The 56,989-nt window shown below is 74.7% G+C and carries 50 protein-coding genes and 1 pseudogene (1 of these 51 cut by a window edge); 31 read left to right on the top strand and 20 right to left on the bottom strand.

From position 1 onward, the window contains the following. A pseudogene (locus AB0O40_RS11435) lies at positions 1–835 on the bottom strand (hypothetical protein); the annotation flags it as partial. Between the two features lie 281 nt (positions 836–1,116). Here AB0O40_RS11435 and AB0O40_RS11440 point away from each other — a divergent pair. Then, entirely contained in the window at positions 1,117–1,812 is a 696-nt protein-coding gene (locus AB0O40_RS11440; RefSeq protein ID WP_365038438.1) for a response regulator transcription factor, read from the top strand. Here the strand turns inward: AB0O40_RS11440 and AB0O40_RS11445 are convergent. After that, positions 1,749–3,680 (bottom strand): hypothetical protein, encoded by a 1,932-nt coding sequence (locus tag AB0O40_RS11445; RefSeq protein WP_365038441.1) that lies wholly within the window; start codon positions 3,678–3,680, stop codon positions 1,749–1,751. The two genes, AB0O40_RS11440 and AB0O40_RS11445, sit on opposite strands and share 64 nt — an antisense overlap. Positions 3,681–3,990: 310 nt before the next feature. Here AB0O40_RS11445 and AB0O40_RS11450 point away from each other — a divergent pair, with 310 nt between their 5' ends. Continuing rightward, on the top strand, positions 3,991–5,439 hold the full coding sequence (locus AB0O40_RS11450) for a GDSL-type esterase/lipase family protein (RefSeq protein ID WP_365038444.1): 1,449 nt from the start codon (positions 3,991–3,993) through the stop codon (positions 5,437–5,439). A gap of 80 nt (positions 5,440–5,519) precedes the next feature. After that, positions 5,520–7,493, top strand: a complete 1,974-nt coding sequence (locus tag AB0O40_RS11455) for a glycosyltransferase (protein ID WP_365038447.1) — start codon at positions 5,520–5,522, stop codon at positions 7,491–7,493. On the opposite strand, the gene AB0O40_RS11460 is transcribed toward AB0O40_RS11455, so the two are convergent. Then, on the bottom strand, positions 7,480–8,715 hold the full coding sequence (locus AB0O40_RS11460; protein WP_365038450.1) for a histidine kinase: 1,236 nt from the start codon (positions 8,713–8,715) through the stop codon (positions 7,480–7,482). The genes AB0O40_RS11455 and AB0O40_RS11460 overlap by 14 nt on opposite strands. A 258-nt stretch (positions 8,716–8,973) precedes the next feature. Between AB0O40_RS11460 and AB0O40_RS11465 the strand changes: the two genes are divergently transcribed. Both AB0O40_RS11465 and AB0O40_RS11470 read left to right on the top strand, forming a co-directional pair. Continuing rightward, positions 8,974–10,206 carry a histidine kinase gene (locus AB0O40_RS11465; RefSeq protein WP_365038453.1) on the top strand — a complete coding sequence of 411 codons (1,233 nt, stop codon included), beginning with the start codon at positions 8,974–8,976 and terminating at the stop codon, positions 10,204–10,206. A 124-nt stretch (positions 10,207–10,330) separates the two neighbouring features. Next, on the top strand, positions 10,331–11,134 hold the full coding sequence (locus tag AB0O40_RS11470; RefSeq protein ID WP_365038456.1) for a polysaccharide deacetylase family protein: 804 nt from the start codon (positions 10,331–10,333) through the stop codon (positions 11,132–11,134). Between the two features lie 12 nt (positions 11,135–11,146). On the opposite strand, the gene AB0O40_RS11475 is transcribed toward AB0O40_RS11470, so the two are convergent. Together AB0O40_RS11475 and AB0O40_RS11480 are read right to left on the bottom strand one after the other, a co-directional pair. Then, positions 11,147–11,596, bottom strand: coding sequence for a GNAT family N-acetyltransferase (locus tag AB0O40_RS11475; RefSeq protein ID WP_365038459.1), 450 nt, complete (start codon positions 11,594–11,596; stop codon positions 11,147–11,149). Between the two features lie 146 nt (positions 11,597–11,742). Beyond that, positions 11,743–13,386: a phospholipase gene (locus tag AB0O40_RS11480; RefSeq protein WP_365038461.1), complete on the bottom strand. Its 1,644-nt coding sequence runs from the start codon at positions 13,384–13,386 to the stop codon at positions 11,743–11,745. Between the two features lie 232 nt (positions 13,387–13,618). Between AB0O40_RS11480 and AB0O40_RS11485 the strand changes: the two genes are divergently transcribed. Together AB0O40_RS11485 and AB0O40_RS11490 are read left to right on the top strand one after the other, a co-directional pair. Next, entirely contained in the window at positions 13,619–14,233 is a 615-nt protein-coding gene (locus AB0O40_RS11485) for a TetR/AcrR family transcriptional regulator (RefSeq protein WP_365038464.1), read from the top strand. Further along, a complete protein-coding gene (locus AB0O40_RS11490) occupies positions 14,217–15,851 on the top strand; it encodes an acyl-CoA dehydrogenase family protein (protein WP_365038467.1) in 1,635 nt (544 codons plus the stop codon). The genes AB0O40_RS11485 and AB0O40_RS11490 overlap by 17 nt, the downstream gene beginning before the upstream one ends. Here AB0O40_RS11490 and AB0O40_RS11495 read toward each other — a convergent pair. Beyond that, entirely contained in the window at positions 15,820–16,815 is a 996-nt protein-coding gene (locus tag AB0O40_RS11495; RefSeq protein WP_365038470.1) for a hypothetical protein, read from the bottom strand. The genes AB0O40_RS11490 and AB0O40_RS11495 overlap by 32 nt on opposite strands. Positions 16,816–17,113: 298 nt before the next feature. Here AB0O40_RS11495 and AB0O40_RS11500 point away from each other — a divergent pair, with 298 nt between their 5' ends. The 3 genes from AB0O40_RS11500 to AB0O40_RS11510 are packed head-to-tail and all read left to right on the top strand — an operon-like array spanning position 17,114 to position 19,892. Beyond that, positions 17,114–17,341 (top strand): FeoA family protein, encoded by a 228-nt coding sequence (locus AB0O40_RS11500; protein WP_365038473.1) that lies wholly within the window; start codon positions 17,114–17,116, stop codon positions 17,339–17,341. Then, complete coding sequence (gene feoB / locus AB0O40_RS11505; RefSeq protein ID WP_365038476.1) at positions 17,338–19,596, top strand: ferrous iron transport protein B; 2,259 nt, start codon at positions 17,338–17,340, stop codon at positions 19,594–19,596. Before AB0O40_RS11500 ends, feoB begins: the two co-directional genes overlap by 4 nt. After that, on the top strand, positions 19,593–19,892 hold the full coding sequence (locus AB0O40_RS11510) for a FeoC-like transcriptional regulator (RefSeq protein ID WP_365038479.1): 300 nt from the start codon (positions 19,593–19,595) through the stop codon (positions 19,890–19,892). The genes feoB and AB0O40_RS11510 overlap by 4 nt, the downstream gene beginning before the upstream one ends. Before the next feature lie 49 nt (positions 19,893–19,941). Here AB0O40_RS11510 and AB0O40_RS11515 read toward each other — a convergent pair whose 3' ends face one another. Next, complete coding sequence (locus AB0O40_RS11515) at positions 19,942–20,886, bottom strand: alpha/beta hydrolase (protein WP_365038482.1); 945 nt, start codon at positions 20,884–20,886, stop codon at positions 19,942–19,944. A gap of 153 nt (positions 20,887–21,039) precedes the next feature. On the opposite strand from AB0O40_RS11515, the gene tdh reads away from it, so the two are divergent. The 3 genes from tdh to AB0O40_RS11530 all read left to right on the top strand — a co-directional run bounded on the left by tdh (position 21,040) and on the right by AB0O40_RS11530 (position 24,938). Further along, a complete protein-coding gene (gene tdh, locus AB0O40_RS11520) occupies positions 21,040–22,074 on the top strand; it encodes an L-threonine 3-dehydrogenase (RefSeq protein ID WP_365038485.1) in 1,035 nt (344 codons plus the stop codon). 161 nt (positions 22,075–22,235) lie between these two features. After that, positions 22,236–23,435 (top strand): glycine C-acetyltransferase, encoded by a 1,200-nt coding sequence (locus tag AB0O40_RS11525; RefSeq protein WP_365038488.1) that lies wholly within the window; start codon positions 22,236–22,238, stop codon positions 23,433–23,435. 564 nt (positions 23,436–23,999) lie between these two features. After that, positions 24,000–24,938, top strand: coding sequence for a LysR family transcriptional regulator (locus tag AB0O40_RS11530; RefSeq protein WP_365038491.1), 939 nt, complete (start codon positions 24,000–24,002; stop codon positions 24,936–24,938). Positions 24,939–24,947: 9 nt separating this feature from the next. Here AB0O40_RS11530 and AB0O40_RS11535 read toward each other — a convergent pair whose 3' ends face one another. Further along, positions 24,948–25,898 carry a LysR substrate-binding domain-containing protein gene (locus AB0O40_RS11535; protein ID WP_365038494.1) on the bottom strand — a complete coding sequence of 317 codons (951 nt, stop codon included), beginning with the start codon at positions 25,896–25,898 and terminating at the stop codon, positions 24,948–24,950. Positions 25,899–26,208: 310 nt separating this feature from the next. Continuing rightward, complete coding sequence (locus tag AB0O40_RS11540; RefSeq protein WP_365038666.1) at positions 26,209–26,988, bottom strand: DeoR/GlpR family DNA-binding transcription regulator; 780 nt, start codon at positions 26,986–26,988, stop codon at positions 26,209–26,211. Between the two features lie 211 nt (positions 26,989–27,199). Here AB0O40_RS11540 and AB0O40_RS11545 point away from each other — a divergent pair, with 211 nt between their 5' ends. The 3 genes from AB0O40_RS11545 (at position 27,200) to AB0O40_RS11555 (ending at position 30,301) form a co-directional block, all read left to right on the top strand. Beyond that, a complete protein-coding gene (locus tag AB0O40_RS11545) occupies positions 27,200–28,108 on the top strand; it encodes a sugar isomerase (RefSeq protein ID WP_365038669.1) in 909 nt (302 codons plus the stop codon). Further along, positions 28,105–28,983, top strand: a complete 879-nt coding sequence (locus tag AB0O40_RS11550; RefSeq protein ID WP_365038497.1) for a ketose-bisphosphate aldolase — start codon at positions 28,105–28,107, stop codon at positions 28,981–28,983. Before AB0O40_RS11545 ends, AB0O40_RS11550 begins: the two co-directional genes overlap by 4 nt. Before the next feature lie 127 nt (positions 28,984–29,110). Beyond that, entirely contained in the window at positions 29,111–30,301 is a 1,191-nt protein-coding gene (locus AB0O40_RS11555; protein ID WP_365038500.1) for an acyl-CoA dehydrogenase family protein, read from the top strand. A 13-nt stretch (positions 30,302–30,314) separates the two neighbouring features. On the opposite strand, the gene AB0O40_RS11560 is transcribed toward AB0O40_RS11555, so the two are convergent. From AB0O40_RS11560 to AB0O40_RS11570, 3 genes are all read right to left on the bottom strand, one after another. Then, positions 30,315–30,965, bottom strand: a complete 651-nt coding sequence (locus AB0O40_RS11560; RefSeq protein ID WP_365038503.1) for a M24 family metallopeptidase — start codon at positions 30,963–30,965, stop codon at positions 30,315–30,317. A 42-nt stretch (positions 30,966–31,007) separates the two neighbouring features. After that, positions 31,008–31,679, bottom strand: a complete 672-nt coding sequence (locus tag AB0O40_RS11565; protein ID WP_365038506.1) for a pyridoxal 5'-phosphate synthase — start codon at positions 31,677–31,679, stop codon at positions 31,008–31,010. A gap of 127 nt (positions 31,680–31,806) precedes the next feature. Then, entirely contained in the window at positions 31,807–34,020 is a 2,214-nt protein-coding gene (locus AB0O40_RS11570) for an MMPL family transporter (protein ID WP_365038509.1), read from the bottom strand. A gap of 280 nt (positions 34,021–34,300) precedes the next feature. On the opposite strand from AB0O40_RS11570, the gene AB0O40_RS11575 reads away from it, so the two are divergent. The 7 genes from AB0O40_RS11575 to AB0O40_RS11605 all read left to right on the top strand — a co-directional run bounded on the left by AB0O40_RS11575 (position 34,301) and on the right by AB0O40_RS11605 (position 41,965). Then, positions 34,301–35,506: a sensor histidine kinase gene (locus tag AB0O40_RS11575; RefSeq protein WP_365038512.1), complete on the top strand. Its 1,206-nt coding sequence runs from the start codon at positions 34,301–34,303 to the stop codon at positions 35,504–35,506. After that, entirely contained in the window at positions 35,503–36,192 is a 690-nt protein-coding gene (locus AB0O40_RS11580) for a response regulator transcription factor (protein WP_365038515.1), read from the top strand. The genes AB0O40_RS11575 and AB0O40_RS11580 overlap by 4 nt, the downstream gene beginning before the upstream one ends. Positions 36,193–36,271: 79 nt before the next feature. Continuing rightward, complete coding sequence (locus tag AB0O40_RS11585; RefSeq protein ID WP_365038518.1) at positions 36,272–36,739, top strand: hypothetical protein; 468 nt, start codon at positions 36,272–36,274, stop codon at positions 36,737–36,739. A gap of 22 nt (positions 36,740–36,761) precedes the next feature. Continuing rightward, positions 36,762–37,679, top strand: coding sequence for an oxygenase MpaB family protein (locus AB0O40_RS11590; RefSeq protein WP_365038521.1), 918 nt, complete (start codon positions 36,762–36,764; stop codon positions 37,677–37,679). Positions 37,680–37,714: 35 nt separating this feature from the next. After that, complete coding sequence (locus AB0O40_RS11595; RefSeq protein ID WP_365038524.1) at positions 37,715–39,901, top strand: tetratricopeptide repeat protein; 2,187 nt, start codon at positions 37,715–37,717, stop codon at positions 39,899–39,901. 53 nt (positions 39,902–39,954) lie between these two features. After that, positions 39,955–41,541, top strand: coding sequence for an NAD(P)/FAD-dependent oxidoreductase (locus AB0O40_RS11600; protein ID WP_365038527.1), 1,587 nt, complete (start codon positions 39,955–39,957; stop codon positions 41,539–41,541). Between the two features lie 121 nt (positions 41,542–41,662). Continuing rightward, positions 41,663–41,965 (top strand): hypothetical protein, encoded by a 303-nt coding sequence (locus tag AB0O40_RS11605; protein ID WP_365038530.1) that lies wholly within the window; start codon positions 41,663–41,665, stop codon positions 41,963–41,965. Here AB0O40_RS11605 and AB0O40_RS11610 read toward each other — a convergent pair. Together AB0O40_RS11610 and AB0O40_RS11615 are read right to left on the bottom strand one after the other, a co-directional pair. After that, positions 41,952–42,659, bottom strand: coding sequence for a YoaK family protein (locus tag AB0O40_RS11610; RefSeq protein ID WP_365038533.1), 708 nt, complete (start codon positions 42,657–42,659; stop codon positions 41,952–41,954). The genes AB0O40_RS11605 and AB0O40_RS11610 overlap by 14 nt on opposite strands. A 118-nt stretch (positions 42,660–42,777) precedes the next feature. After that, positions 42,778–44,634 carry a serine hydrolase gene (locus AB0O40_RS11615; protein ID WP_365038536.1) on the bottom strand — a complete coding sequence of 619 codons (1,857 nt, stop codon included), beginning with the start codon at positions 44,632–44,634 and terminating at the stop codon, positions 42,778–42,780. A gap of 146 nt (positions 44,635–44,780) precedes the next feature. Here AB0O40_RS11615 and AB0O40_RS11620 point away from each other — a divergent pair, with 146 nt between their 5' ends. The 5 genes from AB0O40_RS11620 to AB0O40_RS11640 all read left to right on the top strand — a co-directional run bounded on the left by AB0O40_RS11620 (position 44,781) and on the right by AB0O40_RS11640 (position 50,483). After that, entirely contained in the window at positions 44,781–45,887 is a 1,107-nt protein-coding gene (locus tag AB0O40_RS11620; RefSeq protein ID WP_365038539.1) for a nitronate monooxygenase family protein, read from the top strand. 14 nt (positions 45,888–45,901) lie between these two features. Further along, positions 45,902–47,452 (top strand): acyl-CoA synthetase, encoded by a 1,551-nt coding sequence (locus AB0O40_RS11625; RefSeq protein WP_365038542.1) that lies wholly within the window; start codon positions 45,902–45,904, stop codon positions 47,450–47,452. Between the two features lie 183 nt (positions 47,453–47,635). Then, positions 47,636–48,802 (top strand): ionic transporter y4hA, encoded by a 1,167-nt coding sequence (locus AB0O40_RS11630; RefSeq protein ID WP_365038545.1) that lies wholly within the window; start codon positions 47,636–47,638, stop codon positions 48,800–48,802. A gap of 10 nt (positions 48,803–48,812) precedes the next feature. Further along, positions 48,813–49,337, top strand: coding sequence for a hypothetical protein (locus AB0O40_RS11635; RefSeq protein WP_365038548.1), 525 nt, complete (start codon positions 48,813–48,815; stop codon positions 49,335–49,337). 81 nt (positions 49,338–49,418) lie between these two features. Beyond that, positions 49,419–50,483 carry a DUF5954 family protein gene (locus AB0O40_RS11640; protein WP_365038551.1) on the top strand — a complete coding sequence of 355 codons (1,065 nt, stop codon included), beginning with the start codon at positions 49,419–49,421 and terminating at the stop codon, positions 50,481–50,483. A gap of 36 nt (positions 50,484–50,519) precedes the next feature. Here AB0O40_RS11640 and AB0O40_RS11645 read toward each other — a convergent pair whose 3' ends face one another. The 4 genes from AB0O40_RS11645 to AB0O40_RS11660 form a co-directional block, all read right to left on the bottom strand. After that, positions 50,520–51,383, bottom strand: coding sequence for a sulfurtransferase (locus tag AB0O40_RS11645; protein ID WP_365038554.1), 864 nt, complete (start codon positions 51,381–51,383; stop codon positions 50,520–50,522). Between the two features lie 113 nt (positions 51,384–51,496). After that, positions 51,497–52,381 (bottom strand): YhjD/YihY/BrkB family envelope integrity protein, encoded by an 885-nt coding sequence (locus AB0O40_RS11650; RefSeq protein ID WP_365038672.1) that lies wholly within the window; start codon positions 52,379–52,381, stop codon positions 51,497–51,499. Between the two features lie 136 nt (positions 52,382–52,517). After that, positions 52,518–52,748, bottom strand: a complete 231-nt coding sequence (locus tag AB0O40_RS11655) for a hypothetical protein (protein ID WP_365038557.1) — start codon at positions 52,746–52,748, stop codon at positions 52,518–52,520. A gap of 23 nt (positions 52,749–52,771) precedes the next feature. Beyond that, positions 52,772–52,966, bottom strand: coding sequence for a hypothetical protein (locus tag AB0O40_RS11660; protein WP_365038560.1), 195 nt, complete (start codon positions 52,964–52,966; stop codon positions 52,772–52,774). 118 nt (positions 52,967–53,084) lie between these two features. Here AB0O40_RS11660 and AB0O40_RS11665 point away from each other — a divergent pair, with 118 nt between their 5' ends. Continuing rightward, a complete protein-coding gene (locus AB0O40_RS11665) occupies positions 53,085–54,197 on the top strand; it encodes a transcriptional regulator (protein ID WP_365038563.1) in 1,113 nt (370 codons plus the stop codon). 14 nt (positions 54,198–54,211) lie between these two features. Then, entirely contained in the window at positions 54,212–54,790 is a 579-nt protein-coding gene (locus tag AB0O40_RS11670; RefSeq protein ID WP_365038566.1) for an HD domain-containing protein, read from the top strand. Positions 54,791–54,847: 57 nt separating this feature from the next. Here AB0O40_RS11670 and paaK read toward each other — a convergent pair whose 3' ends face one another. After that, positions 54,848–56,137 carry a phenylacetate--CoA ligase PaaK gene (gene paaK, locus AB0O40_RS11675; protein ID WP_365038569.1) on the bottom strand — a complete coding sequence of 430 codons (1,290 nt, stop codon included), beginning with the start codon at positions 56,135–56,137 and terminating at the stop codon, positions 54,848–54,850. 20 nt (positions 56,138–56,157) lie between these two features. Between paaK and AB0O40_RS11680 the strand changes: the two genes are divergently transcribed. Then, on the top strand, positions 56,158–56,346 hold the full coding sequence (locus AB0O40_RS11680; protein ID WP_365038572.1) for a hypothetical protein: 189 nt from the start codon (positions 56,158–56,160) through the stop codon (positions 56,344–56,346). 22 nt (positions 56,347–56,368) lie between these two features. Here the strand turns inward: AB0O40_RS11680 and AB0O40_RS11685 are convergent, their stop codons facing one another. Then, positions 56,369–56,989, bottom strand: partial view of a serine hydrolase domain-containing protein gene (locus AB0O40_RS11685; protein WP_365038575.1) — the 3' portion only. 615 nt of this gene lie beyond the right edge of the window; the window shows 621 of its 1,236 coding nt (coding positions 616–1,236); its start codon lies beyond the right edge, outside the window — the gene reads right to left on this strand; it ends in the stop codon at positions 56,369–56,371.

Here is a 56,989-nt window from a genome sequence, read left to right on the forward strand (position 1 = left end):
GGTGCCGTTCGCGCAGCAGGACCAGGGGGCGCGCGTCCGGGAGTGCCGCAAGAGGCTCGAGCCACATGTCGAGCTGGTAGGCGGAGTCGCGTGAGCCGCTGAAGTACAGGACGACACTGGGGCGGTAGCGGCCGATCCAGGCGCTGACCTTGTGCAGGGAGTGTTCTGCCCGGGTCCCGCGGCGGGTCCGGCGCAGGGTGACGGCGAGGAGCACGAGGGCGACGGCCATGGCGCCGCCCGAGGCCGCCATGGCGAGGGCGACCCATGCGAAGCGCCGGGTCGCGACGGTCCCGGCCAGTCCGAGCCAGATGACGGCCTCGTGGTGGAGCAGACGCTGCCCGGGCCAGCCGGTGAGCCACCGGGAAGGGGTGCGCGAGACCTTGAGGCGGGCGAGGTCGATGTTGCGGGTGGCGAAGGGCAGCCGCCGCCGGCGTCGTACCGCCGCGGTCAGGGCCGTGAACAGGGCGATGCCGGTGGCGAGCGACAGCGCCCCCAGGACCGCGGCCCGGCACTGGTCCGCAGAGGCGTACGGCACGGCGATCAGCAGGGGGACCAGCAGGGCGAGCCGGGCGGTCACCCGGACCGTGACCCCGGCCCGCCGCTGCCCCAGCAACCGCATCAGGGCCGGGTCGGTGCGGTGCAGGTAGAGATCGGTGGCGTACGAGAGGAACGCCGCGGCCGTGAACGGCACTGCCGCGCCGGTCAGTGCACCGGCGGTCATGAGGCCGAAGCCGGCGGCGAGGGCGGCGGCGGCCGCCATCCCGCGCAGCCGGCGCACCTTGAAGCGCCGCTTCCACCGCAGGGCGCGCCGGCCGCGGGCGCTGGTGACGGTCACGGGATCCGTCCCGCTGCGCGGTCCGCGTGGGGTGGGGAGGTCTGCACTCGGGACTCGTTTCGTCGGAGGGGGCGCGGGTGCGGACGATCACCCTGACAGCGCGGGAGCCCGGCCGCCCCCGGCTGAACGATGACCCCGCACCGACAGAAGAAGACGATCTTGGTGGCGGTCGCTGCAGAGGTCGGCGGGTGTCGGGATGCGCCGCCGATGCCGGTAATGTCCGGGGTGATTCAGGTGATTCAGGTGATTCGGGCTACTTCCGGCGAGGAGTTGGGGCGACGGTGTCGATTCGTGTGGTGATCGTGGACGACCAGGAGCTCATCCGGTCCGGTCTGCGTGCGGTGCTGGAGGCGGCCGGCGGCATCACCGTCGTCGCCGAAGCGCACGACGGCGCGGAAGCCGTCAGCGAGGCCCGCAAGCACATGCCCGACGTGGTCCTGATGGACCTCCACATGCCGCGTGTCGACGGGGTCGACGCCACCGTGCAACTGCTGCGGGTCCCCGAGCCCCCGAGAGTGCTGGTGCTGACCACGTTCGACACCGACGACCACGTGATGCGCGCCCTCGCCGCCGGGGCATCCGGCTTCGTGCTCAAGGACGTCCCGGCCGAGGAGATCACCGCGGCGGTCCGCACCGTCGCCTCCGGAGGCACCGCGCTCTCCGCCCCGATCATGGCCAAGCTGCTGGGCAAGGCGCGGCACACCGGCCCGCAGTTCTACCACCCGGGTGTCCGGGAGAAGCTGGACGCCCTCAGCGCCAGCGAACGCAACGTCCTCAGTCTCGTGGGCGAGGGGCTGACCAACCAGCAGATCGCCGCCCAGCTCCACCTCTCCGTCACCAGCGTGAAGACCTATGTGTCGCGGGTGCTGGCCCGGTTCGACCTGGACAACCGCACGCAGGCGGCGCTGCTCTCCTACGAGGTGGGGCTCGTCCGGTGGTCCGGGCCGGGCAGCGGCGTGCAGTCCGACGGGGCGTGACCGGCCGGGCCCGGGGCGGGGGCCGGTGACGGGCGGCCCTCTTGGCGGCGGTTGCGCCGCTCCGCCTGCTCCGCCAGCCGCCGCACGGCCGCCCCGAACCGGTCCTGGGGGTCTCCGCCCGCCGTGCCGAAGAGGTGTGTGCGCAGCCGCCGACGGGCTCCGGCCAGCCGGTCGGCGCCCGGGTCACGGACGGCGGCGACAAGCTCCTCCAGGCCCCGGCCGTCGGGCAGTACGGAGTATCCGGCCGAGGCCGTGACGTGTCGCGCGCGCAAGGTGTCGGCAGGTGCCGCGTCGGCTGCGGTGACGTCGGCGAACGTGGTGGCGTCGACGCCGGCCGTGACGTCCACGACCGCGTACGGTTTGCCGCTCGCCAGGAAGTCCGGGACCACGCTGGAGATGTCGGACACCAGCGCGTGCGCCTCGTTGAAGCACGCGTACAGGTCGGGCGCGTCCGGGCCGGTCACCACCCGGTGGGCGGAGCGCCGGTCGGGTTCCGCGGTGTCCGGGTCCGAGGCCGCCAGCAGGGCCGCCACCCTGCGGTGCGCCTCCGCCGCCCGCTTCGACCGCGTCCCGGTCAGCGGATGCGGTCGGTAGAGGACCCGCACCGGCGGCTCCATCGCCAGCAGGCGGCGCACCACGGCCTCCCCGGCGACCACGAGGGGGATGCCGCCGGGCCCGTCGGCCCAGCCCTCCCAGGTGGGGGCGTACAGGACGGTGGTGAGGGCGTCGGGCCCGCCCGGCGCGTCGCAGCGGACACCGGCGAGTTGGGGACGGCCGATCTCCACGACACGGTGGTCCTCGACGCCGACGTCCGCGCTGCGGTAGCGCTCGCGCCCGGCCGGCCCGGCCACCCACACCTCGTCGTAGACCTTGGCGTACGGGTTGGAGCTGGCGGCCTTGTCGCTGTCGCCGTGCCCGACGAAGGCGTGCTTGAGCGTCGGGACCCGCAACAGGTGGATGTTCCTGCCCACGTTGGACACGTACAGCCCGACGCGCACGGACGACAGGTCCAGGGCCATCACGTCCACCGCGGCGGGCACGCACAGCACCGGCAGCGAGGTCGGGGCCAGTCGCTCGAGGACCGCCCGCTCGCGCAGCAGGACCACGGCCGGCTCGTCCAGTCGTTCGACCGCGCGCAGCCACATGTCCACCTGGTACCCGGACCGCTTCGAACCGGAGAAGTACAGCACCACGGTCGGCGCCCGTGCGGCGAGCCACCGGTTCGTGTCCTCCATGGCCGTCGTGCGACAGGCGGGCGAGCTGCGGGCGACCCGCCGTGCCGTCCTCGCCAGGCACAACGCCGCCTCGAGCGCGCTCAGGGCGATACCGGCGTACGCGGGCAGGGCCGTGCCGGTCGAGGCGGCCAGTGTGAGTCCGGCCAGGGCCGGGAGGCCGGCGCGGTCGATCCGGCGGCAGGCCCCGCCGAGGTCCGCTCCCGGATCCGGGACCCGGTCCTCCCCGTCGCGCACCACGACCGGCGTCCTGGCCCGCTCCCGCAGGACCCGGGCCATGACCTCGTGGGCCGACTGCGCGGCGGGCAGCGCGGCGGACAAGGTGGCCGCGGACACCACCACCGAGGTGGGGCAGCCCGCCCTGACCGCCAGCAGGACGGCCAGCAGATGCCGCAGCAGGGCCCGGACGCCCAGGCCCAGGCGCGCCTTGCGCAGCACCGCCAGCTGCCGCCCGCGGACCTGTTCGAGGAACCGTTCGGCGAGGCACACCAGGACCAGGGCGCAGCCGAATCCGACCGGTCGCGCCGCGAGGGCTGCCGCCAGCAGGGCGGGAGGACCGGCGAGCAGAGTGACGGCCGCGGCGCGTTGGGCCAGGGACCCGCCGCGCAGGAAGGAGGTGAGGAGCGAGGTGATCATCATGGTTTCCGTGGACGGGCACAGGGGCGACGGTCCGGCCGGACGGGCACCGCAACGCCGTGCGGTCGGGCCGGAACCACCGGCCACGCTAGGCAGGCCGCCATCCGGAGCGCCCCGGCAAAAGGGGACCAAAACACACAAAGGTTGACGGCTGCGGCCCGGTGGACCGCGCGGGCCGGCGGCCCGCCACCCGGCCACCCGACCACCATCCTTCGACGCGCCCCGATCAACCTCCGAGGAGGCGCGCCGCAGCGCGCGGGCCCAAGGATCGAGGGGTCGAACAGGACGCCACCCGGAGGGAGAGAAGCACGTGAGCATCCTGAGGAGAGTCACTCCCGGCCGGTACGCCGCGCGCCGTCGGAGGCTGGTGATCGCCGCCGACTCCGTCGCGGCCGGCCGCCGCGCGGGCAACGAGGTGCTGTCCGGGTGGGGCCAGCACCTGGGTGAACTCGTGGGCGAGGGAGTCGAGGTGGTCAACACCGCCAGCGACAGCTGCACCACGCACTGGTACTTCCGCAACCGGCTGCCCGCCGTCCTGGAGGCCTCGGCCCCGGGTGACATCTTCCTGATCGGATTCGGGGTCTGCGAACAGGCCATGGCACGGCCCGACCTCTACCGCACGCCGCGGGAGTTCCGCGCCTACCTGAACCTGTACGTCGACGTACTGCGCGACCGGGACCTCACACCCGTGCTCGCCACCCAGGTCGCACGGCACCTGTTCGACCCCGACGGTGCCGTCCGGCAGCCGGTCGGCGGCTACTCGGAACACACCAGGCGGGTCGCGGCGGACCGCGGCGTCGCCCTGCTCGACCTGGAAGTCCTGACCACCGGCCTGCTGGCGGGCTGCGGGCCGGAGCGGGCCCGCGGCTACTACCGCTGGTTCGACGCCGGGTACTGCGAGGACCACCCCGACGGCATCATCGACACCCTGCACCTCAACCGGCAGGGAGCGCGTGCCGTGGCCCGGCTCGCCGTGGACGGCCTGTACGAGCTCGGACTGGTCTCCCGCGCCGCCGACGTCAGCCAGCGCCCGTTCCCGGAGCCCATGGCGCGGCCGCTAGCGGCGCCGGAGGGCCGGCCGTCGCGCGACCCGGTCCCGCCGGTCCGCCTGCCGCCGCCGGTGGTGCTGACCCCTCGTGGCGGCGGGTCGGGCCACCCCACCCAGCGGTTCACCGGGACGGCCGAGCCCGGGACCGGTCACGTCCTCCTGACCCAGGGCGACGCCTTCCTGGGCGTCGCCGGCGTGGGCGCCACGGGCAGATGGCAATGGCGCCGGACCGTGACCTGGGAAGAAGGCCACCACGAAGTCAGCGTCGTGGCCGTGTCACCACGAGGCCGCTCGGCGCCCGCCCCGTTGCGGTTCGAGGTGGTCGCGCGCGTCCCCGCCCCCGAGGTCAGTGCTCCCCAGGCCGGCTCGCTCAACGGACCGGGTCCCGTCTTCAAGGGCACCGTTGCGCCCGGCGTCCGGTCCGTGGCCGTGCAGGGCGCCGGGCGGTGGCTGGGACAGGCGGAACTCACGGACGGCTCCTGGCGCTTCCGGCTGCCGCACGACTGGCAACCGGGCCGGCACACGATCACGTTCACCGCGGTGGCGGACGGCGGAACCTCCCGCCCCGCCCACCTGCCGTTCGAGGTCCTCGCCGTCCCCCCGGGCAACTGGCTCCACCGGCAAGGGGACTGGCAGGGCTGCGCCACCGACCGCCCCTGCCTGCACATCGGACGTCACAAACCCGCCGGAGCGAGCAACATCCTCGACTGACCGCCTCCGGACTTCCCCGTCATCCCCTCGCGGCCCGAGAGCGGCACGAGCACGACACCACACGACAAGCGAAGAGCCCCTTGAAGATCGTCTTCCTGATCCACAACCGCTACGCCATCGGCGGCGTCATCAAGAGCACCGTGAACCTGGCGGCCGCCCTGGACGAACGCCACCAGGTGGAGGTGGTCTCCCTGCTGCGGGACCGTCAGTACCCCGCGTTCCCACTGCCCGACGCGGTGACCTCCGTCGACCTCGTGGACCTGCGTCCCACGTCCCCGACGTCCGACGCCGAGAACCCCCTGCTGCACGCTCCCGTCCAGGTATTCCCCACGAACGACGGGATGCGGGCCAAGGACAACAGCCGCCTGGTCGAGGTCCGGCTCGCCCGGTACCTGGCGGCCACCGACGCCGACATGGTCATCTCGTGCCACCCCGGCATCGCGGTCTGCCTGGGCCGGATGGAGGGCTCCTTCCTCAAGGTCGCCCAGATCCACCAGAACAGCGCCTCCCTCGGCGCCGGCCAGCGCGCCGCGCTCCTGGACGCCGCCGCCGGTCTCGACGCGGTGGTGTCGGTGAGCTCCGAGGACGCGGCCAACCTCGGCCGGCTCTTCGAGGGCTCGGGGGCGCACGTCACCTCCATCCCCAACTGCGTCCCCCCGCTGCCCGGTCCGCCGTCCGACGGGAGGGGCCGGACCGTCGTCGCGGCGGGCCGGCTCGACAAGGGCAAGCGGTACGACGTCCTGATCCGCGCCTTCGCCCCGCTCGCGGCCCTGCACCCGCGGTGGCGGCTGCGGATCTACGGCCGCGGCCCCGAGCGGGCCGCCCTGAACGCCCTCGTCGGCGAGCTCGACCTGCACGACCGGGTGCTGCTGATGGGCGCCTCGGACCACATGGACAGCGAATGGGCCAAAGCCGACATCGCCGTGTCGGCGTCGGCATCCGAATGCCTTCCCATGAACATCATCGAGGCCATGTCCGCGGGTCTGCCCGTGGTGAGCACGGACTGCGACTTCGGCCCGCGGGAGATCATCACCCACGGCGAGGACGGATTCCTGGTGCCCGTCGACGACCCGGACGCCCTCACCGCGGCCCTGCGGGCCCTCGTCGAGGACCCCGTCAGCCGCCGCCACATGGGCGCCGCAGCCCGCCTGAACGCGTTCACCTACTCCCCGCACGCCGCCGCGGAGGAGTACGAAGCCCTCGGCGCGACCCTGGCCGGCCGCAGGGCCCTGCCCGGCACGGCCGACTGGGACGTAGGCGAGAACGGCGACGTGGCCGTCCACGTCACGTCGGAGACTACGGAGAGCCTGTGGCTCGTGGGCCGCAACGCCTCGGACGGCAGCGAGGCGCACTTCGCGCTGGTCCCGGGCGTGCGCCGGTCGTCCCCCCAGTGGCGCACGGCCCTCCTCAAGCACCAGGCATCCGTACTCCCGGAGGGACGCTGGGACCTCTACACGGCCTCGGGCGAGCAGCCCTCATCCGTACGGCGGCGCCTGACCGGCGGCCGGTACGACAACCGCCACCTGGTCCGGATCGACGGCCCGGAGGGGACCCGGGAGGCCTTCCACGCCCTGGTGCCGGTGGTGGACGCGGCGGGCCGGCTCGCCGTACGCAGCTGGGTACGACCGGTCCACGCGGAAGCCGACCGCATCGTGCGGTACGGGGAGGACGGGTTCACCGTGCTCGGCAGGCTGTGGGGCGACGAACTCTCCCCGCGAGGAGAAGTCCTCCTGCGGGGCCGCCGGCACCGGGAACTCGACTGCACGCTGCCGGTCGAGGCGATCCCCGGCGGCGGCTTCCACTTCACCGTCCCCGTCCAGCAGTTGGCCCGTCGCCGCATGACCGAGCACGACGTCTGGGACCTCCACCTGGTCACGGCTCCCGACGCGGCACCCGTGCGCATCGGCCGCTTCCTCGGCGACTACCCGGACAAGAAGACCGTCCACGACTACGCGCCCGTGGTCCTCAAGCGCAGCAGGCGGGGACCGGTCCGGATCCGGCCGTTCTTCACGGTGGACAGCGAACTCTCCATGAACGCCGTCACTCTCGCGTGACCGGCTCGGCCGCGGCGGGTGATCCGGCCCCGGCGGGCAGGGGCAGCCGGGCGTGCAGGACGAATCCGCCCTGACCGGTGGGGCCGGCGGTCAGCCTGCCGCCCGCTGCCTCCACTCGCGTGCGCAGGCCCACCAGGCCGATGCCGCAGCTCTCCCACCGGGGGCGCTCACCACGGGGCGGTCCGTTCTCGACGATCAGGTCGACGTGAGCGGGGCGGTGCTCGAGGCGGAGCCGGACCGGCGCGCCGGGAGCGTGCTTGATCGCGTTGGTGATGGCCTCGCGCCCGACACGGTAGAGAGCGGACTGCACCGACGCGGGCAGCAGCCCGCCGGTACCCGTGACCGAGTGCTCGACGTCCAGGCCCATGGAGCGCATGGTGCGCACCAGCGTGCGCAGGAAACCGTCGTAGCCCCGCCCGGCCAGGTGAGTGGGCGGGACCGGATCGTCCACGTCGATGTCGCGGCGCAGGACGTCGAGGACGTCCCGGAGCTCCCGCATGGCGGCCCGGCCGGATTCCTCCACCGCGGCGGCGGCCCGGCGCACGTCCTCGGGGCGGTCGGCACGGGCGCGGATCGCCGCCGCCTGGAGGGTGACCACCGCCATGTGGTGGCCGACACCGTCGTGCATGTCGAAGGCAAGCTTCGTCCGCTCCTCGACGACCGCGTAGGCGACGGCCCGGTCGATGGTGGCCCGGGCCCGGCGGAACTGGTCGCGCACGTCCTCGATCAGGGCCGCCTGCCGGCGCAGGCGGTCGCCCAGCAGGCCGGGGGCGATCACGCACGCGGCCACGTGCTGGAGGAGCGCCATGTTCCAGGGGTCCGCCTCGACCAGCGGGTTGGTCACCACGTAACCGGCGGCGCCGCCGCACAGCCACCACCAGCGACGGCCCCCGCCGTACCGGGTCACCGCCCAGGCGCCGAACACCATGGGCATGGCGTTGTCCGTCGAGAGGGTGGCCAGCACGCTCCCGGTGAGGCTGAGTTCCGGCATCCTCCGGTGCCCGAGCAGCGGCAGCGAGCAGAGGACCGCGACGAGCAGGGCGCTGGGCAGCGAGGGCGCGAGCCCGTCCGGGTGCGAGACGAGGACGCCGATCAGCGCGGCCGTGGTGCCGAGCGCGGTGACGAGCACCCCGCGCAGGCACGGCGCCGCGCGCCACCGGCCGGCGAAGGCCGCGCGGAGGCGGCCCGTCGTGGAGCGGCAGGGCTGGGGGCGAATCGGCAACGCGCGACCTTCCGGAGAGCTGGCGGTCTCTCCAGGTTTCCGGCACGCGTGGGCCGCGTGGTCGTCCGAAGGTCGATCGTTGGGCCGAAGGGTGACGGGTGGCGGGCCGAAGGACGACGGCATGCTCCGACCGGTGGAGGGCGAGGCGCCGGGGGACGCGGTGGGGCGCCGGCCGGGGCGGGGCCGCTGTGCAACGGAACCCGTTCGGCACACCCGGTCGTACCGGGAGCGGGGGCCCGGTACCGCATCCTGAGCCGGATGACGAAGCGAGCGGGCCGGCGGACCGGCCGGACGGCCGAGCCGCGCGAGGGCGCGGTGGACACGACGGCCCGTCCCGGCCGGCTGCGGCGCGCCCTGGCGGGCAACGCCGAGCCGGTGGTGGGCTGTGCCCTCTTCCTGATCTGGGGTGTGCTCTGCACCCTCGTGCCGCCCGAGTTCGACACCGGGCTCGTGGACGACCACGCCGTCGTCGTCGTGCTCGGCTGGCTGACCTCGGCCACCCTGCTCCTCTACCGGCGCCACCCCCTGGTGCCCGCCGCCGCGGCGACGGCCTTCCTGCTCGTCGCCGACGGACGGCCGCCGCTGGTGGCCGCCGCGGCGGCCGTCACCGCCTTCGGAGGCCGGGCCCGGTGGGCCTGGGTGGCCGGCATGGCCCTGTGCTACGTCCTGATCCGGGGGGTGGCACTGCCCACCTGGTGCGCCGACCGCAACCTCGCCAACGTCCTGCTGGTCACGCTCCTCCTGCCGGCGCTGTTCGGCGAGGCCGTGCGGCGGTACCGGGCCGTGACCGCACTCCTGCAAGCCCGTGTGGACCGGGCCCGGGACGAGGTCGAGCAGGCCGCGGACCTCGCCGTCATCGAGGAACGCACCCGCTTCGCCCAGCACACCCACGACGTCCTCGGCCACAAGATGACCGTCCTCGTCCTCCACGCCGCCGCCCTGCGCCAGCGGGCCGGGGACGAAGAACTCGCCGAGCGGGCCCGGTTGCTCGAGGAGTCCGCCCGTGACGCCATGACCGAGGTGCGTGCCGTGCTGGAAACCCTCACCGAACCCACGGCACACGCCCGGACCTTCGACCTCGACCGCTTCCTGCGGAGCCTGTGCCACAACATGGCCGTCACCGGCATGACGCTGCACTACTGGGCAGACGGCCGGCCCGGCGACGTCCCGGCCGACGACGCCCTGCTCCTGCAGCGAGCGGCCCGCGAAGGGCTCACCAACGCCGCCAAGCACGCCCCCGGCGCCCGGACCGACATACGGCTTCGGACCTCCGACGGATCGCTCCGCCTCGAAGTCGAGAACGGCCCGCGGCACGGCGCCCGCGTCGTGCGGGACACCGGCGGCCTCGGCCTGACGGGCCTGCGCCGCGACTTCGCCGCCGCGGGCGGCCTCCTGGAAGCGGGCCCGGCACCGTCCGGCGGCTTCCTCCTGACCGCCTCCCTGCCGCACCGCGATCGCCCGACCCCGCCCGCCTCGAACGCCCCGGCCTGACCGAGGCACCGCCACCTCTGCCGATAGGCGGAGGCGGGCATCGGTCATCGGGTAGTGGCGGGGGCGGGAGATTGGCTACTTCTGGCCGAGGCGGGAGGGTGGGGGGTCTGCATAGCGTGGGGTCATGATCGATTCGCTCGCCGTACAGACGTCCGCCACCTCCCGGCGCAGGCCGCCGCGCAGGGCAGCGGCGGCGCTGTTCGCAGCCGCCGCCGCGGCCCTCGCGCTCGGCGGTTGCGCCCGTCTGACCGGGGTCGAGGCGCCGGCGACGGCGCGGCTGGCCGACGGCGCCGGGAAGGCCGGGCCGGTCACGCCGGTGGACTGCCGCACCGCCCGGTGCGTGGCGCTGACCTTCGACGGCGGGCCGAGCGAGCCCACCCCGCGACTGCTGGACCTGCTGGAGCGGGAGAAGGTGCACGCGACGTTCTTCCTCCAGGGCAAGGGCCACACCGACACCTACCCCGACACGGTCCGCCGGATGGCCGCCGAGGGCCACGAGATAGCCAACCACACCTGGTCGCACGCGAAGCTGACGGACCTCAGCGCGGCGGAGATACGCGAGGAGATACGCCCCGTCCAGGAGGACGTCAAGAGGCTCACCGGCCGCACCCCGAACCTGATGCGCCCGCCGCAGGGCGCCACCGACGACAAGGTCTCCAAGACCCTGCGTGAACTGGGGCTGGCCCAGGTGCTGTGGAGCGTGACGGCCAAGGACTACCAGACCACCGACACCGCGCTGATCACCAAGCGGATCCTCGACGGCACGAAGCGGGACGGCATCGTGCTGCTCCACGAGCGGTACGCGGGGACCATCCCGGCCGTGCCCGAGATCATCAAGGTGCTGCGGGAGCGGGGCTTCACCTTCGTGACCGTCTCACAGCTGCTGGCCCCGGCCGGTCCGAAGCCGGGCGCGGTCTACCGGCCGTGAGCGCCGGCGCCCTCAAGGCGTCATGTCGTACGTCACCCACATCGTCCGGCTCGCGACCTGGTCGTACTTGCCCCGCGCCCGGTGGTTGTCGTCCGCGGTGATCCAGCGGACCACGCTCCAGCCGCGCTCGGCCGCCAGCTCCTTGAGCGCGCCGAGGAGCAGGTCCACCGCGCCGGTACCGCGCCGCTCCGGGGCGACGAAGAGGTCGTCCAGCCAGCAGCCCACGGACGCGGACAGCGGCCGGGCGAACGGCCGGTAGTGGGCCAGCCCGACCAGCGTCCCCTCGGCGTCCTCGACGACCAGGGCCTTCACCTCGTGGTCCGGGTCGTTGATCCACGACCACACCAGCGCGGCCGCCTCCTCGCTCTGCGCGGTGCGGTAGAAGTCCGCGTACCCCTGGTACAGGGCCCGCCACTGCGGGAAGTCCGCGGGACGGGCGGCGCGTACGGTCAGCTCGGTCATGGGGGACTCCTGGCGGTGACGGGTCGGAACGGAGTCGATCATGCCGGGTGCCGTCCGGTGCGCGCACGGCGCCCCGGTGTCGAAACGCCGGCCCCGGGGCCGCCACCGTGGACAGGTGACAACCGCCGGGGCCGGTCGCCGGGCCGTCAGCCCTGGCAGACGCCGCGCTCGTAGTCGTACGTCGCGGTCGCCTTGGAGTACTGCCACTGCGGCGCGAGCAGGTCGGAGCCGAGCTGGGCGGCGGCCCGGGGGCTCTCGACCACGTACCCGAAGTCCTGCAGCCACGACGGGTACAGGTTCTTCGAACCGATGTAGAAGGCGGCGTCGTCCACCGAGACCAGCTTGTGGTGCTGGGCGTACGGGTGGCCGTCGGCCCACTGCGGCGCTGCGGAGCTGCGGAAGGTCGCCAGCTGGAGGTTGCTGCACATGGCGGTGCGGGCGCTGCCCTGGTCGCCGGTGCGCAGCGCCAGGCGGGCCCGCAGGGTGTCGCTGATCTCGGCGAGGGACTTGATCTGCGAGTAGCCGCCGCTGCCGACCGCGCCGCGGTTGGCCGGGTCGCTCACCACGATGCGCACCTTGACGCCCTCGGCCAGCTTCGCCGCGAGGGTGTCGTACAGGCGGATGTCGTAGCGGGGCAGCGGCGGGCAGGTGGCGTTGAGGTCCTGCTGCGAGATCTCCACGTGCCGCGAGGCGCTGGCGACCAGGGCGCGCAGGGCGCTCTCCTCGGGGTTGACCGTGTCGTAGTCGCGGTCGGCGTTGGTGTTGTCGTGCAGCCCGACCACGCACTTGGTGTCGGAGGCGGTGGGCAGCACCGGCGAGAAGCGGGAGGCCGGGTCGGAGTCCTGGATGCCCACGCCGAGGCCGCCGACGGCGATCACCGGGACGTCCTCGCCGGGCGCACCGTCCTGGGCGGCGGCCTTGGTGTCGCCCTTGTCCGCCAGGGTCGGCAGGCAGCCGGCGCCGTTGGAGGAGGCGAACCACACGCTGGCGATGTTGTTCTTGTTCTGGCAGGTCCAGGCCCAGAGGCTGTCCAGGTAGCGGGTCGCGGAGCCGGCCGCCGGGCCGGTCAGCGCCAGGTCGACGTCCGCCACCGGGTGCGCGGTGTCGAGGTAGTCGTCCTTCCAGTCGTTGATCCCGCCGGTGACGACCGAACGGCCGTCCACCACCAGGAGCTTGGAGTGGTTCCAGGAGAAGGCCGTCTTGGACGTGGTCATCGAGGCGACGTTCAGCGTGACGCTCGCGGCGGCCGGGCCCAGCTTGGCGACCAGCTCGTCACGGTACTTCGAGGGCACCACGTTGAGGTGGTAGACCGGGGCGGCGCCGACCAGGACGCGCACCACCGGCTTGTTGCCGGCCGCGACCGAGGCCTTCAGACCGGCCACGATGGCGTCCTGGAACGCGCCGTTGGGGAAGGGCGCGAGCGTGGATATGTCGACGGTGCGGGTGGCCTTGGAGACGTTCTCCGTCATCTTGGCCAGCAGCCGCCGGGTGCCCGGGCGGTCCGTGCAGGCCGGGTCGCCCCAGCAACCGGGCGTCTGGAGCAGCCAGTCGGCGCCGTCCGGGACGGAGGAGTCGAGCCGGTTGCCGGCGGTGCGCTCCCAGATCCGGCCCTCCAGCCCCGGCGAGACCGCACGCAGCGCCTGCTCGACGGCGTCGAGGTGCGGGGCGGGCGCCGCATCGGCGGCGTGGGCGGCGGGGGCCGGCAGCGCGAGCGCGGCGGCGAGGGTGAGCGCGGGGACCGAGGCCCGGGTGAAGCGGGTGGTGGAACGGCGGAGCCGGTGGGCGACCAAGGGGACTTCCTTGCATGAGGGGGGTGGCGAGATCGCGCACGCAGCGCGACCGTGAAGATCAACTCGCAGGAAGTTACCAGCCCGTAAGGGTGCTCTGTCACCTTTCGGCCATGTGCTGGTGACGGTCCGTCGGGCCGCTCGTCACCTGGATGTCACCGAGGGTCATGGGGCCGTGGGAGCGGTTCGGCTCAAGGGCTGGATTGAAGCAATGAATCGGTGCTTCAATCCTTCCATGCCCTACCGCCGTCCCCCCGCCGTCCAAGCCCGCCTGGACGCCCGCCGCGAGACCGTCCTGGAGGCGGCCGTCGGGCTGCTCTCGCGGGAGGGTTACGCCGGCTGTTCCGTGGCCGCGATCGCCGCCGCGGCCGGGATCTCCACCGGGAGCGTGTACCAGTCCTTCGCCGGGAAGTCCGAGCTGGCGGCGGCCGTGTTCCGGACGCTGGTGGCGCGGGAGGTCGAGGCCGTCACCGGGGCCGCGGCCGGGCCGGGCGGCGCGGCGGCGCGGACCGCCGCGGCGGTCGAGACCTTCGCCGTGCGGGCCCTGCAGGCCCCCCGGCGGGCCTTCGCCCTGCTCGCCGAGCCCGTCGACCCCGCCGTCGACACCGAGCGACTGGTCTTCCGGCGCGCCTTCCGCGACGTCTTCGCCGGACTGATCGCCGACGGCGTGGCGGCCGGTGAACTCCCGCCCCAGGCACCCGAACTGACCGCGGCCGCCCTGGTCGGCGCCGTCGCCGAAGCCCTCGTCGGGCCGCTGGCCGACGGCGACGCCGCACCGGCGGACGTGGTACCCGCACTGATCACCTTCACCCAGCGCGCCCTCGGAGGACACGTTGTCGCAGACGCATGAGGTCACCAACCAGGTACCGCCGCACATCGGGCACGACGTCGCCGCCGACCCGGCCCTCCTCGACGGGCTGGAGCGCGAGGGCGCCGGCTGGGCCGCCGCCGAACTCCACGAGCTCGGCACCCTCGCCGGATCCGAACGCGCCGCGGACTGGGGCCGGGTGGCCAACGAGAACGGCCCCGTCCTGCACACCCACGACCGCTACGGCCACCGCATCGACGAGGTGGAGTTCCACCCTTACTGGCACGAGCTCATGGACGTCGCCGTCGGGCACGGGCTGCACGCCGCGCCCTGGCAGGAGGCCCGGCCCGGTGCCCACGTCGCCCGCGCCGCCAAGTTCTACGTGTGGGGCCAGGTCGAGGCCGGCCACTCCTGCCCGGTCTCCATGACCTACGCCGCCGTACCCGCCCTGCGGACCACGCCGGAGCTCGCCGAGCGGTTCGAGCCGCTGCTGGCCTCGCGCACGTACGACTTCGGGCTGCGCGCGCCGGAGGGCAAGCGCGGCCTGATCGCGGGCATGTCGATGACCGAGAAGCAGGGCGGCTCGGACGTCCGCGCCAACACCACCACCGCCGTCCCGGCCGGTGACGGCACCTACCGGCTCACCGGCCACAAGTGGTTCACCTCCGCGCCCATGTCGGACGTCTTCCTCACCCTGGCCCAGGCGCCCGGCGGCCTCTCCTGCTTCCTGCTGCCCCGGGTCCTGCCCGACGGCACCCGCAACTCCCTGCGCCTGATGCGCCTGAAGGACAAGCTCGGCAACCGCTCCAACGCCTCCGCCGAGCTGGAGTACGAGCAGGCGCACGGCTGGCTGGTCGGCCCCGAGGGCCGGGGCGTGGCCACCATCATCGAGATGGTCAACATGACCCGCCTCGACTGCGTGCTCGGCGGTGCCTCCGGCATGCGGCTCGGCCTGGTCAGGGCGGTCCACCACACCACCCACCGCCGGGCCTTCGGCAAGGCGCTCGCCGACCAGCCGCTGATGCGCAACGTCCTCGCCGACCTGGCCCTCGAGTCCGAGGCGGCCACCGCCGTCGCGATGCGGCTGGCCGGCGCCACCGACCGGGCGGTGGCCGGCGACGCGGGGGAGGCCCTGTTCCGGCGCCTGGGCCTGGCCGTCACCAAGTACTGGGTCTGCAAGCGGGCCCCGATGCACGCCGCGGAAGCCCTCGAATGCTTCGGCGGCAACGGCTACATCGAGGACTCCGGCATGCCCCGCCTCTACCGCGAGGCCCCGCTCTCCTCCATCTGGGAGGGCTCGGGGAACGTCGCCGCCCTCGACACCCTCCGCGCCATGGGCCGGGCCCCGGAGGCCGTCGAGGCCTTCTTCGCCGAGGTGGAGCGCGCCGTCGGCGCCGACCGGCACCTGGACGCCGCCGTCGCGGGCCTGCGCAAGGAGCTCGCCGACCCCGCGGAGGCGGAGTTCCGGGCCCGTCGCATCACCGAGACGATGGCCTTGGTCCTGGGCGCCTCGCTGCTCCAGCGGTACGCCCCGGCGGCGGTGGCGGACGCCTTCTGCGCCACCCGGCTCGGCGGGGACCACGGCGGCGCCTTCGGCACCCTGCCCGCCGGAACGGACACCACCGCCCTCATCGACCGCGCGCGGACCGAGCCGGTCTGACGGCGGACTTGCGGCCGCCGGGCCGGTGCGAACCGGCCTGGTGGGTCGCTGTCTTGTGCACCCCTGCCTTCTGCACGGCGTGCTTGTGGCCGCCCGGCTTGTGAGTGCCGGGCTTGTGCGTGCCCGGCTGGTGCGCGCCCGTCTTCCGGGGGCCCGTCTTCGGTCCGTGGCCGCCCTTGGGGTGGCCCGTCGTCCCGGGGCGACCGGTCGTCTTCGGGCGGCCGGCCGGCTTCGGGTGGGTGGTCGGCCTCGGGTGGGTGGCCGGTGCCGGGCCGCCGGTGGTCTTCTGGGGGCCGGGGGCGTCCCGCGGGACCACGGTGACCGGGGTGTCCAGGGTGTACGGGAAGGTGCCCTCGGGCAGGCAGTTGGCCGCCGGGTCTGGGGCCAGGCCGTCGCAGTGCTCCGCGCTCATGGTCAGCAGCACGGTCGTGGTGTGCGGCCCGGCCGCCAGCGGGTCCAGCGGCGGCGAGACCAGCGACGCGTACGGGAGGCCGTCCGGGCCGGTGGAAGCGGTCCGCAGCACCTCCCGGCCGACGGTCCGCGATCGCTCCTGCCGGGTGCCGAGGTCCGTGACGTAGGTGGCGCTCACGAACTTGGCGGCGAAGTCGTCCATCGGGGCCGCCAGGTCCGGGGCGTAGCCCGCCGGGTAGCGGTACGCGGCGCCGGCCGGGGCCGTGGTCCAGCTCGGCAGGGCCCGCACCCAGCGCTCCCCGGCCACCGCCTCCGCGCAGCCCGGCGGGCCGACGATGCGTTCGGTGACCCCGTAGAGGGCGTTGAGGTCGGTGCCGTCCGGGGAGACGCAGTGCCGGGCCTGCCGTGGGGCGGCCGCGGCCGGACCGGTACCGGCCGCGAGGGCGGTGGCGGCCACGGCGACGGAGAGGGCGGCCGCCAGACGGCGCCGGACCGCACCCGCCCGGGCGGTACGCGGGGTGCGGTGCGGAGCGGGGGCCTGCGGAGCGGGCATCGGGGCACCTTTCGACCGCCGGGGGCTGGACCTGACGACCATGCCCCCGGCCGGTGCGGCGCCCCCGCGCGGACACGCCGCCGGGCCGTGCGGACCGCGTCTTCGGCCCAATGATCGGAAGGGATGATCAGCGGACTGGATCGGGTCCCGTCGGCGGGAGGGGAGAGCCAAGGTCCCCGGCCCGTCGCCGAAGGTCCCGCCGGATCGGGGACCTTCACCCCGGCCTCCGGACCGGAGTGCGGAGTTAGGTTTACCTAACCAGTCGCTTCCGACCGAACTCCCCGAAGAAGGTGCGCCGGTGCCCTCCCTCCTCGACCGCCGACCCGGAACCACCGTCCGGCTCACCGGCATCGCCCCCGGCCGGCCCGCCGAGGGCCGCCGCAGACTCCTCGAGTTCGGTTTCGTACCGGGGGCCGAGGTCACCGTCATCGCCCGGGGCGCCACCGGCGGTCTCCTCGTCGGGGTCGGAGAGGCCCGGATCGCCCTGGACTCCCGGACGGCGGCCCGGCTCCGGTGCACGCGGTGAGCGCCTGCCACACCGCCCCCGCCCCGCGCGGCCCGGGGGCCCCGGTCGCCCCGGGGCCGCTGGTCGCCCTGGTGGGCCACCCGAACGTCGGCAAGTCCACCCTCTTCAACGCTCTGACCGGGGCCCACCAGCGGGTCGGGAACTGGCCGGGCAAGACCGTCGAGGCGGCCACCGGGCCCTGGCCGGCCGCCGGTCCGGACGCGCCCGCCCTGCTGCTGGCCGATCTCCCGGGCTCCTACAGCCTGTTGGCCGACTCGCCGGACGAGGAACTGGTCCGGGACGTGCTCACCGGGCGGGCCGGTGCGCCGCCCGCCGTGGTCGTCCACGCCCTCGACGCCGCCAACCCGGCCCGCGGCCTGGCCCTCCTCTCCCAGGTGCTCGACACCGGCCTGCCCGTGGTCGTCGCCCTGACCATGGCCGACGCCGCGGCCCGCCGTGGCACCCGCCCCGACCCGGCCGCGTACGAGGCGGCCCTGGGGCTGCCGGTGGTGGCCGTCGCCGGCCGCTCCGGTCGCGGCCTGGACCGGCTCGCCGCGGCCGTCACGGCCGCGCTGGCGGCGGGCGGGCCCGGGGGCCGCCCGGCCCGCCCCGGGTCCGTCCCCGCCGCGCCCCCGCCCGCCGCCGACGGGCCCGCGACCGGCGGCCGTCCGGAGGCTGGCGCGGTACCCCGTACGTCCGTCGGCGCACCGCCCGAGGCGCCCTGGTACGCCGGATCGGCCGTGGCGGGCGAACTCGACGCGCTGGTACGGGAATGCCGGGCGGCGGCGCCCGGCCTCCCGGCCCGCTGGCTGGCCGCGAGCCTGCTCTGCGGGGAGGCGGCGCCGCCCGGGCCGGTCGGCGAAGGGCTGGCCGCCTCGGCCGCCCGGGCCGCGGACCGCCTCGCGGACCCGGCGGCGGACGCCGACGCCGAACTCCTGGTCGCCGAGGCCCGCTACGCCTGGGCCCGCCGGGTGGCCGGCCGGGCCGCGCCGGCGCCCGGGCCGGACCGGTCCACCCGGACCGACCGGGTGGACCGGCTGCTGCTCTCCCGCCGCTTCGGGATCCCGTTCTTCCTCGCCGTGATGTGGGCCCTGTTCCAGGCCACCACCACCCTCGCCAAACCCCTCCAGGACGGCCTGGGCGCCCTGGTTGAGGGCCCGGTGAGCGACGGCGCCCACCGCTTCCTGGACGCCGTGCACGCCCCCGGCTGGCTCGGCGGCCTGCTGGTCGACGGCGTGATCGGCGGGGTGGGCCAACTCCTCACCTTCGTCCCGCTGATGGCCATCATGTTCGTCCTGCTGGCCCTGCTCGAGGACTCCGGCTACATCGCCCGGGCCGCCTTCCTGGCCGACCGGCTGATGCGCACCCTGCGGCTGCCCGGCCGCGCCTTCCTGCCGCTGGTCGTCGGATTCGGCTGCAACGTCCCCGCCTTCGCCGGCACCCGCATCCTGCGCGACCGCCGCCACCGGCTGCTGGTCGGCATGCTGATCCCGTACACCAGCTGCACCGCCCGGCTCGCCGTCTACATGATGATCGCGGGGGTGTTCTTCGGCTCCTCGGCCGGCACGGTGGTCTTCTTCCTCTACCTGCTCTCCGTCCTCCTCGTCGTCGGCATGGGACTGCTGCTGCGGCCGCTGCTCTTCCGGGACATGACCGACGAACCGCTGGTCCTGGAACTGCCGCCCTACCGGCTGCCCGCGCCCCGGGTGACCGCCACCCAGGTGCGGCTGCGGCTCGGTGCGTTCCTGCGCACCGCGGGCGGCATCATCGTGGCCACCGCGGCGGCGGTCTGGCTCCTGATGGCCGTCCCGATGGGCGCGGGCGCCGGGAGCTTCGGCCGGACCGACGCGGAACACAGCGTCTTCGGCACCCTCGCCCGGGCCGTCACCCCCGTCGCGGCACCCGCCGGCTTCGGCGACTGGCACGCCACGGCTGCCCTGGCCACCGGACTCGTCGCCAAGGAGGGCGTGGTCTCCACGCTGGCCCAGACGTACGCCACGGACGCCGACGGCACCGCCGCGGCGGACACCGGCGGCGGTCCGGACCTCGCCGACCGGCTGCGGGCCACCTTCGACGCCTCCTCGGGCGGGCACCCGCAGGCCGCCGCGCTGGCCTTCCTCGTCTTCGTCCTCGCCTACACGCCCTGCATGGCCACGGTCGCCGCGCAGCGGGCCGCGATCGGCACCCGGCTCACCCTGACCGGCCTCGGCATCCAGCTCGCCGCGGCCTGGGCGCTGGCCGTGGTGGTCTTCCAGACGGTGAAGGTGTTCTGGTGAGCGACCTGCTGCGGCGCGCCCTGGCCGCCTTCCGCGAGGCCGCTCCCGGCGAAGGCCTCGACGCGGTCGCCGGCCGGCTGGGCGTGGGCCGCGAGGAGGCCGCCGACCTGGCCGCGTACTGGGTCCGCAAGGGCCGGCTGCGCCGCACCGAGATCGGTACCCCGGACTGCGCGGGCTGCTTCTTCGCCGCCCGGTCCTGCACCGGCTGCCCCACCGCCCCGGCGGCCCCCGTCGTGGTCGCGTTCAGCCCGGTAGGCCGGGAGGCGGGCGGGGCGTCCGGCGCCGGGCCGGCGTAGCAGAACCCGCCCGCCGGGACCGGAGATCAGCCCCGGCCGTGCCCGGCGGTCAGCACTCCGGTGCCGTGCGGACCAGCTCCACCAGCCGGTCGCGGGCCGCCCGGCCCTCCGGGACCGGCAGCAGCGGGTAGTTGTGCGCCTGGCCCGGCGCCTCGTGGAAGTCGACCTCCACGCCGGCCGCCCGGGCCCGGGCCAGCAGCTCCCGCGCGTCGGTGCCCAGGACGTCCCGGGTGCCGGTGAAGACCGTCACCGGCGGCAGCCCGGCCAGCTCGCCGTACAGCGGGCTCACCCGCGGGTCGGCCGGTTCCAGCGTCCCGGCGTACAGCCGGCCCGCCTCCCGCAGGCCCGCCCGGGCCAGCATCGGGTCGTGCGGCTCGATCGCCGCCTGGTCCGGATGGGTCATCGACATGTCCAGCCACGGCGAGATCAGCACGATCCGCGAGGGGGACGCCCCGGTGCGGTCCCGCAGCCGCTGCGCGGCCGCCAGTGCCAGGCCCGCGCCCGCCGAGTCGCCGACCAGGACCGTGCCGCCCGGTCCGCCGCCCGCGATCAGCCCGCTGAGCAGGTCCGCGGCCACCGGGACCGTACGGTCGGCGGTGCCGCGCGGCGCCAGCGTGTAGGCGGGCACCACGCAGCGCGCCCCGGCCCCCGTCACCAGCGTCCGGATCAGCGACCAGTGCGGGCGCACCAGCTCGTGGATGAACCCGCCGCCGTGCAGGTACAGCACCCGCGCCGCCGGCTCGCCCACCCGGGGCGAGACGTCGTACACGGGCCAGGCGCCGACGATCGTCCGCGACAGCGCGGCCACCCGCGCCAGGCTCCGCGGCGGCAGGTGCGACGCGGGGCGCCGGCTGCCGGCCGCCACCTCCGCGTGCACGGCCGCCGCACTCGCCCAGCGCCTGCGGCGCCCCGACGCGATCAGCGCAGCGCTCAGTGCGCGGCTCCGCAGGCTCGGCACGCCCATCACTTCCCCCACCACCCCGGGCAATGTCACGTACCGGAGCATAGGCGTGAAGTTCTGCTGTCGACCCGTTTAAGAAATCCTCGATGGACTGAAACCTTCCTCATCGGCAGATTGGTGACCGTTACCGATCACCGCGCGGTCCTTCCGGGTCGCGCGCCCGCACGCATGCATGGAGCCGCACCCATGAAGGCACTCGTCAAGCACCAGGCCGAGCCCGGACTCTGGCTCATGGACGTGCCCGAGCCCGAGTACGGCGCCGGCGACGTGCTCATCAAGGTGCTGCGCACCGGCATCTGCGGCACCGACCTGCACATCCGCAGCTGGGACGGCTGGGCGCAGGGCGCCGTCCGCACCCCGCTGATCCTGGGCCACGAGTTCGTCGGCGAGGTCGCCGCGGTGGGCAAGGACGTGGCGGACATCACGGTCGGCGACCTGGTCAGCGGCGAGGGCCACCTGGTGTGCGGCAAGTGCCGCAACTGCCTGGCCGGCCGCCGCCACCTGTGCCGTTCCACCATCGGCCTGGGCGTGGGCCGCGACGGCGCCTTCGCCGAGTACGTCACCCTGCCCGCCGCCAACGTGTGGGTGCACCGCACGCCCGTCGACCTCGACGTGGCCGCGATCTTCGACCCGTTCGGCAACGCGGTGCACACCGCGCTCTCCTTCCCGCTGGTCGGCGAGGACGTCCTGATCACCGGCGCGGGTCCGATCGGCATCATGGCCGCCGCCGTGGCCAAGCACGCCGGCGCCCGCAACGTGGTCATCACCGACGTCAGCCCGGAACGGCTGGAAATCGCGCGGAAGGCCGGCGCCACCCTCGCGGTCAACGTCGCCGAGTCCTCCATCGCCGACGCCCAGCGTCAGCTCGGGCTGCGCGAGGGCTTCGACATCGGCCTGGAGATGTCCGGCCGCGGCGAGGCCATGCGCGACATGATCGACAACATGACGCACGGCGGCCGCATCGCCATGCTGGGCCTGCCGGCCCAGGAGTTCCCGGTCGACTGGGCCAAGATCGTGACCTCGATGATCACCATCAAGGGCATCTACGGCCGGGAGATGTTCGAGACCTGGTACGCCATGACGGTCCTCCTCGAGGGCGGCCTGGACCTCAGCCCCGTGATCACCGGCAAGTACGCCTTCACGGACTTCGAAGCGGCCTTCGACGAGGCGGCCACGGCCCGCAGCGGCAAGATCATCCTCGACTGGACCGCCACCTCCTGAGGCGCCGTCCGTCCGGGGCCCGGTGACGTCGGCGTACGACGCACCGGCCCCACCCAGACCATCTCCCCCTGGCCGGGCCCCGCCCGACCCTCCCCCCTCCCGCGGGGCCCGGCCCCCCTCCTTCCGACCTCCGCCGCCGCACAAGGAGCCGTGAGCACACCATGTTCGAGAACGTCCGCGACGACCTCCGCACCACCCTCGACGAGATCCGCGAGGCGGGTCTGCACAAGCCCGAGCGGGTCATCGGCACCCCGCAGAACGCCGCGGTCGCCGTCACCGCCGGCGGCGCGCCGGGCGAGGTCCTGAACTTCTGCGCCAACAACTACCTCGGCCTGGCCGACCACCCCGAGGTCGTCACGGCCGCCAAGGAAGCCCTGGACCGCTGGGGCTACGGCATGGCCTCGGTCCGCTTCATCTGCGGCACCCAGGAGGTCCACAAGGAGCTTGAGGCCCGCCTCTCGGCCTTCCTCGGACAGGAGGACACGATCCTCTACTCCTCCTGCTTCGACGCCAACGGCGGCGTCTTCGAGACCCTGCTCGGCGCCGAGGACGCGGTGATCTCCGACGCCCTCAACCACGCCTCGATCATCGACGGCATCCGGCTGTCCAAGGCCCGCCGCTTCCGCTACGCCAACCGCGACATGGCCGACCTCGAGGCCCAGCTCAAGGCCGCGGTCGAGGGCGGCGCCCGGCGCAAGCTGATCGTCACCGACGGCGTCTTCTCCATGGACGGCTACGTCGCCCCGCTCCAGGAGATCTGCGACCTGGCCGACCGGTACGACGCCATGGTGATGGTCGACGACTCGCACGCGGTCGGCTTCGTCGGCCCCGGCGGCCGCGGCACCCCGGAGCTGCACGGCGTCATGGACCGGGTCGACATCATCACCGGCACCCTCGGCAAGGCCCTCGGCGGCGCCTCCGGCGGCTACGTCGCGGCCCGCTCGGAGATCGTGGAGCTGCTGCGCCAGCGGTCGCGCCCGTACCTCTTCTCCAACTCGCTGGCGCCCGTGATCGCGGCCGCCTCCCTGAAGGTCCTGGACCTGCTGGAGTCGGCGGGCGACCTGCGGGAGCGGCTGGCGGCCAACACGGCGCTGTTCCGCACGAAGATGACCGAGGCGGGCTTCGAGATCCTGCCCGGCGACCACGCGATCGCCCCGGTCATGATCGGGGACGCGGCCGAGGCCGGCCGGATGGCCGAGCTCCTGCTGGAGCGCGGCGTCTACGTCATCGGCTTCTCGTACCCGGTCGTTCCGATGGGGGCGGCGCGGATCCGCGTCCAGCTCTCCGCGGCCCACTCCACGGCCGACGTCGAGCGCGCCGTCACCGCCTTCATCGACGCCCGCACCGCCCTTTCGGCCTGACGCCACCCCGCCGTTCCCCGGCGGCCCCCTCCACGCAGCCCGCGCCGCGGCCCACCACAGCCCCGCCGCGGGCTGCGCCCATCCGGGGCCCGGCAGTCCAGCCTCGCTGGGGGTACCTCCCAGCGGTAGCTGGGGGAGTTTGAGGCGCGGGTCCGGGGCGGGGCTCCGAAACCTGGGCCCGGTCCGCGCTTTGCGCCGGTTCGGCCGGGCCCCGGCGAATCCAGCCTCGCCGGCGATTGAGGCGCGGGGTTGCGGGGCGGAGCCCCGGGCCGCTGCGCGGAGCCGGCCCCACCCCGCCCCTTCCCGAAACCGGTGGGCTCCGCCCCCGGACCCCCCGTACCGCCGTTCCGCGCCGGTGCGCTCAAACGCCGCGCGGGCTGGGTGGGCGGGACTCCGCCCCGGGCCCCGTACCGCCGCTGCGCGCCGGTGCGCTCAATCACCGCGCGGCTGGAGGGCCGAGGCAGCGCCGGACGGCACACGCTGCGCGCCGCGCGGCTGGAGGGGCGGGGCCGTGCCCTGGCAAGGGTGGGGCGGCACAAGGGCCCCGCCTGTCACAATGGTGGGGTGATCGACCCCCGGCGGCTCCGTATTCTCCGGGCCGTGGCGGACCACCGTACGGTGACCGCCGCGGCGGCGGCCCTGTACCTCACCCCCTCCGCCGTGAGCCAGCAGCTCGCCGCGCTCGAGCAGGAGACCGGCCACGCCCTCCTGTCCCGCAGCGGCCGCGGGGTCCGGCTCACCGCCGCCGGGGAGATCCTGGTCGCGCACGCCCACGAGGTCCTGGCCCAGCTGGAGCGCGCCGAGGCCGAGCTCGCCGCCTACGCCGGCGGCGCGGCCGGCGAGGTCACCGTCGCCGCCTTCGCCACCGGCATCGCCGAGGTCCTGGCCCCCGCCATCGCCCGCCTCGCCCACACCCACCCCGGCATCCGCGTCCGGGTGCGGGACGCCGAGGGCGACCAGAGCCTGCCGATGCTCCTCGATGGCGAGGCCGACCTGGCCCTGGCCGTGGAGTACCGCGGCGGTCCGGGCGCCGACGACGCCCGGCTCTCGCTGGTGCCCCTGTACGCCGAGCCCTTCGACGCCGTGCTGCCCGCCTCGCACCCGCTGAGCATGCACCCCACCGTCGCCCTCGCCGAGCTCGCCGACAGCGACTGGATCAGCCCGTACCCGGGCAACCCCTGCCACGACGTCATGGCCACCGCCTGCGAACTGGCCGGCTTCCAGCCCCGCCTGGTGCACTCCTCCGACGACTTCCGGGCCGTGGTCGCGCTGGCCGGCGCCGGGGCCGGCGTGGCGCTCGTACCGCGGTCCGCGCTGCGCGGCATGGAGCTCAAGGACACCGTCGTCCGCCCGGTCACCGGCCCGGCCGCCACCCGCCGCGTGCTGGCCGCCACCCGGCGCGGGGCCGAGTCCCACCCCCTGCTCCGCCCCGTCCTCGACGCCCTCCGCCAGGAGGCCACCGGCCTCTCCCCGGCCCCGCCCGGCCCGCGGGAGTCCGCCTAGGCAGATCGTCTACGCCATCGACCCCGGCTCCTGTCCGGACGGACCGATGCGGTGGGCGAAGTGGTCGCCGCAGCGGGCGATGACCTCCTCGACGGCCTGGCGGAAGTCGCGCAGCAGCGGGGTGTCGGCGCCGGACTTCCAGACCAGGCCCCATTCCAGGGGCGGGGCGTCCGTGATCGGGACGTAGGCGATGTCCGGACGGGCGTAGAAGCGGGTGACCTGCGCGCCGACCGGGAAGGCGCCCTTGCCCGCCGCGATCAGGGCCAGGCCCTCCTGGAGGGAGGCCACCTGCGGGCCCGGCGGGGGCGGCGGCAGGTCGGTGGGGCCCTCCCGGAGCGTGCGTTCCTTCGCCCAGTAGTCCGGCATGGTCGGCGTACTGAGCATCGTCACCCGCGCCAGCTGCTCGAAGGAGACCGCGGGCAGCCCCGCCAGCCGGTGGCGTGAGGAGATCGCCAGCAGCCGCGGTTCGCGCACCAGCGGCGGGCTGCAGGCGATGTCGTCCTCCCGGACCGGGAAGCTGGCGTTCATCAGGTGCAGCGCCCCCGACCGTACCGGCTCCTGCGCCTCGCCGAAGGGCACGTCGCTCAGCCGTACCTCGCAGCCGGGGTGACCGGCGCGGAACAGGTCCGCGGCGTCCACGAACAACTGCCCCCACAGGGCTCCCACGAACCCCACCCGCAGCGTCCCGGTGGTGCCGTGCGCCGTGTCGATGGCTCGCCGGACCGCCTCCTCGATGCCCTTGTGGTGCGGCGCCAGGTCCTCGGCGAGCTGCTGTCCGAGCGGGGTGAGGCTGACCCGGCGGCTGGTCCGGATGAAGAGCGGGGCGCCGATCCGGCGCTCCAGCTTCTTGATGGTCTGGCTTATGTGGGCGCGGGAGACCAGCAGGCGGTCGGCCGCCCGGCCGAAGTGCAGTTCCTCGGCCAGGGCCAGGAAGCCGTCCATCTCGTGCCGCTCCAGCACCGTTCACTCCTATCGGTAACCCAGGATGACCGATTGTTGCAGCTTTCGGCATTGTTCCTGGTCGGGGGCCTGATCGATCCTTATGGCGGGCGTGACCACATCCCGCCGACCGTCTTGTACGGGGGTTCAGACGGAAAGGCGGCGCGCCCGCGCCGCAGAAGCGCCTTCTGGGGACGCGAAGGGCCCCGGACCGCAGCAGCGGCCGGGGCCCTCGGCATGTCGCGAACCGCTCGCGGCGCGCCGCACCCACAGGAAGGACGCGTGCCCGCCCCGGTTGGTTGTACGCGGGGCCGGACCGGTCGGGCGACCCTCAGACCGTGACCACCTCGACCCCGGCCGCCCGGAAGCGCTCCGCCGTCTGCGGGTCCACGCCCGCGTCGGTCACCAGCACGTCCACCTGCTCGGTGGGGCAGATGGAGGCGAAGGCCCGCCGGCCCAGCTTGCTGGAGTCGGTGGCCACCACCACCCGGCGGGCCCGCTCGCACAGCAGCCGGTTGATGGCCGCCTCGTCCTGGTCGTGCGCGGCCGTGCCGTGCTCCGGGTCGAAGGCGTTCACCCCCAACAGCGCGGTGTCCAGGGTGATCTGGCCCAGGACCCCGTCGGCCAGCGGGCCGATCAGCTCGTAGGTCTGCGGCCGGGCCACCCCGCCCGTCACCACGATCTTGAACTGGGGCCGGATGGCCAACTCGGCAGCGATGTTGAGGGCGTTGGTGACCACCGTCAGGGCCGGTGAGCCGTTGGCCAGGTCCGGCCGGGCGGCCAGCGCCCGGGCGGCCTCCGTGGTCGTGGTCCCGCCGGTCAGGCCGACCACCTCGCCGGGCACGATCAGCTCCGCCACCGCAGCGGCGATCCGCTGCTTCTCCGCCGCCTGCCGCGATCCCCGGTAGCGCAGCGGGAGTTCGTAGGAGACGCCGTGCGGGACCGCCCCGCCGCGGGTGCGGACCAGCAACTGCTGGTCCGCCAGTTCGTCGAAGTCCCGCCGGATGGTCGCGGCCGAGACGCCCAGGGCCTCGGCTGCCGCCTCCACGTCGAGCCGACCGCGCTCCACGAGCAGGTCCAGCAGGGTCTTCCAGCGCGCGTCGCGGGACATGTAAGGGGTTCCCATCCTCTCCTTGGACGACTCTGGGTGCACCTCAGGGGGCAGGTGTCCCGGTAGGAGAGCACCCTATCCCGGCGAAACCTGAGAGAGATGCTTGAAGTTGCGCGAAACCACAGGCTAACTTGCAAGAACGAGCATCCAAGGGAGTCCCGCAGGAATGAGTGCAGACGTGAGTGCAGACCTCGGCGCCGATGTCGCCGTCGTGACGGCCCCGGCCGCCACCAGCCACGCCGCCCGCGAACTGGCGACCCAGCCCGAATGCTGGGAGCGCGCCGCCGCCGCGGCCCCCGCCCACCGCGCCGCCCTGCCCGCCGCCGGCGAGCGGGTCGCCATCACCGGCTGCGGCACCTCCTACTTCATGGCCCGCGCCGCCGCCGCCCTGCGCGAGGCCGCCGGCCACGGCGAGACCGACGCCTTCGCCGCCTCCGAGTTCCCCGTGGGCCGCCGCTACGACCGGGTCATCGCCCTGACCCGCTCGGGCACCACCACCGAGGTGCTGGACCTGCTGGAGCGGCTGCGCGGGAAGACCCGTACCACCGCCGTCATCGGGGATCCGGCCACCCCCGTCACCTCCCTCGCCGACGACCTCGTCGTCCTCGACTTCGCCGACGAGCGGTCGGTGGTGCAGACCCGCTTCGCCACCACCGCCCTGACCCTGCTGCGCGCGCACGTCGGCGCGCACCCCGAGTACGCCGTGGAGGACGCGCTCACCGCCCTCGCCGAGCCGCTGCCCGAAGGGCTCGAGCGCTGCCGCCAGTTCACCTTCCTCGGCCGCGGCTGGTCCTGCGGCATCGCCGAGGAGGCGGCCCTCAAGATGCGCGAGGCCTCGCTGTCCTGGGCCGAGGCCTACCCGGCCATGGAGTACCGGCACGGCCCCATCAGCGTCACCACCGAGGGCGGCGCCACGATGATGTTCGGCCGCGCCCCGGCCGGCCTGGCCGACCAGGTCCGGGCCACCGGCGCCCGCTGGATCGACGGCACCCTCGACCCGCTCGCCGAGCTGGTGCGCGCGCAGCGGCTGGCGCTGGCCGTCGCCGCCGTCCGGGGGCTGGACCCCGACAGTCCCCGCCACCTGACCCGCTCGGTCATCCTCGCGGGGGAGGGCCGATGACCCTCGTCGGTACCGGAGAGCTGGTCGCGCGCGCGGCCGCGGCCGGCGGCGCCGTCGCCGCCTTCAACATCATCACCCTCGAGCACGCCGAGGCCGTGATCACCGGCGCCGAGGCGGTCGCCGCCCCGGTGGTGCTCCAGATCAGCGAGAACGCCGTGAAGTACCGGCACGGCCGGGTGCTGCCGCTGGCCCGGGCGGCGGTGGCCGCCGCGGAGGCCGCGGCCGTGCCCGTCGCCCTGCACCTGGACCACGTCAAGAGCCAGGAGCTGCTGCGCCAGGCCGCCGACGCCGGTTTCGGCTCGGTGATGTACGACGCCTCGCACCTGCCGTACGCCGACAACCTCGCCGCCACCCGCGCGGCCGCCGACTGGGCGCACGCGAGCGGGCTGTGGATCGAGGCCGAACTGGGCGAGGTGGGCGGCAAGAACGGCGCCGCCGCCCTGGACGCCCACGCGCCCGGCGCCCGTACCGACCCCGAGGAGGCGGCGCGGTTCGTGGCCGAGTCCGGGGTGGACGCGCTGGCGGTGGCCGTGGGCACCTCGCACGCCATGACCACCCGTACCGCGGCCGTCGACCGCGAGCTGCTGGCACGGCTGTCCGGGGCGCTGGAGGTCCCGCTGGTCCTGCACGGCTCCTCGGGGCTGCCGGACGTGGAACTGGCCGCCGCGGTGGCCGGCGGCATCAGCAAGGTGAACATCGGGACGGCCCTCAACCTCGCCATGACCGACGCGATCCGGGCCTACCTCACCGCCCACCCGAGCGCCGTGGACAGCCGCAAGTACCTCTCCGAGGGCCGCGCGGCCATGGTCCGCACGGCCGCCGACCTGATCACCGCCCTGGGGGTGAACAGCCCCGCCGCCGGCGTCCGGGTCTGACGGCGCGTCACGCGCCCCTTCCGGATTCTTGGAACAGGTTCTACTCTGTGCGCCGCCGGGGCCCCGGCCGGGTACCACCCGGCCCGGGCCCGGCCCCGGTACGCCACGTGAGACTCCTGGAGGGGCCGTGCACCTGGAATACACGCCAGAACAGCAGCGGTTGCGTGCCGAACTGCGCGCCTACTTCGCCGAGCTGGTCCCCGAGGACGTCTACGCCCGCTACGAGGACCCGGCCGCGCAGAAGCGCTTCTACCGCGAGACCATCCGGCGGCTGGGGGCGGACGGCTGGCTGGGCGTGAGCTGGCCGGTCGAGTACGGCGGCCGGGGCCTGTCGCCCATGGACCAGTTCATCTTCTTCGACGAGGCCGCCCAGGCGGTCGTGCCGCTGCCCCTGATGGCGCTGAACACCGTCGGCCCCACGATCATGCAGTTCGGCAGCGACGAGCAGAAGGCGTACTTCCTCCCGCGGATCCTCTCCGGCGAGATCGACTTCGCCATCGGGTACAGCGAGCCGGACGCCGGCACCGACCTGGCCGCGCTCAAGTGCCGGGCGGTGCGCGAGGGCGACGAGGAGAGCGGCACGTACGTCGTCAACGGCCAGAAGATCTGGACCACCAACGGCGACACCGCCGACTGGGTCTGGCTCGCGGTCCGCACCGACCCCGAGGCCCCCGCCCACAAGGGCATCACCATGCTCCTGGTCCCCACCGCGGACCCGGGCTACTCCTGCACCGTCATCAACACCCTCGCCTCGCACGACACCACCGCCAGCTACTACGAGAACATCCGGGTCCCGGCCTCCCGCCGGGTCGGCCAGGAGAACAAGGGCTGGCGCCTGATCACCAACCAGCTCAACCACGAACGCGTCACCCTGGCCGCGCACGGCACCATGGCCATCCGCGCCCTGCACGACGTCCAGCGCTGGGCCGCCGACACCAAGCTCGCCGACGGCCGCCGGGTCATCGACCTCGGCTGGGTCCGCGGCCGGCTGGCCCGCACCCACGCCCGCCTCGACGCGATGAAGCTCCTCAACTGGCAGATGGTGAACGCCGTCCAGGACGGCACCCTCACCCCCCAGGACGCCTCCGCCGTCAAGGTCTACGGCTCCGAGGCCCGCCGCGACGCCTACGCCTGGCTGATGGAGGTGGTCGCCGCGGCCGGCCCCCTGAAGGACGGCTCCGCCGGCGCGGTCCTCCACGGCGAACTCGAACGCGGCTACCGCTCCGCCGTCATCTTCACCTTCGGCGGCGGCAACAACGAGATCCAGCGCGAGATCATCTCCTGGATAGGCCTCGGCATGCCCCGAGTCCGCCGCTGACCTCCGCGCCGGGTCAGCCGGTCGGGTTCAGGGGGCGGGTGTAGGTGCCGGCGAAGTCGGCGGTGGGGGTGGTGAGGTGGAGGGTGAGGGTCCACCGGGCGCGCCAGCCGTCGGGGGTGGTGCGGTGGAGCGGGGTGTCCGGGGACGGGTGGTCGGCGGTGCCCGCCAGGTGGGCGCAGGGGGTGTCGGCCAGGGTCCAGCCGGCCTTCGAGGCGCGGGCGGCGAGTTCGGCGTGCAGGTGCCGGCCGGTCAGGGCGGGGTCGGCGCGGTAGGCCTCGCGGGCGGCGCCGTACACCGCCGGCAGGTCGTCCAGGAGACGGCGCCTGGCCGGGTCGCCGCCCAGGACGAGGGTCCGGGCGAAGTCGGCGCCGAGGGCGACGACCACCACGTCGTCCTCGTCGAGGAGCCGGTCCACCGCCGGCTCCCGGCCCGGCGGCAGCAGCGTGTGGGGGCCCGAGCGGACCACCGGGAGCGGCGGCCGGACCCGCGGGCCGGACAGCTCCCGGGCCAGCGAGGAGACCAGGTTCTCCACCTCGCGCTCACTGCGGCCCGGGGCGACCAGACCCCGGGCCACCGCTTCGAAGAACACTGCCCCGGCCCGCCGTTCCTCCTCCACCAGCGCCAGGGCGCGCAGCTGCTCGTCGAACCGGTCGGGTGCTGCCATGACGTCCGTTCCCCTGCTTCCTCGTACCGCGTACCGATGGACCTACGACCAGAGCCGGCAGCGTTCCCAGCCCCGGCCGGTCCGCTCGTAGCGCAGCCGGACGTGGCCGCGGTCGCGCGCGGCCTGCCAGAACTCCACGACCGTGGGTTCCAGGGCGTACCGCGTCCAGGCGGAGTCGACCAGCGAGGGCTCCCGCGCGACCAGGGCCAGGGACTTGGCCAGCGCCTGGTCGCGTTCCGCCGGGTCGGCGAGGTACTGGCTCTGGCGGGCCAGCAGGGATTCGGCGCGGGCGGCGGGCGACCGGTCGAGGAAGTCCGCGGCGTTCTCCCGCGCCGAGCCGGGCCGCACCGGCCCGCGCAGCCGGACCTGCCGGCCGTGCTCGGGCCAGTAGAAGGTCAGCGCGGCCCGCGGGTGGACGGCGAGCTGGTGGCCCTTCGGGCTGAAGCCGTGCCCGGCGAACTGCCATCCCGACGCGTCGACGCTCTTGAGGAGCAGCACCCGGGCGTCCGGGTCCCCGGCCTCGTCGACCGTGGACAGGACGGTGGCGTGCGGTTCGCGCACCCCGTCCGCCACGGCGTCGGAGAGCCAGAAGAGGAACAGCCGCACCGGGTCGTCCGGAGCCTCCTCGGGCACGAACTCCGGGAGGGGCCCCGCGAACACCTCGATGCCGCGCAGCCAGCCGCCCACGGAACCGGCGTGGTCTCGCTCGCCCATCTGCCGCCCCCTCCGTCCGGAATCACCAGGGGTCATCTTGCATCTGCGGTCGACAATCGACAATTGTCTCGCAGATGCTTGGTGCAACAGCCAGATCGCATGGCATTGGCCGGTTCTCGATTTGGAGCTAGTGACAAGCCGGTTCCCGCTGCGGGGCGGGCGGCCGGTCCGCCCCGTCCGGGCCCGCCGCGTGTCCCGGCCCGGCCGTCCGGTGCACCGGCCACCACAGCGCCCGCCCGAAGAGCACGGCCAGCGCGGGGACCAGGACCAGCGACAGGACGATCGCGGAGAGCATGATGCCGAGCGCCATCGCGAAGGCGATCTGCCGGCTGCCCGGGGTCGTCGCCAGGGTCGCGAAGGAGGCGGCCAGCACCAGTCCGGCCGTCGCCACCGCCGGGGCGGTGTGCCGCACCGCGCGGGCCACCGCGGCCCGGGCCGGGCCCGGCCGCTGCATCTCCTCCCGGATCCGGTCGGTGATCAGGATGTTGTAGTCGGTGCCCAGGGCGACGACGAAGAGGAACAGCACCAGCGGCAGGGTGAAGGCGACGCCCGGCTCGCCGAGGCCGTGCTGGAAGACGAGGGTGGCGGCGCCCAGGGTGGCGGCGAAGCCCAGCCCGACGGAGAGGAGCAGGACCACCGGCGCGAGCAGGCTGCGCAGGAGCAGCAGCAGGATCAGCGCGATCAGGGCCGCCGCGACCGGGAAGACGACCTTCAGGTCGTGGTCCACGGCCGCCGACACGTCGGCGAAGATCGCGGCGGTGCCGCCCACATGGGCGGTGGTACCGGCCGGGGCGTGCCGGGCCACGGTCTCCCGGACCGGCCCGGAGACCAGGTCCCGGACCTCCTGGCTGCCGGGGGCCGGCGTCGGGTACAGGTCGATCCGGGCGGCCCGGCGCTCCCCGTCGAGCACGGCGGGGGCCACCCGGCCCACCCCGTCGACCCCGGCCAGCGCCCGGGACAGCCCGCCCAGCCGCCCCGCGGTGAGCCGGTCGCCGGGCTCGGCCAGGACGTAGACGCTCGCCGGGTCGGAGACCCCGGCCGGCAGCGAGCGGGAGATCTCGGCCGCGGTGGCCGCGGCGGGGGTCCGCTCGCCGCCGACGGGCAGGCCGTAGTCCATCCGGATGCCCACCAGCCCCGCGGCCAGCGCGGCGAGCAGCGCCACCGAGGCGGCGGCCATCGCCAGCGGCCGCCGGGCGACCGCCGCGCCGAAGCGGGCGGCGATGCCCGCCGGCGGCTCGCGGCGCAGGGAGCGGGAGGGCCAGAACATCCGGCGCCCGGCGGCCGCCAGCAGCGCCGGCATCAGCGTCAGCCCGGCGAGCAGCATCACCAGGACGGCGACCGCGATCGCCGGTCCCATCGAACGGAACTGTCCGAAGCTCGCCAGTCCCAGGGTGGCGAACGCCGCCACGATGGTCAGGGCGGCCGAGGTGATCGCGGTGCCCACGCGTCCGCAGACCTGCGCGGCGGCCTCCCGGGCCGGCTGCCCGGGCCGGGACCGCAGCTGCTCGCGGAAGCGGAACAGCAGGAAGAGGAAGTAGTCGACGCCGATGCCGAGCAGCACCACCCCGATCAGGCCGGGGGTGCCCGCGTCGAGCTGGAGTCCGGTGAGCATCGCGGCGCCCGCCACGGCCCCGCCGGCCACCCCGCTGATCAGGGCGACCGCCAGCAGCGGCAGCACCGCCGCCAGCAGGCTGCGGAACACCAGGACGTTCAGCAGCACGATGAGCCCCATGATCAGGGCGCTGCCGATGGTCGAGGCCGTCTTGTGGGAGTCGGCGGTGTCCACGCCGTCGGCGAGCGGCCCGGTGAAGCCGGTGCGCAGCCCGGCCTCGGCGAACTGGCTGCGGGCGGTGTCCCGGAAGGCCCGGAAGACGCCCTGCACCCCCTCGTCCGCGGCGTTGCCGGTCAGCGCCACGGAGAGCAGTGCGAAGCGGCCGTCGGGAGCCGTCATCGCGGTGGCGACCCGGGGGGTCTGGGAGCGGTCGGGCACCAGGAAGGACGGCATGTCGTCCTCGCGCGGCATCTCGATCCGCCGCTTCCCCAGCCGCGCCGCCCCGGCCGCGACCTTCTCGTGGTCGGCTGCGGTCAGGCGGGCTCCGTCCTTCCTGGCGACCAGCACCGTGACCGTGACGGCGTCCGGGTCCGCGCCGAAGCGCTCCTCGGCGATGCGCAGGGCGGCGGCCGAGTCGTACTCGCGGGGCAGGAAGTCACCGGTCTGGCTCTGCGTGACCCGGGCCGTCAGGACCGGCGTCACACCGGCCAGCGCGACGCCCAGCACCGCCCACACGGCGATGATCTTCCATGGATGCCTGGTGGCGAAGCGGGTCAGGGCGCGTATCAAGGAGTCCTCCGGGGACGGCTCGCAGGGGATCGGCCGGGGTCTTCCGGCCTGCTCCCAGCCCATCAGCCGGTGACCCCGCCCGGCGTCGTGGCGGCGGATGATCCGCCCGGGGGCCCGCGCTCCCGCCCCGGACGGCCGACCAGGACCTGGGTCCTACTCCGGCCGCGGGCCCGGGTCCCGACCGTCGTCCCAGGTCACCGCCACCGTCGCGGCTGTGCAAGGCTGTCGGGGAGGCCGGCCCAGCCGGGGGACCAGACGGCCGGAGACAGGGGGACCCCAGATGCCCATGCGCCCACCGACCGCGGGCGGCGCCGCGCCGCCGCGCCCCGACGACGCCGAGCCGCCCTGGGCCCGCAACGACGCCCTGGTCACCGGCGGCGCCTGCGTGCTGAACGTCCTCGGGTACGTGCTCTTCACCGGCCCCGACACGGGACACGGGGTGACCGTGGCCGGCTTCCTCCTCGTGGCCCTGGGCGCCGTACCGCTGCTGGCCCGGCGCAGCCGTCCGGTGGCGGTGCTCGCCGCCGTCCTGGCGCTCGACGTGGCGGCCAGTGTGACCATGCCGCTGCCGGGCCACTTCGGGGCCACCCTGGTCGTCGCCGTGTACTCGGTCGCCCGGGCCTGCCGCGGGGCGGTGACGGCGGTGGCCGCGGTCGCGACCGCCCTGCTCGCCGTGCTGAGCCAGGCCGGCGGTCGCCCCCCGACCTGGACGGACGTGGTCTCCTCGTTCCTGTCGGCGGGGATCGTCGCCGGGGCCGGCGTGGCGGTGCAGCGCCGGCAGCGGGAGGTCGCGGCGCACCGGCGGCTCCTCGCCGACCGGGCCGTGGCCGACGAACGCCGGCGCATCGCCCGGGAGCTGCACGACATCGTCGCCCACCACATCACCACCATGCAGCTGATGGCGGGCGGCGCCCGCGCCAACCTGGCCCGCCCGGAGGTGGCCCGGGACGCCCTGGTCACCCTGGAGTCCTCCGGCCGCCTCGCCCTCGCCGAGATGCGCCAACTCCTCGACGTGCTACGGGCCGACGACGAGCCGGAAACCGGGCCCGCCGGACCCCAGCCGGGCATCGAGGACCTCGACCGGCTGCTGGCCGAGTCCCGGCTCGCGGGCCTGCCGACCGAGTTCACCGTCGACGGGCCGCCCCGGCCGCTGCCGCCGACCACCGCCCTGACCGTCTTCCGGATCGTGCAGGAGGCGCTGACCAACACCCGCAAGCACGCCGGCGCGAGCCGGGCGAGCGTCCGCCTGACCTACCACCACGACCGGGTCACGGTCGAGGCGCGGGACGACGGCGCCGGGGCGGAGAAGCAGCCCGCCGGCCGGCCCGGGCACGGCCTGGTCGGCATGCGCGAGCGCGTCGCCCTGCACGGCGGCACCCTCACCGTGGGCCCCACCGCCGACGGGTTCGCCGTCCGCGCCGAGCTGCCGGTACCGGGCGGCGCGCCCGTGCCGGCGGACCGCCCCCGTCAGGAGGCCGCCCGATGACCGAGCCGTCCCCGCCGATCCGGGTGCTGATCGTCGACGACCAGTCGCTGGTCCGGCGCGGGCTGTCGCTGATCCTCTCGCCCGACCCGGACTTCGAGGTGGTCGGCGAGGCCGAGGACGGCGCGCAGGCCGTCGAACTCGCCGGGCGGCTGCGCCCGGACGTGGTGGTGATGGACATCCGCATGCCCGTCCTCGACGGCGTCGCCGCCACCGCCCGGCTCGCCGACACGGTCCCCGCCAGCCGGGTCCTGGCCCTGAGCACCTTCGACCTCGACGAGTACGTGGTGGGCGCGCTGCGCGCCGGGGCCTGCGGCTTCCTGCCCAAGGACAGCTCCCCGGAGGAGCTGAGCGCGGCCATCCGCACCGTGCACGCCGGCGAGGCCGTGGTCGCGCCCCGGCTGCTCACCGGGCTGATCGCCACCTACGTACGGCCGCCGCGGGAGGCCGCCCGGCCGCTGGCGGAGGGGTTCGCCGAGCTCACGCCCCGCGAGGTCGAGGTGTGGCGGGCGATGGCCACCGGCCTGGACAACGCCGAGACCGCCCGGACCCTGGACATCAGCCTCTCCACGGTGAAGAACCACATCACCAGCATCTTCGACAAGCTGGCCGTCCGGGACCGCGCCCAGGCCGTCATCGCCGCCTACGAATCGGGTCTGGTGACCGCCGGCGGGCCGCCGGACGGGTGAGCGGCGGACGGTGGGCGGAACCGGCTGCGCGCCGCGTGCGTCCCATCCGCATCACCGTCCCGCACGGAAGGCTCCCCCCATGACCGCCTCCACCACCCGGCCGGCGCCGGTGCGCCGGCTCGTCCCCTTCCTCCTCGTCGCCGCCCTGGCCGTGACCGGCTGCGCCACCGCCGCCCAGGCCGGCACCGCCGAGGGCTCGTCCGCCGACGGCTCCGCCGGGGAGGAGCGCCCGGCACCGGGCGCGGTGGACCCGGACCAGCCGCAACAGGGACCGGATCGCGCCGTCGTGGGCACCTGGTACCGCTTCGACCTGTTCACCCACTGTGGGATCAGTACGCTGAAGTTCTCGGGCCGGTACTGGCGACTGGTCCAGATCCGCACCGACTTCCCGTCGGAGGTGGCCGGCCCGCGGGTGGACTGGACCGCCCGGGACTACGCCCCGGGGTACGTCCAGCTGGAGTCCGACCAGGTGGCGGTCTTCGAGACGGCGGGCCAGCCCCCGCTGGCCTTCGAACCGGCGCAGGGGCCGGGCCTGGCCTGCAAGTGACCGGGGGAGGAGGCGGGCAGGCATGAGCGCAGCGTCGGCACACCGCGGAGGGCGCGCCCCGACCCCGGCCGACCCCGGGCTCTACGGCCCGCACTCCGTCACCTGGAACTGCCACGGCGACCCCGTGATGTGGCTGGCCGGCGTCCGCGCCCTCTACCTCCAGGCCCTGCACCCCCGGGCCGTCCGCGGGGTGCTGGCCAACTCCGACTTCCGCCGCGACGCCTGGGGCCGGCTGCTGCGCACCGCCGACTTCGTCGGCACCCTCACCTACGGCACCACCGAGGCCGCCGAGCGGGCGGGCGCCGGGGTCCGCGCGCTGCACTCCCGGCTGCGGGCCACCGACCCCGCCACCGGCGAGGAGTTCCGGATCGACGACCCGGAACTCCTCCTGTGGGTGCACTGCGCCCAGATCGACTCCTTCCTGCACGTGCTGCGCCGGTCCGGGGTCCGGCTCACCCCGGAGCAGGCGGACCGGTACGTCGACGAGAACCGGGTCAACGCCCGCATGGTCGGGCTGGATCCCGCGACGGTGCCGGCCGACACCGCCGCCCTCGCGGCCTATTTCGACCGGATCCGGCCGGATCTCGCCGCCGGGCCGGACGCCCGGGAGGTCGACGCCTTCCTGCGCCGGCTGCCCGTGCCGGCCCTGCTGGTACCGGCCCGCGCCCTGCTGTGGCGGCCCCTCGCCGGGCTCGCGTACGGCACGCTGCCCGAGTGGGCGCACCGCATGTACGGCCGGCCCGCACCGCCGGCCGCCGCCGTGACCAGGCGCTTGCGCCTCACCGGCCTCGTGTTGCGCAGCATTCCCGCCCGCCTACGCTGGCAGCTGCCGCCGGGTCACATCTTGAAGGCAATGGCCCGTCTGGGGCCGACAGCGCGTCCCTCGACGTACACACTGCGAAGAGGGGCGGCCATACTGGACCGGCCGGGGAGGGCGTAGCACGACGACGGGGGCGGCAAGACGCGATGGCGGAAGTGGCTGAAAAGAGACTGATACAGGGCAGGTACCGACCGATCGACCTGATCGGGCGCGGCGGCATGGGCGAGGTCTGGCGCGCCCGTGACGAGTCGCTGGGCCGGCACGTAGCGGTCAAATGCCTCAAGCCGCTCGGCCCCGACCGGGACCCGCACTTCACCCAGGTCCTGCGCGAGCGGTTCCGCCGCGAGGCCCGGGTCGCCGCCTCGCTCCAGCACCGCGGCGTCACCGTCGTCCACGACTTCGGCGACGAGAGCGCCTCCGGCGGACTGCTCTACCTCGTCATGGAACTCCTCGACGGCCGCAACCTCAGCCAGGTCATGGAGGAGTCCAAGGGCCGGCCGCTGCCCGTGGACGAGGTCCTGGACATCGCCGAGCAGGTCGCCGCCGCCCTCGCGTACACCCACGAACAAGGCATCGTCCACCGCGACCTCAAGCCCGCCAACATCATGCGGCTGAGCGACGGCACCGTGAAGATCTGCGACTTCGGCATCGCCCGCCTCGCCCACGACATCGGCTTCACCGCCAAGCTCAACGGCGGCGGCGTCGCCATGGGCACCCCGCACTACATGTCCCCCGAGCAGATCGCCGACTCCGAGGTCGACCACCGCAGCGACCTGTACTCGCTGGGCTGCGTGCTGTACGAGATCGCCACCGGCGCGCCCCCCTTCGACCTGGGGGACTCCTGGTCGGTCCTGGTCGGCCACCGCGACACCGCGCCGGTACCGCCGCGCGAGCACCGGCCCGAGCTGCCCGGCCACTTCGAGCGGATCGTCCTCGACCTGCTCGCCAAGTGCCCCGAGGAGCGGCCGGGGGACGCCCGGCTGCTGCACCGCCGGCTGGTGGAGGGCCGTGGCGCCGGGACCGCGCACGGGGCGCCGGTGGCGCACCGGCCCGCGGCCGGGACGGCGGAGCCGGCCGGTCCGCCGCTGCCGCACTGGGCCCGGCAGATGTACGCCGGCCCCAAGGCCGCGCTGCCGCCCGTGGACCCGCAGGGCGCGGCGGCGGCCGGGGTGCGCGCCCTGGACGCCCTGACGGCCTTCTGGACCCGCGGGACGACGCCTCCGGCCGGGCCGGGCCAGGCCGGCGACCCCCTGCCGACCGCGCCCGCCGACCCCCGCGTGACCGCCCGGCTGCGCTCCCTGCGCCCCGAGCGCCCCGGCACCCTCGCCGCCCGCTACGAGCACGCCCACGCCCTCGCCCGGGGCGGCCGCCCCGCCGACGCCCTGACCGAGTACGCCGCGGTGGCCGGGGCCCGCCGGGACGCCCTGGGCGCCGAGCACCCCGACACCCTCGCGGCCCGCCAGGAGATGGCCTTCGTCCTCGGCCGGCTCGACCGGCACGCCGAGGCGCACGCGCTGTACACCGAGGTACTGGCCCTGCGCGACCGGGTGATGGGCGCCGACCACCCGGACACCCTGCGCTGCCGCCACAACCTCGCCCTCACCCTGGCCCGGCTCGGCCGCGCCGAGGACTCGTACCTGCTGCTCGACGCGGTGGCCGGGGCCCGGACCCGGGTGCTCGGCGCCGACCACCCCGACACGCTCACCAGCCGGTACGAGGCCGCGTACGCCCTCGGCCAGCTGGAGCGCTGGACCCAGGCGCTGGCCGGCTACCGCGAGGTCGCCAGGGCCCGCGAGCGGACCCTGGGCCGGGACCACCCCGACACCCTCGCCACCCGCTACGAGATCGGCATCAGCCTCGGCCGCCTGGGCCACAGCCAGGAGGCCCTGGAGCACTACCGCGCCCTGGCCGCCGACCGCACCCGCGGCTACGGCGCCCGGGACCCGGAGACCCTGCGCGCCCGGCACGGCCTGGGCGTCAACCTCGGCCGCCTCGGCCGGTGGGAGGCCGCCCTGGAGGAAGCGCGCCAGGTCGCCGCCCTGCGGGCGACGGTCCTGGGACCCGACCACCCCGACACCCAGCTCAGCCGCCGGGAGGCCGCGGTGGCCCTGGGACGGCTGGGCCGCTGGGCCGAGGCGCTGACCGGGTACGAGGAGGTGGCCGCGGCCCGCGAACGCGCCCTGGGCCCCACCCACCCGGAGACGCTGGCCGCGCTCGCGGACCGCGCGTACTGCCTGGGCCACGCCGGCCGCCCCGCCGAGGCCACCGCGCTGCACCAGCGCATCGCCGCGCTGCGCGGCGCGGTGCCCGCCCACGGCGGCGCGGCCCCCGCGGGCGCCTGACCGGCCGGTGTGGCCCTCTGGTGGACGGCCCGCGGGCCGTGTTACGAAGAGCCATGACCGCACCCGACGAGTCCCCCCGGCCGGCCCAGGACGTCTACGACGCCGTGATCGTCGGCGGCGGGCACAACGGCCTGGTGGCCGCCGCCTACCTGGCCCGCGCCGGCCGCAGCGTCCTGGTCCTCGAGCGCCTGGACCACACCGGGGGCGCGGCCGTCTCCACGCGCCCCTTCGCCGGCGTCGACGCCCGGCTCTCCCGCTACTCCTACCTCGTCTCCCTGCTGCCCCGCACCATCGTCGACGACCTGGGCCTGAGCTTCGCGGTCCGGCGGCGCACCATCTCCTCGTACACCCCCGCCGTCCGCGACGGGCGGCCCACCGGCCTGCTGGTCGGCGGCGGGGCGGACCGCACCCGCGCCGCCTTCGCCGCCCTGACCGGCTCCGACCGGGAGTACACGCGCTGGGCGGAGTTCTACGAGACCACCCGCAAGGTCGCCGGCCGGGTCTTCCCCACCCTCACCGAACCGCTGCCCACCCGGGCCGCGCTGCGCGAGCGGATCGGCGACGAGGACGCCTGGCGGATGCTGTTCGAGGAACCGCTCGGCCGGGCGGTGGAGGAGCGCTTCACCGACGACCTGGTGCGCGGGGTGGTCCTCACCGACGGGCTGATCGGCACCTTCGCCGACGCCCACGACCCGTCCCTGCTCCAGAACCGCTGCTTCCTCTACCACGTCATCGGCGGCGGCACCGGCGACTGGGACGTGCCGGTCGGCGGCATGGGCGCCTTCACCACCGCGCTGGCCGACGCCGCCCGGGCCGCCGGCGCGGAGATCCGCACCGGCCACGAAGCCCTGCGCATCGACACCGACGGCGCGGCCGAGGCGGGCGTCACCTACCGCACCGCGCACGGCGAGGGCCACGTCGCCGCCCGGCAGGTGCTGGTGAACGCCTCCCCGCAGGCGCTGGCGCGGCTGCTCGGCGAGGAGCCCGCGGGGCCGGCGGCCGAGGGGGCCCAGCTGAAGGTCAACATGCTGCTGCGGCGGCTGCCGAGGCTGCGGGACCGCTCCGTGGACCCGCGCGAGGCCTTCGCCGGCACCTTCCACATCGCCGAGGGCTACCGCGAACTGGCCACCGCCTACGCGCAGGCCGCCGCGGGCGAGCTGCCGGCCGCCCCGCCCTCGGAGATCTACTGCCACTCCCTGACCGACCCGTCCATCCTGGGCCCCGAGGCGGCCGCGGCCGGCTGGCAGACCCTGACCCTCTTCGGACTGCACGCGCCCGCCCGGCTGTTCGCCGAGGACAACGACGGCGCCCGGGAGAAGCTGCTCGCCGCCACCCTCGCGCAGCTCGACGCCCACCTCGAGGAGCCGATCGCCGACTGCCTGGCCCTGGACGCCGACGGCCGGCCCTGCATCGAGGCCAAGACCCCGCTCGACCTGGAGCACGAACTGCGCCTGCCGGGCGGCCACATCTTCCACCGCGACTTGGCCTTCCCGTACGCGGAGGCCGCCGAGGGCACCGGCCGCTGGGGCGTGGCCACCGCCCACCCCAACGTGTTCCTCTGCGGCGCCGGCGCCCCCCGCGGCGGCGGAGTCAGCGGCATCCCGGGCCACAACGCGGCCATGGCGGCCCTGGGGAGGTGACCGGGCTGGCCCTCGCCCCCGCCCCGGCGGCGTCAACCCGTCGGCGGGGCGGCCGCTCGTCCCGGTGATCTCCGGGCGGGTGGGCGGTCCGGGGGCGGGGTGCGTCGGGAGACTCGGCTGCGTGACTGCTGCGGACACGCCCGACCCCGCCTCCGGGGGCGGGTCCTATCTCGACGTCCCGGGCTCACGGCGCACGGCCGCCGGCCGGGTGAGGTTCAGCCTCGCCCGGTGGGTTCTCGCGCCGCTGACGACCCGGCAGGCCAGGCGGCTGGCCGACGGCTTCGGCCCGGGCATGGACGCCCGGACCGCCTGGGCGCTGGCTCGGGTGGCGAGGCACCCCGACGAGTACGCGTACGTGATGGCCCACCTCGACGGCCCCGACTTCCAGCGCACGGTCCGCTCCGACGGCCTCAGTGGGTCGTGAGCAGCGGGCGCCTGCTGGTGGCCAGGGCCACCAGCAGCGCCAGCGCGGCGGCGGCCAGCAGGAGCAGGTGCAGCGGCCAGTGGAGGCGGACGAAGGCCGCGCCCGCCGCGCCGCCCGCGAACATCGCCGCCACCGACGCGGCGCGCCGCAGGCTCGCGGCGGTGGTGTGGCCGAAGGACGGGTCGTGCCCGAGGAGCGAGCCGCCGAGGAAGGCGGTCATCGCCCGGGTCACCAGCGTGGTCGGCATGTCCGGTACCGCCGCCCGCATGGCGGTGACGTTGCGCAGCCCCATGGCGCCCGACAGCACGCCGATGGTGGTGAGGTGACGGGCCGTGGGCATGCCGTGCGAGGGCTCCAGGCCCCAGGCGGTCAGGGCCGCCACCGCCACGAGGACGGCCTCCGTCAGTACGGCGGCGATGAACCACCGCTGCCGGGCCTCCTCCAGCCGCCATTCCACCCGCGCGCCCAGGACCGCGCCCGCCACGAACGCGCCCAGTGAGACGGCTGGGGCCACCACCGACAGGCCGCCCTGGCCGAGCAGTCCGAAGGCGAGGAAGAGGACGTTCCCCGTCTGCATCCCGGTGAAGACCGGCCCCAGCGCCAGCAGGCTGGCCGCCTCGATCATCCCGGTGGCGAGGGTGAGCACCGCCATCAGCGGGCTCAGCCACACCACCGGCTGTGCCGCACGTGCCACCGCGCCTCCCGCGTGCCCGCTCCGGTACGGCCGCCCGTACGGGAGACAGTGTCGGGGGGACGGGCCCGGGCCGGGCGGCGGCGCGCCCCGGCGTCCGGCGGGCGGGGGAGCGGTCCGCTCAGTCGGGGGAGCGCGTCCAGCCGACGGCTTCGAGGCGGGCGGCGTCGGCGGGGCGGTCCTCGGCGAAGACGGTACGGCCGCCGGCGCGGACCCGGATGGCGTCGACGTACACGCCCCGGCCCACGTACCTGCCCTCGGCCCGGTGCCGGAAGCGGAGCCGGACGGGCGCCCGCCCCCAGAGGCCGAGGGGGGCTTCGAGCCGGTGCCAGACGCGGCCGGACCAGCCGTCCGCGGAGCCGTCGGGGAACTGCTGGCCGGCGGTGCCGCGGACGGCGGTCGTGCGGAAGGGCACGGCCGTCCAGCTGCCGCCGCCGTCGGTGGAGGCCTCCAGGTGTACGGCGCCCTGCTCCGGCACCGTGTCCCACCACAGCGCGCAGTGCAGCCGGGCGCCCGGGCCGAGCGGGCCCAGCGGCGGCAGGGTGAGGGTGCCGCTGCCACCGGTGGCCATGCCCGAGAACCAGGCCGGGCCACCGTGCGGGGTGCGCACCGGGACGGCCCGGGCCAGCCGGTTGGCGACGGCCACCCGCGGGGCGCTGCCGGCCCGCCAGGTGCGCACCGGGTGCACCGAGTTGCCGAGCAGGATCAGGAAGGTGTCGGTGGCCGGGTCCAGGACCAGGGAGGTGCCGGTGAAGCCGGTGTGGCCGGCGGCGTGCGGGGTGGCCATGGCGCCCATGTACCAGTGCTGGTAGAGCTCGAAGCCCAGGCCGTGGTCGTCGCCGGGGAAGGCGGTGTTGAAGTCGGTGAAGAGGAGTTCGACGGAGGCGGCCGACAGGATGCGGGTGCCGCCGTACGCGCCGCCGTCGAGGAGGGTGCGGGCCAGCACGGCGAGGTCCCAGGCGGTGCCGAAGACGCCGGCGTGCCCGGCCACCCCGCCCAGGGTGTGGGCGTTCTCGTCGTGCACCTGTCCCCAGACCAGGCCCCGGTCCAGGCCCGACCAGGGCGGCCGGGCCACCTCGGTGGCGGCGATGGAAGGGCGCCAGGAGAGCGGGGGGTTGAAGCGTGTGCGGTGCATCCCGAGCGGAGCGGTGATCTCGTCGTGGAGCAGGGCGTCCAGTGGGTGACCGGTGATCCGTTCCAGGAGCAGTTGCAGGGCGATCAGGTTCAGGTCCGAGTAGCGGTAGACCGTCCCCGGCGGTTCCTGCGGCCGCACCGACCACAGCAGCCGCAACTGTCCCTCCCGGGTGCTCTCCCGGTAGAACGGCACCCAGGACAGCAGGCCCGAGGTGTGCGTCAGCAGCTGACGCACCGTGATGTCCTCCTTGCCGCCCCCGGTGAACTCCGGCAGGTACCGGTCCACCGGCGACTCCAGCTCCAGCGCCCCGCGCTCCATCTGCTGCACCGCCAGCAGCGAGGTGAAGAGCTTGGTCAGCGAGGCCAGGTCGAAGACCGTGTCCCGCTGCACCGGGATCCGCTCCGCGGCGGGCAGTTCGCGCGCGGTGTCGGTGCGCCCGTCGTAGTCGGCGTACCGCAGCGCGTCGCCGAAGGCCTCGTGCAGGGCGACCGTCCGGCCCCGTCCGGCCAGCACGACCCCGCCCGCGTACCAGGGGTGCTCCGGCGAGGGGCCGAGGAAGCGGCGGGCCTCGGCCAGCGCCTCATCGAGGTGGGCCTCCAGCAGTCCGGCGCCCTGCCCGGGCCCGTAGCGGAGGCTGCGCCAGCCGCCCGGGCCGCCCCAGCCGTGCCGGTCCCGGCCACCGGCCGGCGGGCTCCCGGCGGGGCGGAAGCCCCCGCCGCGGCCCCGGCCGGGCCCGTGTGCGGCGGCCGGTCCCGGGAGCGACCCCGCCATCAGCAGCCCGCCCAGCGCCAGTAGCCGCCCGCCCAGCCTCCGGCGGCTCACCCCGCCCGTGTCTCCACCCATGACCGGCCTTCCTCCTCCGCCGCGGCGCGTCCCCCAGTATCTGCCCGCCCACCGGCCCGGCCCCGCGCCGACCGGGCCGCAAAGAATCTGACACAGCATCAGAAAATCTCTTCCCTCGCCCGCCGCCCTGCGGCATCCTGCCGCCCATGGAGACGGAGCTGAGCAAGAAACTGGGAGTCGAGCACGCCATCTTCGGCTTCACGCCCTTCCCGGCGGTCGCCGCGGCCATCACCCGGGCCGGCGGCTTCGGCGTCCTGGGCGCGGTGCGCTACACCGCCCCCGACGACCTCGCCCGCGACCTGGACTGGATGCAGGCGCACACCGACGGCAAGCCCTACGGCCTCGACGTGGTCATGCCCGCCAAGAAGGCCGTGGACGGCATCAGCGAGGCCGACATCGAGGCGCTGATCCCCGAGGGCCACCGGGAGTTCGTCCGCGACACCCTCGCCAAGCACGGCGTACCCGAACTCGCCGAGGGCGAGGCTTCCGGCTGGCGGATCACCGGCTGGATGGAGCAGGTCGCCCGCAACCAGCTCGACGTCGCCTTCGACTACCCCATCAAGCTCCTCGCCAACGCCCTCGGTTCGCCGCCCGCGGACGTCATCGAGCGCGCCCACCGGCACGACGTCCTCGTCGCCGCGCTGGCCGGCAGCGCCAAGCACGCCCGCCGGCACGCCGAGGCCGGCATCGACATCGTGGTCGCCCAGGGCTACGAGGCCGGCGGCCACACCGGCGAGATCGCCTCCATGGTCCTGGTCCCCGAGGTCGTCGAGGCCGTCGCCCCGCTGCCGGTGCTCGCCGCCGGCGGCATCGGCAGCGGCGAGCAGATCGCCGCCGGCCTCGCCCTCGGCGCCCAGGGCGCCTGGCTCGGCTCCCTGTGGCTCACCACCACCGAGGCCGAACTGCACTCGCGGGCCCTGACGGAGAAGCTGCTGGCCGCCGGGTCCGGCGACACCGTCCGCTCCCGCGCCCTGACCGGCAAGCCGGCCCGCCAGCTGCGCACCGAGTGGACCGACGCCTGGGACGACCCCACCGGACCCGGCGCGCTGCCCATGCCCCTCCAGGGCCTGCTGGTCGCCGAGGCCGTCTCCCGCATCCAGAAGTACGAGGTCCAGCCGCTGCTCGGCACCCCGGTCGGCCAGATCGTCGGCCGGATGACCACCGAACGCAGCGTCCAGGCCGTCTTCGACGACCTCACCCGCGGCTTCGAGCAGGCCGTCGACCGCATCAACCGCATCGCCGGACGAGGCTGAGGAGAGCACCCGCCATGACCGACAAGCCCAACGGTTTCTGGGCCCAGGCCCAGGAAGCACCGGACCGGATCGTGCTCACCGCTCCGAACGGAGAGCAGTGGTCCGCCGGGCGGCTGCACGCCGCCGTCAACCAGCTGGTCCACGGCCTGCGCGCGGCCGGCCTGGAACGCGGCGACTCCTTCGCCGTGGTGCTGCCCAACGGCGTGGAGTTCCTGACCGCCTACCTCGCCGCCAGCCAGGCCGGCTTCTACCTCGTCCCGGTCAACCACCACCTGGTGGGACCCGAGATCGCCTGGATCGTGGCCGACTCCGGCGCCAAGGTGCTCATCGCCCACGAACGCTTCGCCGAGGCGGCCGTGGCCGCCGCCGACGAGGCGGCCCTGCCCGCCGGGCGCCGGTACGCCGTCGGCACCGTGCCCGGCTTCCGTCCGTACGGCGAACTCCTCGACGGGCAGCCCGCCGGACCGCCCGCCGACCGCACCCTCGGCTGGGTGATGAACTACACCTCCGGCACCACCGGCCGCCCCCGCGGCATCCGGCGCCCCCTCCAGGGCAAGCTCCCGGAGGAGACCTACCTCGGCGGCTTCCTCGGCATCTTCGGCATCCGCCCCTTCGACGGCAACGTCCACCTGGTCTGCTCGCCGCTCTACCACACCGCGGTGCTCCAGTTCGCGGGCGCGGCCCTGCACATCGGGCACCCGCTCGTGGTCATGGACAAGTGGACGCCCGAGGAGATGCTGCGGCTGATCGACCGGCACGGCGCCACCCACACGCACATGGTCCCCACCCAGTTCCACCGCCTGCTCGCCCTGCCCCAGGCGACGAAGGACGGGTACGACGTCTCCTCGATGCGCCACGCCATCCACGGCGCCGCGCCCTGCCCGGACCACGTCAAGCGCGCCATGATCGAGTGGTGGGGCACCTGCGTGGAGGAGTACTACGCGGCCAGCGAGGGCGGCGGCGCCTTCGCCACCGCCGAGGACTGGCTCAAGAAGCCCGGTACGGTCGGCAAGGCCTGGCCCATCAGCGAACTGGCCGTCTTCGACGACGACGGCAACCGGCTGCCGCCCGGGGAACTGGGCACCGTCTACATGAAGATGAGCACCGGCGGCTTCAGCTACCACAAGGACGAGGGCAAGACGCGGAAGAACCGCATCGGGGACTTCTTCACCGTGGGCGACCTCGGGCTGCTCGACGAGGAGGGCTACCTCTTCCTGCGGGACCGCAAGATCGACATGATCATCTCGGGCGGGGTCAACATCTACCCCGCCGAGATCGAGTCCGCGCTGCTCACCCACCCGGCCGTCGCGGACGCCGCGGCCTTCGGGATACCGAACGCCGACTGGGGCGAGGAGGTCAAGGCCGTGGTCGAGCCGGCCGAGGGCTACCTGCCGGGCGAGCCGCTGGCCACCGAGATCCTGGCCCACTGCGAGCGGCAGCTGGCCGGGTACAAGCGGCCCAAGACCGTCGACTTCATCGAGACCATGCCCCGGGACCCCAACGGCAAGCTGTACAAGCGGCGGCTGCGCGACCCGTACTGGGAGGGGCACGACCGGGCCATGTGACGGGCCGACGGACGGCGCGGGGGACGGGGCCCTGGTCCTGGCCGGGGCCCCCGGTGCGGCCCTGGCGGGGCGGATGCCGCGCCCGCGGCCGGGCCGGGCGCCCGCGTGTGACCATGCCCACCCGTCCCCGGTCCGGCGGCGCGCCCCGCGCCCCGGACCGGGCGGGCGTGGCAGCGTGACGGCATGAGCAAGGCAGCAACCAGGTCACCCGTCACCGACTGGACCGTCGTGGTCCCGGTCATCGCCCTCGTGGCGCTCGTCTTCAGCTGGGGCAGGGACCTGCCCGGCTTCGCGGTGGCGGTGGTCGCCCTCTGCCTGGCGGGGGCGGTCCTCGCGGCCGTCCACCATGCCGAGGTGGTCGCCCACCGGGTGGGGGAGCCCTTCGGCTCGCTGGTGCTGGCGGTCGCGGTCACCGTCATCGAGGTCGCCCTGATCGTCACCCTGATGGCCGACGGCGGGGACAAGACCTCCACCCTGGCCCGGGACACGGTCTTCGCGGCCGTGATGATCACCTGCAACGGCATCGTGGGACTGTCCCTGCTGGTCGGCGCCCTGCGCAACCGGGTCGCCGTCTTCAACGCCGAGGGCTCGGGGACGGCGCTCGCCACCGTCGCCACGCTCGCCACCCTCAGCCTCGTGCTGCCCACCTTCACCACCAGCAAGCCCGGCCCCGAGTTCTCCACCGCCCAGCTCGCGTTCGCCGGCGGTGCGTCCATCTGCCTGTACGGCCTCTTCGTCGCCGTCCAGACGGTCCGCCACCGCGACTACTTCCTGCCCGTCGCCACGGCGGCGGACACCGCACGGCCGACGACCACCGGGCAGCCGGCCGGCGCCGGACCCGCGGCCGGCGCCGGACCGGCCGAGGAGGACGAGGACCACGCCGAGCCGCCCACCGCCCGGGCCGCGCTGATCAGCCTCGGCCTGCTGGTGGTCGCGCTGGTGGCGGTGGTCGGCAACGCCAAGGCCGTCTCGCCCACCATCGAGTCCGCGGTCGCGGACGCCGGTCTCCCGCACGCCGTGGTCGGTGTGATCATCGCCCTGCTCGTGCTGCTGCCGGAGACCCTGGCCGCGGTCCGGGCCGCCCGCCGCAACCGCGTCCAGACCTCCCTCAACCTCGGCCTCGGCTCGGCCATCGCCAGCATCGGCCTGACCATCCCGGTCATCGCCCTGGCCTCCGTCTGGCTCTCCGGCCCGCTGGTCCTGGGCCTGGGCCCGACCCACATGGTGCTGCTCACCCTCACCGTCGTGGTCGGCGCCCTCACCATCGTCCCCGGCCGCGCCACCCTCCTCCAGGGCGGCATCCACCTGGTCATCCTGGCCGCCTACCTCTTCCTCGCCGTCAGTCCGTAACATCACCCGAATGGATCTAGGGGCGGTACTGATCGCGGTGGCGGGCGTCACCGGCACCCTCGGCGGCTCGCTGCTCACCCAGCGCGCCGCCGAACGCGGCCGGCGCCGCGAGCTGGAGCTGGTCCGGGACCAGGAGGCCTCGCGCGAGCTGCTGGCCCTGCGTCGCGCCTGCTACGGAGAACTCAACCGGGACGCCCGGCAGTTCACCACCGCCCTGGGCACGTACCTGTTCGTGCTGCGGGCGGGCGCCCCCACGGACGCGGACCGGGCCGCGCTGGAGGCGGCCAAGGCCGCGCATCGGGACCGCTATTCGGAGGCCCAGATGATCGCCCCCCACTCGGTGCTGGCCCCGGCAGCTGCCGCCAACCGGGCGCTGAACGACGTATACGGCCGGCTCAAGCGGATCGAGCGGGGGGAGCCGGCCGGGGGCGAGGACCTGGGGACGGCCGAGGAGGCGCGGGAGGCGGTCTGGCCGCTGCTGCGCACCCTGCGTACCGCCCTGCGCGCCGACCTCGGGATCAACGACCCGTTCTGAACCCGGCCGTCCGGCGACCCGTAGGGGCGGGGAATCGGGAAAGCGGGCGCGGCGGCGGGGCGGAGTCGGCACGATGGGGGCATGGAACGTGGCGAAGCAGGGCCGGGGCGCTGGCCGGTGATCGTGCGGCGGCCGGTGGAGCCCGTGGAGGCCGCCATGGAGGCGGACGCGGTGGACGCCGCGGCGGCCACGACCGGACTCGCCGTCCGCGGACCGCTGTTCGGGGTGGCCGTCCAGGAGCCGGACGACACCCCGCGCTGGCGGGTGGTGGTGCCGGTGACGCTGGGCTGTCCGCAGCAGGCCCGGGACTCCCTCAACTCACGGCTGTGGTACCGCGCCAAGGACGACGCGCAGGACCGGGCGGAGCGGCGGGCGCTGCTGGCGGCGGTCGCCCGGCTCGAGCGCGAGCGGGTCGACGACCTCGCCGTGGGGGACGCCCGCTACCGGGTCGTCCGCGCCGAGGAGTACGCCGCCACCGGCCCCGACGGGATCGAACCGCCCCGGCCCACCGACCCGGAGCCGCCCGTCCCCGACTGGAGCCGCGGCGCGGCCGAACCGAAGGTCGACGACGGCCTGGTGCTCGATCCGCTCGCGCCCCGCACCCCCTCCCAGGCCGCGGAGGTCCTGGCGGTGGCCACCCTCGCCTACACCGGTGCCCGCTTCCCCCGGGACGTCCGCGCCGACTCGGAGCGGGCCCTGACCAGCCACCCGGACGTGCTGCTGCTGCCCGCGACCTTCTCGGTCGTGGAGCAGAAGGAGGGCGGCTGGACGCCGGTCAACGGCCCCCACGTCAGCGCCCACGCGGCCCGCCGGGCCCTGGACTTCACGCTGACCTGGATGTGGCCGCGGATGCGGGACCTGATCCCGCTCACCGAACTCCACGCCGACGCCCGGACCTTCACCGCGGACGCCGCGGCCGCCGCCGAGCTGGCCGAGTACGCGGAGGCCGCCGACCGGCTCCGGGCCGGCCGGGTCAACCGCCTGGAGTTCCAGGGCGCCGTGTACCGGATCGGCCGCACCCGCCGCCTGCTGCGCTGGGGCCCCGACGGCCCCGAGACCCCCCGCCCCTCCGACACCAACACCCAGCCGCCCGAGCGCATCCACCCCACCCTCGACGAGGACGGCACCGTCCTCCCCGACGACTGAACCCGCCCCGGACCGCGCGGATCGGTACGGCGCAGGTCAGGGGCCCTCGACCACCGGGAGGGGGCCCGGGAGGCCCCATTCGCCCCAGGAGCCGTCGTAGACCGACAGGTCGTCGTAGCCGGCCAGTTCGGCGGCGAGGGCCAGGACGCAGGCGGTGACGCCCGAGCCGCAGCTGAAGTACAGGCGTTCGCTCGGACCGGCCGCGGCCTCGATGGCCTCGCGCAGCCGCGGGGCGGGCAGCATCCGGCCGTCGGGGTCCTGGAGCTCGCCGAAGGGGAGGCTCCGCGCCCCCGGCATGTGGCCCGCGCGCAGGCCGGGCCGCGGCTCCGGCTCGGTACCGGCGAAGCGGCCGCGGGTCCGGGCGTCCAGGACGGCGGCGCCCGGCTCGGCCAGGGCGGCGGCGACCTCGGCGGCGCCGACCAGCAGCCCGGGGCGCGGCCGGGCGGTGAAGCCGCCGCGCCGGGGCGCCGGGCCGGGCGGCCCGGGCTCCACCGGCAGCCCGGCCGCCTCCCAGGCGGGCAGCCCGCCGTCCAGCACCGCGACGTTGTCGAATCCCATGGCCTTGAACATCCAGCGGGCCCGGGCGCTGGAGTAGATCCCGGCCGCGTCGTACACCACGACGGTGCTGTGGTCGTCCACCCCGAGGGCGCGCACCGCCTCCGTGAAGGCCTCGGCTCCCGGCATCGTGTGCGGCAGCGGGCCGGTGTGGTCCGAGAGGGCCCCGTCGATGTCGAAGGGCCGGGCGCCGGGGATGTGCCGCCCGGCGTCCCGGTGCGCGCCGACCGAGGCGTCCAGCACCACCAGGCCCGGCCGGCCGATCCGCGGACCGAGCCGGCGGGGGTCGATCAGGGTGCCGAAGGCGGGCCCGGTGGGGAGGCCGTAGGGGCTGGGCATGGGCATGGGGGAGCACCGTTCGTTCGGGGCCGGGCCGGATGATCAACATCGCAGCGCGGCTCGGGAACTGTCAACGCCCCGACGCGTCCACCGTCGCAGCGGCCGACGGTCCGGCGTCCCTACACCCCCCGGCCGGGCCCCGGCTCCGGACCCGGCCCGGGCCCCGGCGGCAGGATCCCCGACCGCCGCAGCCGCCGCAGCGTGCGGTGCTCGTGGAAGAGGCGTCCCACCAGCGCGCCCCCGTACACCACGAACCCGACGCCCACCAGCCAGGACTGCACGACCAGCAGGGTGCCGAACGCTCCGTAGGTGACGGCGTTCGAGGCGATCAGGGGGGAGAACACCAGCTGGGAGAAGCCCCGCAGGCCCAGCAGCCCCAGCGTGGTGGCCACCGCGCCGGGCAGCAGCGCCCTCCAGCGGACCCGTCCGCCCAGCAGCAGCCGCTGGGAGACCCAGAAGAAGAGCATGGTGCTCACCGAGTCGGCGGCGCCGGCCAGCAGGGTGCGCGCGATGCCGTCGCCCGGCGGGGAGACGGCGATCAGGACCCCGAGGAACACGATCAGCAGGGCCAGCCAGACCACGTGCAGCCACATGGTGTGCCAGCGGGCCGTCGGCAGGTCCCAGACCTTCTCGTAGCCGGTCTGGACGGCCGAGCCGAAGGTCAGTCCGAAGACGGCCAGCGCGGCCAGACCGAAGGCGGTGGTCCGTTCGAGTGCCCCGGCGCTGGCACCGAACAGCAGCTCGATCTGCTCGCGGGAGGAGGCCGAGACCCCGAGCCCCTGCCCCAGCCACCGGCCGAAGCCCTGGAAGCTGCCGGGCGCGGCGGCCGCCACCACGATCAGCAGGGGGATCAGGGTGAGGAACCCCAGAGCCGCGAAACCCATGGCCCGGTGCATCAGCTCCATCTCGCGGCCGCGGCTCCAGGCCAGCCCGGTGACCGAGCCGGCCAGCCGGTCGTACAGCCGCCGGACCCGATGCGGGGGCCCGGCGCCGCCCGGGGGCATCAGTGTCACGCATCCTGAGTACCACGAACCGCCCCAGACCCGTGCAAAATCCGATCCCGGGCCTGCCCTACGCCGTCCGGGGGCCGAACCGGGGGTAGCCCCCGGCCTCGCCGCAGCAGATGCGCATGGCTTCTCCTCAGCGGATCGGCTGCCAGCAGTGGACGGGGCCGTGGGTGATCCCGAACCCGCCGCGGCAGGGGTCGCAGCGGACCAGGTCGGAGCCGAGGAGTCGCTGGATCGTGCCCGGCCGACGGCAGCGCGGGCACGGCACGGTGGCGGTCCGGCAGACGCCCCCGGGATGGGCGGCCGACGGCGTGACCGCCAGCCCCAGCCCGATGACCACCAGATTCGCTGCCTCGGCCTCCATCCGCGCCAGACTCCGCCATCCGTTCACCGCACGGCCCGCAGGGCCGCGGGCGGGGCGGTGAACTCGCGGTGGTCGTCCCCGCGGACGTACGCCAGCGGCTCGCCGTCCTCGACCAGAACGGCCGTCAGTACGCCTTCGCGGAGTGATCGGGTGTCGACGACGCGGCGGTTCAGGAGCGCGTGGTCGAGGGGGGTGAAGTTGAGCGGCGCTTGGGTCATGGATGGGGCTCCCTACCGTTGTCAGCGAGTGATGAGAGGAGCCTAGGAAGAGCGCAAGGTCGCGCGAAGTGACTGCTGGTACGGGTAGTTTGGGGTAGACGCAGGCAGAGGAGACGTCATGGGCAACGGCGCCCCGCCCGCCCTGACCCGCAGTCGGGGAACCGCTCGACCCGGTCGTTCCGGGGTAGTGTCCGGCCATGTATTCCGCGTGATCCGCGAGCAGCTCGCCCACACCCAGGACTCACTCGCCGAGGCCTTCGGAGTGTCGACCGACACGGTCGCGGGCTGGGAGTCCGGACGGCGCCCACTGACGTCGCTGCCCATGGGGCAGATGCTCGTCCACCGACACCGCCTCATGCGCATGGGTGCGAGTCCCGCTCTCCTCCTCGCCCTCGACAAGGGGTTGGAGGCGGACGTCCTGCTGAGCAGCGCCCTCGCTGATGAGGGACCGACCGGCGACAGCCCGCTCGGCGCATGGGTGTTGCAGCGCGACCTCGTCGAGGTGCTGGCCTGGCCGCTGAACGGAGTCACACCCGAGACGATGCGCGGACTCGGGCCACCACCCCGACCTCGACGGGGACCCGTCCCGACTCGGCCAGAACTGACCGCCGAGGACCGTCGTCGGTTCTTCCACCGGATGCGAGCCACCGCCGAGGAGGCTCACGGTCGTGACTTCCTTCTCCGACGCCAAGCCCTGTACCTGGCCGGGTACGACGATGCTGCCGACACCTCCGGCTGGCTGAGCCAGCAGCAGCGCGCGGACCGCCCGGACGACTGGCTGACTCGCTGGCTCGCGGCCCGCTCCGTCGCAGCGGTGGCGGCACGGCAAGGCGACCGTGACCGGATGCGGCACTTCATCGCCACCACCCTGGACGACGATGACGCGGGCGAGGCCGCGAACCTGAACTACTGGGCGTACTGGATCGGGGAGAGCGCGCACCCTCAGCTCTCAGACGACTTCATCGCCAGCTCCGGCAGACCTGCGTGGCACGGACACGTGCTGCTCCGCCACCTAGTTGCCGGCCTTACCCCGGACCGAGGGTTCTACGACCTCAACATCCACACCCTCTGGGCCCTGCTCGCACTGCGCCCGGGGCTCCTTCGCAGCTCCTCCGCCAGTCATGATCTGCGGGACCGCCTGCCCATGCTGTTGGATGGCACCGAGACTTCGACACGCGCGCGGCGAGAGCTCGAGGGAATCCGGTACGCCATCCGTCTCGCGGAGGCATGAGAAGGAGAACAGACGTGGCTGACGACCTGTCCGCGGTGGCACGCTTCCTCTTCGAGGCAGGCACCCTGAAGAACGCTGCGCGCACGGGATGGTGGATGGCCGGCGTCAAGCAGCCCGAGACCGTGGCCGAGCACTCGTGGCGCACCTCCCTCATCGCATCGGTCATCGCGAAGCTGGAAGGCGCAGACCCGGCCCGGGCGGCGTTCCTCGCGGTCTGGCACGACACGCAGGAGACCCGCACCGGAGACGTCAACCACCTCGGCAAGAAATACTCGACCGGAGCCGATCCGGAAGCGGTGACCGCCGATCAGACGGCCGGCATGCCCGAGCTGCTTGCTGCGACGATCCAAGATCTGGTCGCCGAGTACGAGGGGAAGGGATCGGCGGAGGCCATCTGCGCGCGCGACGCCGACAAGCTGGAGTGCCTGCTCCAGGGGATCGAGTACAAGGCCCAGGGGTACGCGGCAGCTCAGCGTTGGATCGACAACAGCCGGGCCCGGCTGACGACCGAGACGGGCCAGCGGCTCGCTGAGGAACTGCTGGGGCAGGGGACCCTGGACTGGCTGCGAGCGGCCGTGGGCGAGAAGCCCTGAGCCCGGCTCCACGAAAGCGCCCCCCGGTCGGGCAACCGCCCGACCTGAGGGCCGCCCTCAGTCCTTGCGCAGGTCCACGATCCGCTTGATCTTGCCGACCGAGCGTTCCAGGGTTTCGGGGTCGACGATCTCGACGGAGACCGAGACGCCGACCCCCTCCTTCACTGCGCGGACCACCGAGGCGGCGGCCGCGGTGCGGTCGGCGGGGGAGGTGTCGCGGCGGGCCTCGGCGCGGACGGTCAGGGCGTCCATGCGGCCCTCGCGGGTCAGGCGGAGCTGGAAGTGCGGGGCGACGCCGGGGGTGCGGAGCAGGATCTCCTCGATCTGGGCCGGGTAGAGGTTCACCCCGCGCAGGATGATCATGTCGTCGCTGCGGCCGGTGATCTTCTCCATGCGCCGGAAGGCGGGCCGTGCGGTGCCCGGCAGCAGCCGGGTCAGGTCCCGGGTGCGGTAGCGCACCACCGGCATGGCCTCCTTCGTCAGGGAGGTGAAGACCAGCTCGCCGTGTTCGCCGTCCGGCAGCACCTCGCCGGTCAGCGGGTCGACCACCTCGGGCAGGAAGTGGTCCTCCCACACCGTGAGCCCGTCCTTGGTCTCCACGCACTCCTGCGCCACGCCGGGGCCGATGACCTCGGAGAGCCCGTAGATGTCCACGGCGTCGATGCCCAGCCGCTCCTCGATCTCCCGGCGCATCTCCTCGGTCCAGGGCTCCGCCCCGAAGACGCCGGTGCGCAGCGAGGTGGCGCGCGGGTCGACGCCCTGGCGCTCCATCTCGTCCAGCAGCGTCAGCATGTAGGAGGGGGTGACCATGATGACCTCGGGCTCGAAGTCCAGGATCAGGCGGACCTGGCGCTCGGTCATGCCGCCGGAGGCCGGGATGACCGTGCAGCCCAGGCGCTCGGCGCCGTAGTGGGCGCCGAGGCCCCCGGTGAACAGGCCGTAGCCGTACGCCACGTGCACCTTGTGGCCGGGGCGGGCGCCGGCCGCGCGCAGCGAGCGCGCCACCACGTCGGCCCAGGTCTCCAGGTCCCGCTCGGTGTACCCCACCACGGTCGGCTGCCCGGTCGTGCCGCTGGAGGCGTGGATCCGGCGGACCTCGGACTGCGGTACGGCGAACATCCCGAAGGGGTAGTTGTCCCGCAGGTCCGCCTTGGTCGTGAAGGGGAAGCGGGCCAGGTCGGCCAGGGTGCGCAGGTCGTCCGGGGCGACCCCGGCCCGGTCGAAGGAGTCCCGGTAGAAGGGGACGTTCGCGTACGCGTGCCGCAGGGTCTCGCGCAGCCGGGCCAGTTGCAGGGCGGCCAGCTCCTCGGGGTCGAGCCGTTCCGCCGCATCCAGGAGATCCGTCATGCCGACCGATCATTCGGTAGTTGAGCGGCGGCGTCAAGAAGTCGGGTGCGGATCCGTGCCGGGATCTGGTCCGCCGCCTGGTGCTGGCCACCATCACGTCCTGGGCGGTGGGGCTGCCGGTGCCCCTGGAGCACCGGCTGGAGGCGGCCCGGGAGCGCGACGATCCGGGCTGGTTCGCCAGCCGTATTGAGGAGTTCCTGGGGGCCTGACGGCCCCCAGGAGGCGGGAGCGTCAGCCGAAGTCCGGGATCGGGTGCCCGGGCTCGAGGGCCTTGGCGATGCGCTGGACGATGGTGTGCGCGTTGTGGGTGGCCGGGGCGGTCGGGCCGTTGGTCGTGGAGACCGCGATGGAGAGCCGCTTCGACGGCAGGTAGGCCATCGACGCGGAGTAGCCGAAGAAGAGCGGGTGCTGGGAGATCCAGTCGCCCAGCACCAGGACGCCCATGCCGTAGTGCGTGGCCTCGGTCTGCGGGATGCAGAGGGTCGCCGGGCACTTCTTCGTCGGGGTGCCCAGGCCGACCGTCCCGGGGTTCAGCAGTTCCCGGTAGGACGGCTCGGACAGCAGCTCGCCGGAGCCGATCGCGGACGCCGAGCGCGCCAGGTCGCAGATGTCGGTGGTCTCCACCGCGCCCGGGGCCGTGGTCCAGGAGGGGTTCCAGAAGGTGGACTCCTGGTAGTCCCCGGGCCCGCCGCTGAAGGCGTGCAGGACGGGGGTCGGGATGTCGGGCGTGAAGCTGTTGCTCGTCTCCGTCAGGCCGAGCGGTCCCAGGACCTCGTGGTGCAGCAGGTGGTCCAGCCGGGTCCCGGTGATCTTCTCCAGGGCCTCGCCGAGCAGGACGAAGTTGGCGTGCGA

Origin of the sequence: Streptomyces sp. NPDC089919 (genome assembly GCF_040684615.1) — a bacterium.
GTDB lineage: Bacteria > Actinomycetota > Actinomycetes > Streptomycetales > Streptomycetaceae > Streptomyces.

What these genes read in the sequence shown, in the direction of transcription:
- AB0O40_RS11620 (WP_365038539.1), top strand. Translation starts at nt 44,781, where the DNA reads ATGGAGACGGAGCTGAGCAAGAAACTGGGAGTCGAGCACGCCATCTTC.
- AB0O40_RS11470 (WP_365038456.1), top strand. Translation starts at nt 10,331, where the DNA reads ATGATCGATTCGCTCGCCGTACAGACGTCCGCCACCTCCCGGCGCAGG.
- AB0O40_RS11575 (WP_365038512.1), top strand. Translation starts at nt 34,301, where the DNA reads ATGCCCATGCGCCCACCGACCGCGGGCGGCGCCGCGCCGCCGCGCCCC.
- AB0O40_RS11615 (WP_365038536.1), bottom strand. Translation starts at nt 44,634, where the DNA reads ATGGGTGGAGACACGGGCGGGGTGAGCCGCCGGAGGCTGGGCGGGCGG.
- AB0O40_RS11665 (WP_365038563.1), top strand. Translation starts at nt 53,085, where the DNA reads ATGGGCAACGGCGCCCCGCCCGCCCTGACCCGCAGTCGGGGAACCGCT.
- AB0O40_RS11525 (WP_365038488.1), top strand. Translation starts at nt 22,236, where the DNA reads ATGTTCGAGAACGTCCGCGACGACCTCCGCACCACCCTCGACGAGATC.
- AB0O40_RS11565 (WP_365038506.1), bottom strand. Translation starts at nt 31,679, where the DNA reads ATGGGCGAGCGAGACCACGCCGGTTCCGTGGGCGGCTGGCTGCGCGGC.
- AB0O40_RS11550 (WP_365038497.1), top strand. Translation starts at nt 28,105, where the DNA reads ATGACCCTCGTCGGTACCGGAGAGCTGGTCGCGCGCGCGGCCGCGGCC.
- AB0O40_RS11640 (WP_365038551.1), top strand. Translation starts at nt 49,419, where the DNA reads ATGGAACGTGGCGAAGCAGGGCCGGGGCGCTGGCCGGTGATCGTGCGG.
- AB0O40_RS11495 (WP_365038470.1), bottom strand. Translation starts at nt 16,815, where the DNA reads ATGCCCGCTCCGCAGGCCCCCGCTCCGCACCGCACCCCGCGTACCGCC.
- AB0O40_RS11485 (WP_365038464.1), top strand. Translation starts at nt 13,619, where the DNA reads ATGCCCTACCGCCGTCCCCCCGCCGTCCAAGCCCGCCTGGACGCCCGC.
- AB0O40_RS11585 (WP_365038518.1), top strand. Translation starts at nt 36,272, where the DNA reads ATGACCGCCTCCACCACCCGGCCGGCGCCGGTGCGCCGGCTCGTCCCC.
- AB0O40_RS11540 (WP_365038666.1), bottom strand. Translation starts at nt 26,988, where the DNA reads ATGTCCCGCGACGCGCGCTGGAAGACCCTGCTGGACCTGCTCGTGGAG.
- AB0O40_RS11630 (WP_365038545.1), top strand. Translation starts at nt 47,636, where the DNA reads ATGAGCAAGGCAGCAACCAGGTCACCCGTCACCGACTGGACCGTCGTG.
- AB0O40_RS11660 (WP_365038560.1), bottom strand. Translation starts at nt 52,966, where the DNA reads ATGACCCAAGCGCCGCTCAACTTCACCCCCCTCGACCACGCGCTCCTG.
- AB0O40_RS11445 (WP_365038441.1), bottom strand. Translation starts at nt 3,680, where the DNA reads ATGATCACCTCGCTCCTCACCTCCTTCCTGCGCGGCGGGTCCCTGGCC.
- AB0O40_RS11635 (WP_365038548.1), top strand. Translation starts at nt 48,813, where the DNA reads ATGGATCTAGGGGCGGTACTGATCGCGGTGGCGGGCGTCACCGGCACC.
- AB0O40_RS11655 (WP_365038557.1), bottom strand. Translation starts at nt 52,748, where the DNA reads ATGGAGGCCGAGGCAGCGAATCTGGTGGTCATCGGGCTGGGGCTGGCG.
- AB0O40_RS11625 (WP_365038542.1), top strand. Translation starts at nt 45,902, where the DNA reads ATGACCGACAAGCCCAACGGTTTCTGGGCCCAGGCCCAGGAAGCACCG.
- AB0O40_RS11645 (WP_365038554.1), bottom strand. Translation starts at nt 51,383, where the DNA reads ATGCCCATGCCCAGCCCCTACGGCCTCCCCACCGGGCCCGCCTTCGGC.
- AB0O40_RS11600 (WP_365038527.1), top strand. Translation starts at nt 39,955, where the DNA reads ATGACCGCACCCGACGAGTCCCCCCGGCCGGCCCAGGACGTCTACGAC.
- AB0O40_RS11475 (WP_365038459.1), bottom strand. Translation starts at nt 11,596, where the DNA reads ATGACCGAGCTGACCGTACGCGCCGCCCGTCCCGCGGACTTCCCGCAG.
- AB0O40_RS11580 (WP_365038515.1), top strand. Translation starts at nt 35,503, where the DNA reads ATGACCGAGCCGTCCCCGCCGATCCGGGTGCTGATCGTCGACGACCAG.
- paaK (WP_365038569.1), bottom strand. Translation starts at nt 56,137, where the DNA reads ATGACGGATCTCCTGGATGCGGCGGAACGGCTCGACCCCGAGGAGCTG.
- AB0O40_RS11465 (WP_365038453.1), top strand. Translation starts at nt 8,974, where the DNA reads ATGACGAAGCGAGCGGGCCGGCGGACCGGCCGGACGGCCGAGCCGCGC.
- AB0O40_RS11590 (WP_365038521.1), top strand. Translation starts at nt 36,762, where the DNA reads ATGAGCGCAGCGTCGGCACACCGCGGAGGGCGCGCCCCGACCCCGGCC.
- AB0O40_RS11650 (WP_365038672.1), bottom strand. Translation starts at nt 52,381, where the DNA reads ATGCCCCCGGGCGGCGCCGGGCCCCCGCATCGGGTCCGGCGGCTGTAC.
- tdh (WP_365038485.1), top strand. Translation starts at nt 21,040, where the DNA reads ATGAAGGCACTCGTCAAGCACCAGGCCGAGCCCGGACTCTGGCTCATG.
- AB0O40_RS11560 (WP_365038503.1), bottom strand. Translation starts at nt 30,965, where the DNA reads ATGGCAGCACCCGACCGGTTCGACGAGCAGCTGCGCGCCCTGGCGCTG.